54 protein-coding genes and 1 pseudogene are annotated in these 57,671 nt (G+C 52.7%); 39 read left to right on the top strand and 16 right to left on the bottom strand.

Translation table 11 applies throughout. The annotated features are described in order from the left end of the window. Positions 1-20 precede the first annotated feature (20 nt). Entirely contained in the window at positions 21-1,148 is a 1,128-nt protein-coding gene (locus AC3DKE_RS02500) for an MBL fold metallo-hydrolase (RefSeq protein ID WP_487989984.1), read from the top strand. Further along, positions 1,145-1,966, top strand: coding sequence for an SDR family oxidoreductase (locus AC3DKE_RS02495; RefSeq protein ID WP_340674503.1), 822 nt, complete (start codon positions 1,145-1,147; stop codon positions 1,964-1,966). Before AC3DKE_RS02500 ends, AC3DKE_RS02495 begins: the two co-directional genes overlap by 4 nt. A 4-nt stretch (positions 1,967-1,970) precedes the next feature. Here the strand turns inward: AC3DKE_RS02495 and AC3DKE_RS02490 are convergent, their stop codons facing one another. From AC3DKE_RS02490 to AC3DKE_RS02480, 3 genes are all read right to left on the bottom strand, one after another. Continuing rightward, the gene (locus AC3DKE_RS02490) at positions 1,971-3,158 is read right to left on the bottom strand and encodes a GGDEF domain-containing protein (RefSeq protein ID WP_487989982.1); all 1,188 of its coding nucleotides are present in this window, start codon (positions 3,156-3,158) and stop codon (positions 1,971-1,973) included. Between the two features lie 92 nt (positions 3,159-3,250). After that, positions 3,251-5,083, bottom strand: a complete 1,833-nt coding sequence (locus AC3DKE_RS02485; RefSeq protein ID WP_484216540.1) for a long-chain-acyl-CoA synthetase — start codon at positions 5,081-5,083, stop codon at positions 3,251-3,253. Between the two features lie 105 nt (positions 5,084-5,188). Then, positions 5,189-6,346, bottom strand: coding sequence for an acyl-CoA dehydrogenase family protein (locus AC3DKE_RS02480; protein WP_484216541.1), 1,158 nt, complete (start codon positions 6,344-6,346; stop codon positions 5,189-5,191). A gap of 175 nt (positions 6,347-6,521) precedes the next feature. Here AC3DKE_RS02480 and AC3DKE_RS02475 point away from each other — a divergent pair, with 175 nt between their 5' ends. Further along, positions 6,522-7,028 (top strand): hypothetical protein, encoded by a 507-nt coding sequence (locus tag AC3DKE_RS02475; protein ID WP_340676389.1) that lies wholly within the window; start codon positions 6,522-6,524, stop codon positions 7,026-7,028. 9 nt (positions 7,029-7,037) lie between these two features. On the opposite strand, the gene AC3DKE_RS02470 is transcribed toward AC3DKE_RS02475, so the two are convergent. Both AC3DKE_RS02470 and AC3DKE_RS02465 read right to left on the bottom strand, forming a co-directional pair. Beyond that, a complete protein-coding gene (locus AC3DKE_RS02470; RefSeq protein ID WP_484216543.1) occupies positions 7,038-8,393 on the bottom strand; it encodes an ABC1 kinase family protein in 1,356 nt (451 codons plus the stop codon). 38 nt (positions 8,394-8,431) lie between these two features. Then, positions 8,432-9,301, bottom strand: coding sequence for an MBL fold metallo-hydrolase (locus AC3DKE_RS02465; protein WP_379069905.1), 870 nt, complete (start codon positions 9,299-9,301; stop codon positions 8,432-8,434). Positions 9,302-9,408: 107 nt separating this feature from the next. Between AC3DKE_RS02465 and yaaA the strand changes: the two genes are divergently transcribed. The 10 genes from yaaA to nqrM all read left to right on the top strand — a co-directional run bounded on the left by yaaA (position 9,409) and on the right by nqrM (position 19,203). Further along, entirely contained in the window at positions 9,409-10,203 is a 795-nt protein-coding gene (yaaA, locus tag AC3DKE_RS02460; protein WP_487989979.1) for a peroxide stress protein YaaA, read from the top strand. Positions 10,204-10,318: 115 nt separating this feature from the next. After that, positions 10,319-11,773: a glyceraldehyde-3-phosphate dehydrogenase gene (locus tag AC3DKE_RS02455; protein ID WP_340676393.1), complete on the top strand. Its 1,455-nt coding sequence runs from the start codon at positions 10,319-10,321 to the stop codon at positions 11,771-11,773. Between the two features lie 142 nt (positions 11,774-11,915). Further along, positions 11,916-13,250: a Na(+)-translocating NADH-quinone reductase subunit A gene (locus AC3DKE_RS02450; protein ID WP_379069900.1), complete on the top strand. Its 1,335-nt coding sequence runs from the start codon at positions 11,916-11,918 to the stop codon at positions 13,248-13,250. Between the two features lie 3 nt (positions 13,251-13,253). Then, entirely contained in the window at positions 13,254-14,519 is a 1,266-nt protein-coding gene (locus AC3DKE_RS02445) for an NADH:ubiquinone reductase (Na(+)-transporting) subunit B (protein WP_379069897.1), read from the top strand. Next, positions 14,512-15,297 (top strand): Na(+)-translocating NADH-quinone reductase subunit C, encoded by a 786-nt coding sequence (locus AC3DKE_RS02440; RefSeq protein WP_340676396.1) that lies wholly within the window; start codon positions 14,512-14,514, stop codon positions 15,295-15,297. Before AC3DKE_RS02445 ends, AC3DKE_RS02440 begins: the two co-directional genes overlap by 8 nt. A 2-nt stretch (positions 15,298-15,299) precedes the next feature. Then, positions 15,300-15,971: an NADH:ubiquinone reductase (Na(+)-transporting) subunit D gene (locus AC3DKE_RS02435; protein ID WP_379069894.1), complete on the top strand. Its 672-nt coding sequence runs from the start codon at positions 15,300-15,302 to the stop codon at positions 15,969-15,971. An 18-nt stretch (positions 15,972-15,989) separates the two neighbouring features. Further along, positions 15,990-16,607, top strand: a complete 618-nt coding sequence (gene nqrE, locus AC3DKE_RS02430; protein ID WP_340676505.1) for an NADH:ubiquinone reductase (Na(+)-transporting) subunit E — start codon at positions 15,990-15,992, stop codon at positions 16,605-16,607. Between the two features lie 12 nt (positions 16,608-16,619). Then, complete coding sequence (gene nqrF / locus AC3DKE_RS02425; protein ID WP_340676398.1) at positions 16,620-17,858, top strand: NADH:ubiquinone reductase (Na(+)-transporting) subunit F; 1,239 nt, start codon at positions 16,620-16,622, stop codon at positions 17,856-17,858. Between the two features lies 1 nt (position 17,859). Then, positions 17,860-18,966 (top strand): FAD:protein FMN transferase, encoded by a 1,107-nt coding sequence (locus AC3DKE_RS02420; RefSeq protein WP_487989975.1) that lies wholly within the window; start codon positions 17,860-17,862, stop codon positions 18,964-18,966. After that, the gene (nqrM, locus tag AC3DKE_RS02415; protein WP_487989973.1) at positions 18,967-19,203 is read left to right on the top strand and encodes a (Na+)-NQR maturation NqrM; all 237 of its coding nucleotides are present in this window, start codon (positions 18,967-18,969) and stop codon (positions 19,201-19,203) included. Here nqrM and AC3DKE_RS02410 read toward each other — a convergent pair. Beyond that, positions 19,200-19,508, bottom strand: coding sequence for an Mpo1-like protein (locus AC3DKE_RS02410; RefSeq protein ID WP_411729979.1), 309 nt, complete (start codon positions 19,506-19,508; stop codon positions 19,200-19,202). The two genes, nqrM and AC3DKE_RS02410, sit on opposite strands and share 4 nt — an antisense overlap. Before the next feature lie 206 nt (positions 19,509-19,714). Between AC3DKE_RS02410 and AC3DKE_RS02405 the strand changes: the two genes are divergently transcribed. The 7 genes from AC3DKE_RS02405 to AC3DKE_RS02375 all read left to right on the top strand — a co-directional run bounded on the left by AC3DKE_RS02405 (position 19,715) and on the right by AC3DKE_RS02375 (position 27,925). Next, on the top strand, positions 19,715-20,926 hold the full coding sequence (locus AC3DKE_RS02405; protein WP_340676402.1) for an acetyl-CoA C-acetyltransferase: 1,212 nt from the start codon (positions 19,715-19,717) through the stop codon (positions 20,924-20,926). A 68-nt stretch (positions 20,927-20,994) separates the two neighbouring features. Next, positions 20,995-23,169, top strand: a complete 2,175-nt coding sequence (locus tag AC3DKE_RS02400) for a 3-hydroxyacyl-CoA dehydrogenase NAD-binding domain-containing protein (protein WP_487989971.1) — start codon at positions 20,995-20,997, stop codon at positions 23,167-23,169. 160 nt (positions 23,170-23,329) lie between these two features. Beyond that, the gene (locus AC3DKE_RS02395; RefSeq protein WP_340676404.1) at positions 23,330-24,145 is read left to right on the top strand and encodes a MerR family transcriptional regulator; all 816 of its coding nucleotides are present in this window, start codon (positions 23,330-23,332) and stop codon (positions 24,143-24,145) included. 117 nt (positions 24,146-24,262) lie between these two features. Then, complete coding sequence (locus tag AC3DKE_RS02390; protein WP_487989969.1) at positions 24,263-25,396, top strand: OmpA family protein; 1,134 nt, start codon at positions 24,263-24,265, stop codon at positions 25,394-25,396. Positions 25,397-25,477: 81 nt separating this feature from the next. Then, entirely contained in the window at positions 25,478-26,149 is a 672-nt protein-coding gene (locus tag AC3DKE_RS02385; RefSeq protein ID WP_340676406.1) for a TetR/AcrR family transcriptional regulator, read from the top strand. Further along, a complete protein-coding gene (ung, locus tag AC3DKE_RS02380) occupies positions 26,143-26,814 on the top strand; it encodes a uracil-DNA glycosylase (protein WP_487989967.1) in 672 nt (223 codons plus the stop codon). Before AC3DKE_RS02385 ends, ung begins: the two co-directional genes overlap by 7 nt. Before the next feature lie 13 nt (positions 26,815-26,827). Continuing rightward, positions 26,828-27,925 (top strand): enoyl-CoA hydratase/isomerase family protein, encoded by a 1,098-nt coding sequence (locus AC3DKE_RS02375; protein ID WP_487989965.1) that lies wholly within the window; start codon positions 26,828-26,830, stop codon positions 27,923-27,925. Positions 27,926-27,927: 2 nt separating this feature from the next. Here AC3DKE_RS02375 and ygfZ read toward each other — a convergent pair whose 3' ends face one another. Next, entirely contained in the window at positions 27,928-28,857 is a 930-nt protein-coding gene (gene ygfZ, locus AC3DKE_RS02370) for a CAF17-like 4Fe-4S cluster assembly/insertion protein YgfZ (protein ID WP_487989963.1), read from the bottom strand. A 127-nt stretch (positions 28,858-28,984) separates the two neighbouring features. Here ygfZ and AC3DKE_RS02365 point away from each other — a divergent pair, with 127 nt between their 5' ends. Both AC3DKE_RS02365 and AC3DKE_RS02360 read left to right on the top strand, forming a co-directional pair. After that, positions 28,985-29,248: an FAD assembly factor SdhE gene (locus AC3DKE_RS02365; protein WP_340676410.1), complete on the top strand. Its 264-nt coding sequence runs from the start codon at positions 28,985-28,987 to the stop codon at positions 29,246-29,248. Further along, positions 29,145-29,618 (top strand): annotated as a pseudogene (locus tag AC3DKE_RS02360) (hypothetical protein); the annotation flags it as partial. The gene AC3DKE_RS02365 and the pseudogene AC3DKE_RS02360, both read left to right, overlap by 104 nt. Positions 29,619-29,661: 43 nt before the next feature. On the opposite strand, the gene nadB reads toward AC3DKE_RS02360, so the two are convergent. After that, positions 29,662-31,254, bottom strand: a complete 1,593-nt coding sequence (gene nadB, locus AC3DKE_RS02355) for an L-aspartate oxidase (protein WP_340676411.1) — start codon at positions 31,252-31,254, stop codon at positions 29,662-29,664. A gap of 182 nt (positions 31,255-31,436) precedes the next feature. Here nadB and AC3DKE_RS02350 point away from each other — a divergent pair, with 182 nt between their 5' ends. From AC3DKE_RS02350 to AC3DKE_RS02315, 8 genes are all read left to right on the top strand, one after another. Beyond that, positions 31,437-32,828: a DegQ family serine endoprotease gene (locus tag AC3DKE_RS02350; RefSeq protein WP_487989960.1), complete on the top strand. Its 1,392-nt coding sequence runs from the start codon at positions 31,437-31,439 to the stop codon at positions 32,826-32,828. A 138-nt stretch (positions 32,829-32,966) separates the two neighbouring features. Beyond that, positions 32,967-34,769: a translation elongation factor 4 gene (lepA, locus tag AC3DKE_RS02345; RefSeq protein WP_340676413.1), complete on the top strand. Its 1,803-nt coding sequence runs from the start codon at positions 32,967-32,969 to the stop codon at positions 34,767-34,769. 16 nt (positions 34,770-34,785) lie between these two features. After that, a complete protein-coding gene (gene lepB, locus AC3DKE_RS02340; RefSeq protein ID WP_487989958.1) occupies positions 34,786-35,613 on the top strand; it encodes a signal peptidase I in 828 nt (275 codons plus the stop codon). Further along, the gene (gene rnc, locus AC3DKE_RS02335) at positions 35,586-36,356 is read left to right on the top strand and encodes a ribonuclease III (protein WP_379072113.1); all 771 of its coding nucleotides are present in this window, start codon (positions 35,586-35,588) and stop codon (positions 36,354-36,356) included. The genes lepB and rnc overlap by 28 nt, the downstream gene beginning before the upstream one ends. A 1-nt stretch (position 36,357) precedes the next feature. Then, positions 36,358-37,311, top strand: a complete 954-nt coding sequence (era, locus tag AC3DKE_RS02330; RefSeq protein ID WP_379069863.1) for a GTPase Era — start codon at positions 36,358-36,360, stop codon at positions 37,309-37,311. Between the two features lie 2 nt (positions 37,312-37,313). Further along, positions 37,314-38,048: a DNA repair protein RecO gene (gene recO, locus AC3DKE_RS02325; protein WP_340676416.1), complete on the top strand. Its 735-nt coding sequence runs from the start codon at positions 37,314-37,316 to the stop codon at positions 38,046-38,048. Then, a complete protein-coding gene (gene pdxJ, locus AC3DKE_RS02320; protein ID WP_487989957.1) occupies positions 38,045-38,803 on the top strand; it encodes a pyridoxine 5'-phosphate synthase in 759 nt (252 codons plus the stop codon). Before recO ends, pdxJ begins: the two co-directional genes overlap by 4 nt. Then, the gene (locus AC3DKE_RS02315) at positions 38,800-39,252 is read left to right on the top strand and encodes a DUF6882 domain-containing protein (RefSeq protein ID WP_484216868.1); all 453 of its coding nucleotides are present in this window, start codon (positions 38,800-38,802) and stop codon (positions 39,250-39,252) included. The genes pdxJ and AC3DKE_RS02315 overlap by 4 nt, the downstream gene beginning before the upstream one ends. An 88-nt stretch (positions 39,253-39,340) precedes the next feature. Here AC3DKE_RS02315 and AC3DKE_RS02310 read toward each other — a convergent pair whose 3' ends face one another. The 8 genes from AC3DKE_RS02310 to map form a co-directional block, all read right to left on the bottom strand. Next, entirely contained in the window at positions 39,341-40,057 is a 717-nt protein-coding gene (locus AC3DKE_RS02310) for an SIMPL domain-containing protein (RefSeq protein ID WP_340676419.1), read from the bottom strand. Between the two features lie 93 nt (positions 40,058-40,150). Continuing rightward, positions 40,151-40,483, bottom strand: a complete 333-nt coding sequence (locus tag AC3DKE_RS02305) for an ArsC/Spx/MgsR family protein (RefSeq protein WP_411730301.1) — start codon at positions 40,481-40,483, stop codon at positions 40,151-40,153. Between the two features lie 3 nt (positions 40,484-40,486). Continuing rightward, on the bottom strand, positions 40,487-42,142 hold the full coding sequence (gene cysN, locus AC3DKE_RS02300) for a sulfate adenylyltransferase subunit CysN (RefSeq protein WP_487989954.1): 1,656 nt from the start codon (positions 42,140-42,142) through the stop codon (positions 40,487-40,489). After that, positions 42,142-43,056: a sulfate adenylyltransferase subunit CysD gene (gene cysD / locus AC3DKE_RS02295; RefSeq protein ID WP_340676422.1), complete on the bottom strand. Its 915-nt coding sequence runs from the start codon at positions 43,054-43,056 to the stop codon at positions 42,142-42,144. The genes cysN and cysD overlap by 1 nt, the downstream gene beginning before the upstream one ends. A gap of 26 nt (positions 43,057-43,082) precedes the next feature. Further along, on the bottom strand, positions 43,083-43,907 hold the full coding sequence (dapD, locus tag AC3DKE_RS02290) for a 2,3,4,5-tetrahydropyridine-2,6-dicarboxylate N-succinyltransferase (RefSeq protein WP_340676423.1): 825 nt from the start codon (positions 43,905-43,907) through the stop codon (positions 43,083-43,085). Between the two features lie 32 nt (positions 43,908-43,939). Next, positions 43,940-45,139 carry a succinyldiaminopimelate transaminase gene (gene dapC / locus AC3DKE_RS02285; protein WP_487989951.1) on the bottom strand — a complete coding sequence of 400 codons (1,200 nt, stop codon included), beginning with the start codon at positions 45,137-45,139 and terminating at the stop codon, positions 43,940-43,942. A 39-nt stretch (positions 45,140-45,178) separates the two neighbouring features. Beyond that, positions 45,179-47,803, bottom strand: coding sequence for a [protein-PII] uridylyltransferase (gene glnD, locus AC3DKE_RS02280; protein ID WP_379069840.1), 2,625 nt, complete (start codon positions 47,801-47,803; stop codon positions 45,179-45,181). Further along, the gene (gene map / locus AC3DKE_RS02275; RefSeq protein ID WP_487989948.1) at positions 47,800-48,594 is read right to left on the bottom strand and encodes a type I methionyl aminopeptidase; all 795 of its coding nucleotides are present in this window, start codon (positions 48,592-48,594) and stop codon (positions 47,800-47,802) included. The genes glnD and map overlap by 4 nt, the downstream gene beginning before the upstream one ends. A 255-nt stretch (positions 48,595-48,849) precedes the next feature. Here map and rpsB point away from each other — a divergent pair, with 255 nt between their 5' ends. The 9 genes from rpsB to bamA all read left to right on the top strand — a co-directional run. Beyond that, complete coding sequence (gene rpsB / locus AC3DKE_RS02270) at positions 48,850-49,590, top strand: 30S ribosomal protein S2 (RefSeq protein WP_340676427.1); 741 nt, start codon at positions 48,850-48,852, stop codon at positions 49,588-49,590. 27 nt (positions 49,591-49,617) lie between these two features. Beyond that, positions 49,618-50,499 (top strand): translation elongation factor Ts, encoded by an 882-nt coding sequence (gene tsf / locus AC3DKE_RS02265; RefSeq protein WP_340676428.1) that lies wholly within the window; start codon positions 49,618-49,620, stop codon positions 50,497-50,499. 109 nt (positions 50,500-50,608) lie between these two features. Beyond that, positions 50,609-51,331, top strand: coding sequence for a UMP kinase (pyrH, locus tag AC3DKE_RS02260; RefSeq protein WP_340676429.1), 723 nt, complete (start codon positions 50,609-50,611; stop codon positions 51,329-51,331). 13 nt (positions 51,332-51,344) lie between these two features. Then, complete coding sequence (frr, locus tag AC3DKE_RS02255) at positions 51,345-51,899, top strand: ribosome recycling factor (protein ID WP_340676430.1); 555 nt, start codon at positions 51,345-51,347, stop codon at positions 51,897-51,899. A gap of 3 nt (positions 51,900-51,902) precedes the next feature. Beyond that, entirely contained in the window at positions 51,903-52,679 is a 777-nt protein-coding gene (uppS, locus tag AC3DKE_RS02250) for a polyprenyl diphosphate synthase (RefSeq protein ID WP_484216866.1), read from the top strand. Continuing rightward, the gene (locus AC3DKE_RS02245) at positions 52,672-53,481 is read left to right on the top strand and encodes a phosphatidate cytidylyltransferase (RefSeq protein ID WP_340676432.1); all 810 of its coding nucleotides are present in this window, start codon (positions 52,672-52,674) and stop codon (positions 53,479-53,481) included. Before uppS ends, AC3DKE_RS02245 begins: the two co-directional genes overlap by 8 nt. A gap of 3 nt (positions 53,482-53,484) precedes the next feature. Beyond that, positions 53,485-54,717 (top strand): 1-deoxy-D-xylulose-5-phosphate reductoisomerase, encoded by a 1,233-nt coding sequence (gene ispC / locus AC3DKE_RS02240; protein ID WP_340676433.1) that lies wholly within the window; start codon positions 53,485-53,487, stop codon positions 54,715-54,717. Positions 54,718-54,731: 14 nt separating this feature from the next. Further along, on the top strand, positions 54,732-56,093 hold the full coding sequence (gene rseP, locus AC3DKE_RS02235; protein WP_340676434.1) for an RIP metalloprotease RseP: 1,362 nt from the start codon (positions 54,732-54,734) through the stop codon (positions 56,091-56,093). A 13-nt stretch (positions 56,094-56,106) separates the two neighbouring features. Next, positions 56,107-57,671, top strand: a 1,565-nt coding sequence (gene bamA, locus AC3DKE_RS02230) for an outer membrane protein assembly factor BamA (protein WP_487989945.1), incomplete at its 3' end; no start/stop codon positions are given.

The following is a 57,671-nucleotide window of genomic DNA, read 5'->3' as shown; positions in this document are numbered from 1 at the left end:
AATCCCTTGAGGGCAGCGCAATGAAAATAATGACGGACATCAAACATTTCGATGGTAGCCGAAGGGCTTTGCAGCCAATGACGCGCGTTGGCGATACACGGGCGGCGGCAGGAGATTTTCGTCGCGATATGCTGACGAAGCCGAAAGCGCGCTATTACGAGTCGTTCGAGCTTGTTCGTGTGCCGTATCCGGCCAAATTTGCCTACCTCAATGCGTTTACAATGCCGACGCCATTTGTGCATTTGTGCAATCGCTTATTCGTTATTCAATTCGATAGCGCCGAGGGCCTGAAGACTCTGTTGGTTAGCCCATCAGATTGGGAGTATCAGCGCGAGACGCCATTTTTTGCACAACTCGACGCCAAGGCCGGAGCGTTCACCGGTGTCATGGATAGCCTGATTGTGCGCACCACCAATACCGTACTTGGTGTGCTCGCAAATATCGGTTTAAAGCCGGAAGACGTCGACTACATCACCTATGACCACCTGCATACGCAGAATGTTACGCGTTGGCTAGGCAGTGCTGAGCGCCCAGGTTTATTGCCTAATGCCAAGTTGCTCATCATGCGTGAAGAGTGGGAAAGCGCTAAAGGCCTGTTGCCTTGGCATAACCAATGGTATTGCCCTGGTGGCATCGCCGATGTGCCAGAAGATAAAGTTATTTTGCTTGATGAAAGCACTTATTTGGGTGATGGCTCAGTGGCACTGATAAAAACCAAAGGCCACACTGAAGGTAATCATTCCATCGTTGCGCACACCGATGGCGGCTTGTTTGTTACCAGCGAAAACGGCGTTAGTCTCGATGCTTATGAGCCGAAGTTGTCGCGTATTCCAGGCTTGGCGGCATACGCCAAGCAGACGGGGGCGGAAATCATCATTAATGGTAATACCCAGGAATATGCGGTCGATCAGTACATTTCGATGGTGGCGGAAAAAACGATAGCAGGCCCCAGTATTCACGACCGACGCTTTCCGAATATGGCGCCATCGTCTGAGGCTAGTGGCTTTTGGTTATGCCCCGGCACGACACCAACGATCACCGTGGGCGATCTGAAGTATGGTTGCCTGACTAATTCTGCGGACATCAGCGCTCTTAAAACTACAGCTAAAACACGGCAATCAACATCCTCCAAGCAGGTGACGAAATGAACGTCGTCGTTACCGGTGCAGCATCGGGTATTGGCTTTGCGCTAGCGCGGAGACTGCTTGGCCAAGGCCATCAAGTCTGTGCCTGTGACATCAATCTCGATGCCATGAGCGCTTTAAATAGCTTCACTGCCAGCCAAAACCAACTACTGATCAAGTCGCTAGATGTGCGTGATGCCGCTGCGTGGCAGACGTTAATGGCCGATGTTGCTGCGCAGTGGGGCAGTGTCGATGTCTTGGCCAATGTCGCCGGTGTCTTGCGCGATGGATGGGCGCATGAAGCTACTGCCGATGATGTGCATTGGCAGATCGATATTAACGTTAAGGGCGTGATCTTCGGCTGCCAAGCCGTGCTGCCGCATATGCTGGCAAACGGTAGCGGCCACATTATCAATATCGCTTCATTGGCGGGCTTAACGCCGGTGCCGGGTTTGGGTATCTATAGCGCGAGCAAGTTTGCTGTACGTGGTTACACGCTGGGCATTGCCATGGAGCTTGCCGATAAAGGCATTGCGGTCACTGCCGTCTGCCCCGACGCCGTACAAACACCCATGCTAGATATTCAAAAAGGCCGTGAACAAGCAGCGCTAACTTTCTCGGGGCCGCGTGCCTTGAGCGCAGAAGAGGTGGTGGATGCGATTGTTGGGCCGGTTTGGCATAAGCGCCCGATGGAAGTCACTTTGCCATCTTGGCGTGGTGCTACGGCACAGGTAGCGAGCTTATTTCCTGAGACTAGCGCGAAAGCTCTGGGGATGTTTCGCAAAGCTGGCTTGAAGCGTCAAGCTGAGATTAAGGCCGGACAAGACAGCACGCAAAAATAAGCCTTTATCTTCGGTTTTTGCTAAAGGCATCGCTGGGCACGGTGCCAGAACTAGCCAGCAAAATCTCGACACGGTTACGGCCATTGCCCTTGGCCTGATACAGCGCCTCATCAGCTCGAGCGATGGCAGCATCCATTGAGCCATCACTCGAGCTCAGCAGCGTTAAGCCGAAGCTGGCACTGATGGCGACAGGCTCACCCTGATCATTGACCACAATGAGTGCCTTGATGGCCGCACGACAGCGCTCAGCAATAGCATGAGCCTCGGTCGCATCGGTATTTGGCAAGATGATTAAAAACTCTTCCCCGCCATAACGCCCAACACTATCGCCAGCACGTACCATGGCGGTTAAACACTCAGCGGTGGCTTTTAAGACACGATCGCCGGTGGCATGGCCGTAGCTATCATTCACGCGTTTGAAATGGTCTAGATCGAGTAGCACGCAGGCTAATGGGCTGCTGTCTCGTGACGCGCTAGCGGCGGCGTTGGCTTCGCTGAAAATATGCCGGCGATTGGCCAAGCCGGTTAAACCATCACTGCGGCTAAGCACGCGAATATGATCTTCGCGGGCGCGCCACCAGGTCAGCATTTGGTCTGCCATGAAGGTGATCAAAATTAGGAATGGTGCCGCGAAAAATACTTCGCTGAGCATCCAAAAGCTAAAGGCGTGGGCCGATGCTGGTGTGACCTTGCTTGGCGCGTAAGGAATATAGCCCGCTACAGCGGCGTAATTAAGCGTAAACAGCAGCACCACAGATGATAATACCGCCGACCATACGGCCCAGCGGTCGAGCAGAATAAAGCCAAAGATTGGTGCGCCAAGCAAAACAATGCCGACAGGAAACGATAAGGTGCCGATGGAGTAGCTCATCAGCACCAAGCTGAGCGAGTAGTACTGCAGCGTGGCGTGTTGGAAGGGTAGGAAGTTTGGTCGTCGCTTGCGTAGAAATAGGCCAGCGCCGCTAATCATCAAGCCGACTGCAATGAGCAGTAGCTCAACCTCCATGACGCGTCGAATAACATCGACATGCACGAGTAGGTCCCGATCAGGGCGGTTAATAACGTAAAGCGACCAGCTCAGATACTGCAAATACAGTGGGATGGCCACGGCCATCAGAATCAAGCTTTTGTCGACAGCACTCCACTCTAATGCGGCGGCGATGCGCTTACGCCAAACAGTCAGTTGTTTCACGCATCACCTCAGGTCGTTGCTTAGAGCGCTATCTCAGCACAGCTGAGCTAGCCGTGGGTAGCTCGTTTGTCGCTTTATTGTGCTTTCCTGAGTTAGAAGCGATAAGCGCCAGCTTCGATTTCTGCATACATCTCTGCCGTTAGCAGCACATATTCTTGTGTGCCAGGCAGCAAGACATAGACTGCTTCGTTGCCGGTTTTGGCTGGGTCGAAACCTTCGTTTTTCAAACCAGACTTTTGATACTTGAAGGTGCCGGTAGTTTCCATGGCCATTTTCACGCGTAAAAACAGTGGCACTGCATAGGCGGGAAGCTCGGCTTTGACATGAGCTAACAGAGTGCCGAAATTCACTTCGTGGCCTTCATGCGGCGTGATGGCGGCCATGCCAGCACGGCCGTTGGTGTTGGCGATTTCCACGCCATAGACCACGGCTTCAGCCAAATCGACATGCGCAGTCATGATGTTTTCGACTTCAGTGGTGGAAACGTTTTCGCCTTTCCAGCGGAAGGTATCGCCAGTGCGATCAACAAATTGAGCGTGACGGAAGCCAATTTCGCGCATCAAGTCACCGGTATTGAAGTACTTATCACCTTTCTTGAAGACATCGGTAAACAAGCTGCCGGCGTTTTTAACGCTGTCGGTATAACCATCGAATGGTGTTTTATCGGTGATCTCACCAATCAGCAGGCCGATCTCGCCGCGCTTGACTTTGATCATCGAGCCTTTGCTGTCGCGGACTGGTGCTTCGGCTTCTTTGTCGTATTTGACCATGGCGTAGGGCATGGGTGAGAAGCCCACGGTATTGTCGAAATTGAAAATATTGGTGAAGCCGACATTACCTTCGGATGAGGCGTATAGCTCAGCCACCTCTTCAACGCCAAAGCGAGTTTTGAACTCGCCCCAAATCGATGGGCGCAAGCCGTTGCCGACCATTTTTGTAGCGCGGTGTTGGCTGTCAGTTTCGCTTGCAGGTTTTTCTAATAAGTAGCGGCAAAGTTCGCCGACATAGCCAAAGGCACTGGCGTTGTAGCGACGAATGTCATCCCAAAACTCACTCGCAGAAAACTTACGGCGAATGGCGATGCCGGCGTTGCCAGCTAGCACCGAGCTCCAGCACACCACCATGGCGGTAGCGTGATAGAACGGCAGTGTGGCGTAGAGCACATCGTCGGCATTGAGGTTGAAAGTGTAGCCAAAGCCGCCATAGGCCTTCATCCAGCGGCCATTGTTAAATACGGCAGCTTTTGGCAGGCCGGTAGTGCCAGAGGTGTAGACGTAAAACAGGCCATCGGGGCGGAAGTTTTTCTGTGTGGTTGGCGGATTGTAGTTGGGGCAGTCGGCAATTTCTTTAGCCAAGCTGCGCCAGCCTTTCGGCGCACGGCCGGGTTTTTCCAATGTTGGCGCATCAGCTAGCCAGTAGCGTTGCGTGCTATCGAGTGTTAGCTCGGCTTCAACATCGGTGACAGCTTGAACGCATTCGGCGCCAACAATAATGGCTTTTGGTTCTACCAAGTTGATGCTGTGTGTGAGCACTTTTCCGGTTTGCGAAGTGTTCACCAGCGCTGACACTACACCGATTTTTGCCAAGCCTAATACCGTAACTAATAGCTCAGGGCGGTTTTCAATCAGTACGACGGCCACATCACCTTTTTTTAGGCCTTGGGCTAGAAAGTGGTGAGCAATGCGGTTGGCCCATTGGTTGAACTGCGAATAGCTAAACTGCTGGTCTTGGTAATACAGCGCGATACCGTGTGGATGCTCTTGTGTCGACTTTTCAAATGCCCATGCCAATCCCAGTGGTGTGTTGGTGTCGGTACTATTGGCCATCATTAGGCCCTTGATCATGCGCGGCGCTTTGCGCAGCAGACCGGGGATTTTACGTGCCACATCGAGTGGGCTAATGACATCGGCATGGGATGTAGGCATACGAATTCTCTGCAAAATAATGGAGGTTAGCTAAAACAAAGCCGCCTGAAGTGGCGGCTAAGTTAACGGCGAAGCTCAGGTCTCGCAAGTTTTTATGCGAATGGCTTAGCGTTTTTTGGTGGGTAGAGTGCCCATAGTTTTACAAATAATGCCGAGCATGACTTCATCGGCACCGCCGCCGATCGAGCCTAGGCGGCCATCGCGGTAGGCGCGCGCAATGGGGTTATCCCAAGTAAAGCCTTGGCCGCCCCAGTATTGTAAGCAGCTATCAGTGACTTCACGCATCAGGCGACCAGCTTTGAGCTTGGCCATTGAGGCGAGCATGGTGACGTTCTCACCAGCAATGTGTTGTTCGCAGACTGAATGTGTCAGGCCACGAAGTGCCTCGATCTCGGTCATCAGCTCAGCTAAGCGATAGTGCACCACCTGCTGATCGAGTAAGGGCTTGCCGTAGATCATCCGTGAGCGTGCGTAATCTACGGTGAGCTCAACACATTTGGTCATACCACCTAGGGCGCTGGCGGCGCAGAAAATACGCTCTTCTTGGAACTGCAGCATTTGCATCATAAAGCCCATGCCTTCAGTGCCGATCAAATTTGCCTGTGGCACGCGCACGTCATCAAAGAAAACCTGAGCGGTATCTGAGCTGCGCTGGCCTAGTTTATCAATGGGCTTGGAGAAGGAGATGCCGGGTGTTTTTGATGGCACAACAATCAATGATTTGTTGTTGTAAGGACCATCATCGCTGGTATTGGCGAGCAAGCAGAAGAAGTCGGCCTGTAAGCTGTTGGTGATCCACATTTTGCTGCCATTGATGACGTAATCGTCGCCATCTTTCACCGCTTTAGTTTTGATTGCGGCGACATCAGAGCCGGCATGCACTTCACTGACGGCAATCGCGGCCACCATTTCGCCGGCAATGGCAGGGCGCAGAAACTTATCTTTCAAGTAGTCTGAGCCAAAACGCGCAATCGCTGGCGTTGCCATGTCGGTTTGCACGCCAATGGCCATAGGAATACCGCCACAGGCGATGCGGCCTAGCTCTTCAACAACGACCATATTGTAGGAGTAGTCGAGGCCAGAGCCGCCAAACTCAACAGGCTTGTGCACGCCAAGTAGGCCGAGGTCGCCCATTTTTTTGAATAAATCATGGGCAGGAAAGCGGCCTGCTTCTTCCCAAGCATCAACGTGTGGATTGATGTTGTTTTCGACAAATTGGCGTGTTGTGCGGCGTAGAGCTTCGTGTTCTTCGGTAAAGCGCATGATGCTGTCCTCAAAAAAGGTTAGGCTCGCTAGCGGTAAGTGACGCTGGCGGTTAAGCGCGGTCGTCAGTGAAAAAAAATAGCTGCTAGGAAGTGTTCGACTAGATAGTCACGCGCTAACATAATGCGCAATATGACGCTTTGCAAAACTTTTTGCGAAATAAAGGTAATAAGACATGCTGAATACAGATTTTCCAGTGCTGAGCCAGCTCTTTGCTCAAGCAGAGTTACAAATGAGTAGCATCAGTTTGGCGCTATTGGCCGCTGCTGGCTTGCTTATGACTGGTTTGTTGACGGGCCTATGGAAGTATTTAGCGATAGCGATGAGCCCTCAGTCGCGCGCGCCGTATTATGTTGATATCGCGCATAGATCATCGCTGATGTATTCGTTTTCGGCACTTTTGGTTGCATCTTTGGCGGCATTGAGTCCATTTTCGCCGACGATAACCTGGTGGGCTACCGCTGGGCCGCTATTCTTCTTTGCTAGCGCTGTAGTGACTTACATGATCCATGGCTGGCTAAACGACACGCGCAACCAACTCGCCAAGCCCTATGTGCTCGGTAAGAGCCATTTGCCTGGCGTGTTGGTTCACGGTTTTATGGGTGTGTTAGCGCTGGTTGAAATAGCTGGTGTGACTGTTTTGGCAGTGGGCGCCTGCAAAACCTTGTGGCCGTTGTTATAACAGCACTCGCTAGAGGTATTTCGCTAGTAGGCTACGGCCATCAAGCTGGGCGTTCATCACCGTCATAAAGGTGTAGGCGCCCATCAATTTGCGGCTCAAAAACATAAACTCTTTTGGCGGTACGCTAAAGTGACGGCTCGCCGCTGAGCGCGCGGCTTGGGTTGCCGCACGTTTATGCAGCATGCTTTTTGCCCAGCAATAATGGCCGTCGGCGTTGAGGATTTCAGCTGGCACAAACTCATTGGCTGCAAAAGGCTCGAAGGCCAGTAGCGCTAGGTCAAGAAAGCCTTCGCGGACATTGGGCTGTAAGTTGTCGAGGAAGCGGAAACCCGTCATGGCCGCCATCATGGCTTGGCGATCACGATTAAAGCAGGCGCGGGTTAGGTTGCGCGCCAATGACAGTAACTCTTCAGGGAAGTCGCGGACGGCACCAAAATCTAGCAGGACGATTTGATCATGCTCGCCGTCATCGCTCAATTTGACTAAGTAGTTGCCGAAGTTGGGATCGGTTTGTAGTCGGCCCCAAACGAAGACTTCGCGGCAGCAAATTTCCAATGCGGCGAGCGAGATGGCATCGCGGCGAGCTTGTGGCAGCGCCATCACGATGCTGCTATTGACTGGTACGCCGGTTTCAAACGACATCACAATGAGCTTGTCGCCACAGTATTCGGGATAGATTTTCGGCACGATAAAGCGCGGATCATCTTTTAGGTAATCGCCGAATAACTGCGTGGTTTCGGCTTCCAGCGGGTAGTTGACCTCGCGATGCATCATCATCCGAACTTCATCGAGCCAGTCTTCAAACTCGCGCGTTTGTGGCACGGCGCGAGTGAGTTTGAGCATGCTGGTGACAAGGTTTAAGTCGCTATCGATGGCGTCGGCAACGCCGGGATACTGAATTTTCAGCACCATTTCTGCGCCATCGCTACGACGTTTGGCGCGATGCACTTGCGCTAAAGATGCAGCACCTAATGGTTCGGGGTTAATGATTAAGTCGTCGAAACGATCGCCGAGTTGCTCACGCACGATGGGTTCGAGAGTCGCCCATTCCAAAGAGGCGGTGGAGTCATTGAGCTTGTGCAGGGCAGAGGTGATTTCTTCGGGTAAAAAGTGTTCGCCATAAAGTGCCATCATTTGGCCAATTTTCACCACGCTGCCTTTGAGCTGGCCAAGTTCGCCAACGAGGTATTCGGCCTGTTCAGCTAAGGCTTGGCGGCGGGCAGTGGCGCGATTTTCAGGTGCTGAGAAAAATGAGCCTGCGGCAGAGGCGGCCATGCGCGAGCCAGCGACAAATGAGGCTTTAGCGATGGAAAAGCGGCGCTCAAAGGCACCGGTTTTTAAGCGTTTTAGGCGATCATCGACCATGAATTAACGATCCTTGCGGTTACTTTATGCACGCGAGTTTAACGCACTTGCTGCCAAATGCCGTCGATCTCTGTGACTACGCCGTCTTCAGCAAGCTTGAGTAAGTGCGCCCAGAGGCTGAAACGCGCAATGGGGTGCAAATGCGGTGAGACATCGTCATAAACAATGGGCACCCAGTCGGCGAGGCTGGCTGGCGGGTGTTTTGCCAGCGCAGCTATGACTTTGTTTTCGCGCTGCAGGCGGTGCGCTACGGTGCCTGCGACTACAGCTTCGGCATTGGCCATCACGGTGCCATGCCCAGGTAGCAAGTACTCAATGCCGCGATCTAAAAGCTTATTCAGTGAGCGAACATAATCGCCAAGGCGGCCATGTGGCGGAATGATGACCACGGTTGAGCCTTGGATAATATGGTCACCAGTAATCACCCATTGCTCATCGGGGCAGTGAAAGCAGAGATGATTTTCGACATGCCCAGGCGTATGGATGACCTCTAGCGGCCAGCCCAGCTCCTGAAAGCGATAGCCGTCGGCCCAAATCTCTTCAATCACGGTATCGCGATCTTGGCTGGGGTCTTCGGCTAAAGGCGGCATGCCACACACTCGCGCGCCAGTAGCGGCGACCAGCGCCTGCGTGCCCGGCGAATGGTCGCGATGCGTGTGGGTGAGCAAGATATGCGTCAGCGCCAAGCCGGCCTCGGCGATGGCTGCCAGCATGGCTGTTAAATGCGCGTCATCGGCAGGGCCTGGATCAACCATGGCTACGCAGCTTTGGCCAATCAGCAGATAAGTATTGGTGCCAGGCCCAGTCATGATGCTTGGATTGGCCGCAGTAATACGCCACACGCGAGCACTCAGGCGTTGATGACTGTCGGCAATAATAGGCAGGGTGGTGGCGTCGGCTAAAACCATAAACGTCTCTTTGCTGTCTAATGCAGACAATCATTTGTACGATTGCCCGCTGGAGTTGAGGGCGTGACTATACTATGCCCATGCTATTTCGCTATGTAGGAGCTCTCATGCTGATTATTGTGTCGCCGGCCAAAACCTTGGACTATGAAACGCCACTGCCAGCCTTTGTCGCGCCGACTCAGCCGCAATACGTTAGCGAAGCTGCCGAGCTTATCGATGTGCTGAAAGAAAAAACGCCCGCTGAAATCGCCAGCTTAATGAGTCTCTCCGATAAGTTAGCGAGCCTTAATGTTGCGCGTTATAACGAATGGCAGCCATCCTTTGGTGCGCCAGAAGCACGCCCTGCGTTATTTGCCTTCAAAGGTGATGTTTATACCGGCCTTGATGTCTCACGCTTTAGCGCCGATGACTTAATTCAGGCCCAGCAGCATTTGCGCATACTTTCAGGGCTTTATGGCCTATTGCGTCCGCTCGACTATATGCGCCCATATCGCTTGGAAATGGGCACTGACTTGAATAACCCTCGCGGCAAAAATCTCTACGAGTTTTGGGGCGATCAGCTCACCGAGGCGGTAAACACCGCCGTAGCTGAGCAGGGCGACGAAGTTTTGGTGAATCTGGCATCGCAGGAATACTTTCGCGCCATCCAGCCGAAAAAGCTGCAGGGGCGCTTAATTACGCCGCAATTTCGTGATGAAAAAAACGGTCAATTCAAAATCATTAGCTTTTTTGCCAAAAAAGCTCGTGGCCGAATGGCGGCGTGGCTAATCCAAGAGCGCATTAGTACGCCTGAGGCACTGCTAGATTTCGATATTGATGGCTATCGCTACGATGCCGCGCTGTCGCGGCCCGAGTCGCCGGTATTTACTCGATCCGAGGCCGATAAAGACGCCGCTGCTTAAGACTTTTGTCTACCGTTTATCCACATTTGACGCACTAAGTATGACAACACTGGTCGGAGCTGGTGTAAAACCGTAAACTTCGCCCCATCTAAAATGCCCCGTGAGGTTCTCTATCGTGTCTGTCGATACCATTAAAGCACTGCAAGCCGACCATTTTGGTCGTTGGAAAAACCGTGAAGCCATTGCCGAATCGATGATTCCGCAGATTGGTAATTTACACCGTGAAAACAACGTCATCGTTACGGTATTTGGTCGCGCTTTAGTGAATCGCTCGGTGATTCAAATCCTCAAGTATCACCGTCGCGTGCGCATGATTGCTGGCGATTTGTCGGTGGTCGACACTTTCCCTATCTTGGAAATGGTAAAAAGCCTTGGTCTCGGTGCCTGCCAAGTTGATATTGGCAAAATCGCTATCGACTTCCGCGAACATGGCGCTGGTCAAGACCTGCGCGCCTTTGTTGAGAAAGCCGTTGCGCCAGGCGTTGGCCTGAAGTCCTTAGGCGAGCCACGCGATGTCGTGCTTTATGGCTTTGGCCGTATCGGTCGTATTTTGGCGCGCTTGCTCATCGAGAAAGCCGGCAACGAAGGCGGCCTGCGTCTGCGTGCCATCGTGGTGCGTAAAACTACCGATGGCGACCTACAAAAACGTGCGTCCTTGCTGCGCCGTGATTCTATTCACGGCCCATTCGAAGGCACGATTTCGGTCGATGAAGAAAACGAAGCGATCATCGCCAACGGCAACTTCATTAAAGTCATCTATGGCAGCAACCCAGAAGATATCGATTACGCAGCTTATGGCATCAACAATGCCTTGCTCATTGATAACACTGGCAAGTTAAAAGACAGCGAAGGCCTTGGCCGTCACTTGAAATGCCCAGGCGTTGCTCGTGTGGTTCTTACCGCGCCAGCCAAAGGCGACATCAAAAACATCGTTTATGGCGTAAACAGCGACAGCATTACTGATGCCGACACCATTTTGTCTGCGGCTTCATGCACTACCAACGCCATCACACCGATATTGAAAGTGATGAACGATCAGTACGGCATTTCGTCTGGTCACGTTGAAACCGTGCACTCATTCACTAATGACCAAAACCTGATCGACAACTACCACCCGGCAGACCGTCGTGGTCGTTCGGCAGTATTGAACATGGTTATTACCGAAACTGGTGCCGCGAAAGCCGTTGCTAAAGCCTTGCCTGAGTTGCTGGGCAAGCTCACTGGCAATTCGATTCGCGTACCAACACCGAATGTGTCCATGGCTATTTTGAGCCTGACCTTAGATACAGCAGCAAGCCGCGAAGAGCTCAATGAGTTCTTGCGTAATGTCTCGCTGCATTCAAGCCTGCAAGAGCAAATCGACTTCACCAACTCAACCGAAGTCGTTTCGACCGACTTTATCGGTTCGCGTTCGGCCGGTGTTTTTGATGCCCAAGCCACCATCGTTAACGGCAACCACGCCAATCTCTATGTCTGGTATGACAACGAGATGGGCTATAGCTGCCAGGTCATGCGCATTGCCGAGCAAATTGCTGGCGCGCACTACCTAACGTTGCCGCTAGAAGGTTAATCTAGTCGGGCTGAGTGGAGGCATATACCCCCACTCAGCGTTTTATAAGGCCTTGCGCCTGCTGCTTTAGAACAATAAGTATCGGACCGTGCCACGCAAGGCGTGACGGTGAAGATTAGTCTTAGACGCGCTGGAACCCACCATGATTAAAATCAAACGAGGCCTCGACTTGCCTCTGTCTGGAGCGCCCAAGCAAGCCATTAGCCGTTCGCCTGCCGTTCGCTCAGTGGCCATTGTTGGTGCCGACTACCCTGGCTTACAGCCCACGATGCAAGTCGCCGAAGGCGATAGCGTTCGTTGTGGCCAAATTCTTTTCAGTGACAAAAAGAACGCTCAGGTCGTATTTACTGCCCCTGCCAGCGGTCGTGTGCGCGCAGTGAACCGCGGTGCTCGGCGTGTATTTTTATCGCTGGTTATCGATATCGATCCAACAATCGATGATGTCGAAAAATTCACGGCGCACAGTGTTGATGCCTTGTCCTCATTGAGCGCGGAAGCTGTCACCGAGCAACTGCGTGTTTCCGGCTTATGGACTGCGCTACGCACGCGACCATTCAGCAAAGTGCCAGTGCCAGGCACTACGCCATCGGCGCTATTTGTTAATGCCATGGATACCAACCCACATGCCGTACAGCCAGCGCTGGTCATCGCTGAAGATGAACCTGCCTTTGTTAATGGTCTGGCGGTGTTGGCTCGCTTAGGCGCACCAGTCATTGTTGCGAAAGCGCCGACAGATACTTTCAGCACCGGTAATGCCCGTGCTGAAACTTTCAGTGGTCCACACCCAGCAGGCCTAGTCGGCACGCATATGCACTTCGTTGCGCCAGTATCAGCGCAGCGCCAAGCCTGGCATTTGAATTATCAAGATGTGATGGCGATTGGCCGTTTATTTGTCACGGGTTGCCTCGATAGCCAGCGCGTAATTGCGGTTGCCGGGCCAGTAGTGAAAGAGCCGCGCCTAATTCGCACCGTCGTTGGTGCCAACATCACTGAGATGCTCGATGGCGAACTCGTTGCTGGCGAAAACCGTAGCATTTCGGGCTCGGTATTGTCGGGTCGTCAGGTGCGTGGGGCTGAGGCTTACCTAGGTCGCTACCACTTGCAAGTGTCTGCATTAGAAGAAGGCCACGATCGTGAGCTGCTGCACTATGTGCGCCCCGGCACTCACCGCAGCTCAGTGCTGAACTTGTACTTAGGTAAGTTCTTAAAACGCGAATTTGCCTTCACCACGAGTACTAATGGCTCCGAGCGCGCCATGGTGCCAGTAGGCACCTATGAGGCACTAATGCCTTTGGATATTCTGCCAACTCAGCTTTTACGTAGTCTGATTGTTGGTGATGATGACCAAGCTATCGCCCTTGGCGCTCTCGAGCTAGATGAAGAAGACTTGGCGCTGTGCACCTATGCATGCCCAGGAAAATACGAATACGGTCCCATCCTTCGTGATGTTTTGACCCGCATTGAGAAGGAGGGTTAAGCCGTGAGTTGGGTAAAAAATAAACTCGAACAAATGGCGCCAGATTTCCAAAAAGGCGGCAAACACGAAAATTGGGCGGCGCTATTTGAGGCCGTAGACACCTTCTTTTATAGCCCGAAGCAAGTCACCCATTCAGCAGCGCACGTGCGCGACTCTATCGACTTGAAGCGCATCATGATTTTGGTGTGGATGGCAACATTCCCAGCCATGATCATCGGCATGTGGAATATCGGCAACCAGTCATTAACCGTACTTGGCAATGTGCCTGGCGGCACCCCTGATATGGCCGTTGATGCTTGGCGTGTCTGGTTGATCTCGCTGCTAGCGGGCTTCGATGCCACCAATCTCTGGCACTGCTTTATTTATGGCGCCACTTTCTTTGTGCCAATTTATCTGACCACATTCATTGTCGGCGGCTTCTGGGAAGTGTTGTTTGCGCAAAAGCGTGGCCATGAAGTCAACGAGGGTTTCTTCGTTACGTCCATCCTGTTTGCGCTGGTTTGCCCGCCGACTGTACCGCTCTGGCAAGTTGCTCTCGGCATCACCTTTGGTGTGGTTATTGCCAAAGAAGTCTTTGGTGGCACTGGCAAAAACTTCGTTAACCCGGCCTTGTCTGGTCGCGCATTCTTGTTCTTTGCTTATCCAGCGCAAATGTCTGGCGACACCGTCTGGACTGCTGTGAATCCAGCGCTTTGGGGGCAGGCTATCGATGGTTGGACTGGCGCTACTGCACTGGGTCAAGCCAAAGCTGCGGGCATTGAGGCGATTCAGCGCGTAGGTGATGGCGGCTTGCAAGCTATTACGTGGATCGATGCTTTCATCGGCAATATCCCCGGCTCCATGGGTGAAGTGTCGACCTTGGGCATCGCTATTGGCGCGGCGATTTTGCTGGCCACGCGAGTTGCCTCATTCCGCATCATGGGCGGTGTGATGATCGGTATGATCGCCACCACCTCGCTATTTAACGCCATTGGCTCCGATACCAACCCGATGTTTGCCGTGCCGTGGTACTGGCATTTAGTCCTCGGCGGCTTTGCTTTCGGTATGGTGTTTATGGCTACCGATCCGGTATCGGCGGCAATGACACATAAGGGCCGTTGGATTTTCGGCATTGTCGTTGGCGTCATGGTGGCACTGATTCGCATCGTCAACCCGGCCTATCCCGAGGGCATGATGTTGGCGATTCTGTTTGCTAATTTGACCGCTCCGCTGATCGATTATTTTGTAATGCAGTCCAATATTAAGCGGAGGATCGCGCGCAATGGCTAATGAATCTCAGCTAAAAACCATCACCGTCGCGATCGTATTGTCGGTGGTTTGTTCGGTGGCGCTAGCGGCAGCAGTGACCTTGCTCAAGCCCATCCAGCTCAAAAACCAAGCGCTCGATAAGCAACGCAAGATTTTGGCCGCTGCTGGTGTCTTGGCCGAGGGTCAAGGCGATGCCGCCGAAGTCGGTACGGAGTTTAAAAAGTTCGAGCGCTATCTAGTCGACCTGAATACTGGCGCCTACAGCCGTATTGAGCTCGATGACCGCTACGACCAGCGCAAAGCAACTAAGCAGCCTGAAAGCTCAATGCAGTTAGTCGGTGAGCAAGATGTGGCAGATATTAAGCGTCGTGCTGAAAAAGCCGACGTCTATGTGCTGCGTGATGAGCAAGGCCAGCTTCAGCGTTTAATACTACCAGTCTCAGGCTATGGCCTGTGGTCGACTATGTATGGCTATTTGGTGCTTGAAAAAGACGCCAATACGGTTGCAGGCATTACCTTCACTGATCAAGCCGAAACACCGGGCCTTGGCGGCGAAATTGATAATCCGAAGTGGCAGGCTCAATGGGTCGGCAAGCATGTTTATGGGCCTGAAGGGCAACCACGCTTACATCTGAAAAAAGGCGGAGTAGATCCCGCCAAGCCAGGTGCTGAGTACCAAATTGATGCTTTGTCTGGTGCCACGCTGACCAGTAATGGCGTTAGCAATATGGTGGAATTTTGGATGGGCGACTTAGGTTTTAAAGCGTTCCTAAGTAAAGTCCGCGAGTCAGGAGTGTAATCATGTCCGATCAAGTCCCGGTCAAATCGATTTTATTAGGCCCTATCCTCAATACCAACCCGGTGATTTTTCAGGTGTTGGGCATCTGCTCGGCGCTAGCAGTTACTTCCAATATGAACACCGCTTTAGCGATGTCGATTGGTCTAACGGCAGTGGCCGCGTTTTCTAGCCTTTTTGTCTCGATGATCCGCAGCGTCATTCCAAACTCCATTCGCATTATTGTGCAGATGGTGATTGTTGCGACCTTGGTGATTATTGTGGATCAAGTTTTGCGCGCCTTTGCTCCCGGCATTGCCAAGCAAATGTCGGTGTTTGTTGGTTTGATTATCACCAACTGCATCGTCATGGGTCGCCTAGAAGCCTTTGCCATGAAAAACCCACCCACGCTGAGCTTTATCGACGGCATAGGTAACGGTCTAGGCTATTCCGCGCTACTCATGCTGGTGGCCTTGATTCGTGAAGTTTTGGGCTCAGGCACATTCTTCGGTCTCACCGTGCTGCCAACAGTAAGCAATGGTGGCTGGTATGTCCCCAATGGCTTGCTATTACTGCCGCCATCGGCATTTTTCTTGATCGGCTTGATCATCTGGGCGCTGCGCTCCTGGAAAACTGAGCAACAAGAAAGCACCGAATTCCGTATCGCGCCCAATACGCGCGCGACGCCGACACACTAAGGTAGGAGAGAGATTATGTTGGAGCATTACCTTAGTCTGTTTGTGCGTGCAGTGTTCATTGAGAACATGGCGCTGGCATTTTTCCTGGGCATGTGTACTTTTTTAGCGATATCGAAAAAAGTTACTACAGCGTTCTCTTTAGGCATGGCTGTGGTGGTGGTGCAAACCATCACTGTGCCAGTCAACAACTTGATGTGGCAGTACTTTCTGAAAGAAGGCGGGCTGCAGTGGACAGGTCTAGAAGGCGCCAGTGCTATTGATTTGAGCTTCTTATCGCTGCTCACGTATATCTGCACGATCGCTGCCATGGTTCAGGTCATTGAGATGGCGTGCGATAAATATCTGCCGGCGCTGTACAACGCGCTTGGCATTTATCTGCCATTGATTACAGTGAACTGCGCCATTTTAGGTGGCTCTTTGTTCATGCAAGAGCGTGACTATAACCTACCGGAATCGGTGGTTTATGGTGTTGGCTCGGGCGTGTCATGGGCGTTGGCCATTGTGCTATTGGCGGCAATTCGCGAAAAACTCAAATACAGCGATGTGCCCGGCGGCATGCAAGGCCTTGGCATCACCTTTATCTCGGTAGGACTAATGGCTCTTGGCTTTATGTCCTTCTCCGGCATTCAACTTTAAGGAGGCAGCATTATGTCCACACCAATGGTCATTGTCCTCTCGATGGTGATGTTCACCGGCACAGTCTTGCTGCTGGTGCTATTTATTTTGGCTGCGCGCTCGCGCTTGGTATCGACCGGCGCAGTGTCTATCGACATTAATGAAGACCCTGAAAAGCGCTTAGAGGTTAATAGCGGCAACAAGCTTTTACAGGCATTGGCGGATCAGAAGATTTTCTTATCCTCAGCCTGCGGCGGTGGTGGCACTTGTGGCCAGTGTCGCGTGCGCGTGAAGTCTGGCGGTGGCGATATTTTGCCAACAGAAGAGCCACATTTTACCAAAGGCGAGATTAAAGAAGGCTGGCGCTTGGGCTGCCAGTTACAAATAAAACAAGATATGGAAATTGAGCTCGACGAAGCTTTCTTCGGTGTTAAGCGCTGGGAATGTGAAGTTGTTTCTAACGATAACGTAGCAACATTTATCAAAGAGTTAGTGCTGAAACTGCCTGAAGGTGAGGATGTAAACTTCCGCGCCGGTGGCTATGTGCAGTTAGAAATCCCACCTTACGAATGCAACTATAGCGACATGGATATTTCTGATGAGTACCGCGCGGATTGGGAGAAATTTGGTCTGCTTAAAGTGAAGTCGAAAGTCGAAGACACGACCATTCGCGCTTACTCGATGGCGAACTACCCCGATGAGAAAGGCGTTCTGAAGTTCAATATTCGAATTGCTACGCCGCCATTGCGCCAGCTCGATGAAATCCCTGCGGGTAAAATGTCGTCCTATGTGTTCTCACGCAAACCTGGCGATAAAATCACTGTATTTGGGCCGTTCGGCGAGTTCTACGCGAAGAAAACCGAAGCTGAGATGATCTTTATTGGTGGCGGTGCCGGCATGGCGCCGATGCGCTCGCATTTATTTGATCAACTTAAGCGCTTAAACAGCCAGCGTAAAATTAGCTTCTGGTATGGTGCGCGCTCCTTACGTGAAACATTCTATGTCGATGAATACGACAAGCTGGCGGCAGAAAACCCCAATTTCGAATGGCATTTGGCTCTTTCTGAACCACAGCCAGAAGATAACTGGACAGGGTATTCAGGCTTTATCCATCAGGTCTTGCTTGAGAACTACCTGAAGGATCATCCAGCGCCAGAAGATTGCGAATTTTACATGTGTGGCCCACCCATGATGAACGCCGCCGTGATCAAAATGCTCGAAGACTTAGGTGTCGATCGAGAAAATATCTTGCTCGACGACTTCGGAGGTTAATGTGCATCAGGCTCATCGCGCGCTATTTGTTGGGATGAGCCTTGCGCTCAGCATGACGTTGGCTGCTTGCCAGCCGGCAGCGGCGCCAGAATCGAGTGTTAAAGAGGCCATGGCACCGACCATTCGTGTCTCTGGCGTTGCTTATCGCTCAATGGCCTGGCAAGTCAGCTTAGCGGCATTACCGGCGAACATGAGCAATGAGCAACTTCAAGCTGCTTTGCAAAAGCGCTTAGATGCGGTCAATGATGTGCTTTCGACTTATCAGCCAACAACTGAGCTTATGCGTTTTAACCGTGCCAGCGTTGGCAGCTGGCACGATATCAGCCCACCTTTGCAGCATGCGCTAAGCCGTGCGCTGCAAGTTAGCGCGCAGATGACATCGCTTTCAGCGGCAGCTAATGCCTACGATATTACGGTTGCGCCTTTAGTGAACCTCTGGGGTTTCGGTGCGGCAGGCAAAGCAACGACTGTGCCGTCAGACGCAGCCATTGCCCAAGCTAGAGCCAATGTTGGTTGGCAGTTTGTGCAGCTTGAGAGCAAGCTTAATCGCGCGCAAAAGCTCAAAGCCGTCAGTATCGATTTATCATCGGTAGGTGAGGGTGCTGCTGTCGATGAACTCAGCGCCGCCTTGCAAGAGCTTGGCATAAGTGATTACCTGATCAGTGTTGCTGGCACGCTCAAAGCCCGTGGTCAGCGCGCAGATGGCTCGGCTTGGCGCATTGCCATTGAGCGCCCCGATGGCAGCGGTAATGCTGAGCAGCTGGTTACTTTAGGTGATGGTTCGCTGTCGACTTCGGGCTCTTATCGCAACTTTTTCGAGCGTAATGGCGTGCGCTACTCGCACACTATTGATGCCCGTACAGGTAAGCCAATTACCCATAGCGGTGTGTCAGTAACGGTGATTTCGCCAGTGGCCACCGATGCCACTTTGGCTGATGCTTGGGCCACTGCGCTTAATGTATTGGCACCCGATGTTGCTCTGTCAGTCGCTGACACTTTAGGTTTAGCAATCTATGTTATTGAGCGCAAGGGTGACAGTTTTGTTGCTCGCCACTCGGCAGCATTCAAAGAGTATTTGCCGGTCGCGAGTGGCACTGGAGACGAATAAATGTTGAGCTTATTTTTGATTAGTTTTGTCGTTATTGTGCTGGTTGTGGTCGGTATGGCCGTTGGCGTGATGGGCGGTCGCGAACCCATTAAGGGCTCGTGTGGCGGCTTAAACCGTTTGGGCATGCGCGATGGCGAGTGCCCAATATGCGGCGATAACCCTGCTCTGTGTGAGACTAAGCCCGCCGCGCGCACTATCACTAAGACTGCTGCTGAGCTAGGCCGTCCGGCGCGCTAAATGCTCAGCCGGCCTAGCCAAATATCTTTGTACATCACGAAGTCGCCCATAAAGCTGTAGAACGGATACTTAAAAGTCGCGGGGCGATTTTTCTCGTAAACGTAGTGGCCGACCCAGGCAAAGCCATAGCCAATCACTGGAAATGCCCAAAGCCATACCCAATTGCCAGTAATCAGCACTGTAACCAGCAAAGCAAGCACTAGCGATGTGCCAATAAAGTGCAGGCGGCGGCAAGTCTTATTGCTATGTTCTTGTAAATAAAACGGATAAAACTCGCGAAAGCTAGTGAACCGTGCCTCACTCATGTTCCATCTCCTCGTTGATTACTAACGCTGTTGTAACCCACGCAACTTGCCTTGCCAAGCCAAATAAGCCTGCGATGACTGTTTTCGTCAGCGAAAATGTCGTCTTCCGTCATTGCATGCAAGTCCAAAGCGTCCGACAGTCGGTATCACGCCAATGACTATGAAGTCATTGGGTGTTTTTTTTCATACAACGAGGACATTCCACCATGACGGAAGCCCTGATTTTTGATGCCGTACGCACTCCGCGTGGCAAAGGTAAGAAAGACGGTTCATTACACACGACCAAGCCAGTCGACCTAGTCGTTGGTTTGATGAAAGCCTTGGAAGCCCGTAACGGCGCCGAATTTGTAAACTATGTCGATGACGTAGTGCTCGGTTGCGTAACACCCGTTGGCGATCAAGGTGCCGACGTTGCAAAAACATCAGCATTGGCCGCACATTGGCCGCACGAAACAGCCGGCGTACAGCTCAATCGTTTCTGTGCTTCAGGTCTTGAGGCAGTAAACATCGGTGCGATGAAAGTGCGCTCGGGCTTTGAAGATCTAGTCGTCGTTGGCGGTGTTGAGTGCATGTCACGCATCCCCATGGGTTCTGATGGCGGCGCCTGGGCGATGGATCCAGCGATCAACTTAGAAACTGGTTTCGTGCCACAGGGCATTGGCGCCGACTTGATCGCCACACTCGAAGGCTTTAGCCGTACTGATATCGACACATTTGCTGTCGAATCACAAAAGCGTGCGGCGAATGCTCGTGCAAAGGGCTATTTTAAAGGCTCCGTAGTGCCAGTTAAAGACATGAACGGCCTCGATATTTTGGTCGAAGATGAGTTCATCAAGCCTGACTCCACAGTAGAGAAACTGGCCGGCCTGCAACCATCATTCATGATGATGGGCGAAATGGGCGGCTTCAACGCCGTGGCATTGCAGAAGTACCACTGGGTCGAAAAAATCGATCACGTGCACACTGCAGCCAATTCATCAGGCATTGTCGATGGCGCAGCCCTCATGCTCATTGGCAACGAAGCCACTGGCAAAAAGCTTGGTTTGACTCCACGTGCACGCATTATCGCAACAGCGGTTAGCGGCGCCGATCCCACCATCATGCTTACTGGTCCAGCACCAGCTGCACGCAAAGCCTTGGCGAAAGCTGGCTTAACGGCTGCAGACATCGATCTTTGGGAAATCAACGAAGCTTTCGCGGCCGTTGCCATGCGCTTTATGAAAGACATGGACATTTCGCACGACATCACCAACGTCAATGGCGGCGCGATTGCCATGGGTCACCCACTGGGTGCAACCGGCTGCATGATCGTTAGCACTTTGCTAGATGAGCTGGAGCGTCGTGGTCTGAAGCGCGGCTTGGCCACGCTTTGCGTCGGCGGCGGCATGGGTATTGCCACCATCATCGAGCGCGTGTAATCCACGGTCTATGACTTTTAGCGCGCCGATATTTAGCCGGCCCGCCACACACTATTGAGAGAACGATTATGAGCCAGAGCTCCATTCGCTGGGAAAAAGATGCCGACAATATTGTCATCTTGACCATGGACGACCCTAACCAGTCGGCCAACACCATGAACGCCCTGTACCAAAAATCCATGGGTGAAACTGTTGATCGCCTGATCGCCGAAAAAGCCGACATTGCTGGTGTTATTTTAACTTCAGCGAAAAAAACCTTTTTCGCCGGCGGCGACTTACGCCTTTTGATTCAAGCCACACCAGCTGATGCGCCCAAGCTTGCGGCTGAGTTGAAAGAAATGCATCGCCAACTACGCGGCCTAGAAACTTTAGGCAAGCCTGTTGTCGCGGCAATGAACGGCACAGCACTAGGCGGCGGTTTAGAAATCGCTTTGGCATGTCACCATCGCGTAGCGATCGGCGGCACTAAAGCAGAGTTCGGCTTGCCAGAAGTATCACTAGGCTTGCTGCCTGGTGGCGGTGGTCTAACTCGTGTCACACGCATGTTGGGCATCCAAAACGCCTTAATGAGCGTGCTCATGCAAGGTCCACGCATGAAGGCTGAGAAAGCTCAGTCCACAGGCCTTATCGATGAGCTAGCAAGCGATGCCGATGACATGCTGGCAAAAGCACGTGCATGGATTAAAGCCAACCCAAGCGCGCAACAGCCTTGGGACAAGTCGGGCTATAAAATGCCCGGCGGTACGCCTTCAACGCCTGCTTTGGCAATGAACTTACCTGCCTTCCCAGCCAACCTGCGTAAGCAAACCAAAAATGCTAACTACCCAGCCCCGAAAGCCATCATGTCGGCCGTGGTTGAAGGCGCACAAGTTGATTTTGACAACGCTCTGAAAATTGAGTCGCGTTATTTCATCAAGCTCGCTACTGGCAAACAAGCGAAGAACCAGATCAAAGCCTTCTTCTTCGACTTACAGAAGATCAATGGTGGCGGTTCACGTCCAAGCAAAGAAACGTATCCTGTCTGGAAGGCCAAGAAAGTCGGTATTTTGGGCGCTGGCATGATGGGTCAGGGCATTGCTTATGTTTCAGCAATGGTCGGCATTGAAGTGGTGTTGTTAGACCAAACTTCGGAAGCGGCTGAGCGCGGCAAAGCCTACACCAAGGGTTTGCTCGACAAACGTGTTAGCAAAGGCCGTATGACTGCCGAGAAAGCAGCAGCAACACTAGCCTTGATCAGCACCACCGATAGCCACACCGATCTCGCCGGCTGCGACATCGTCGTTGAAGCTGTGTTTGAAGATCGTGCCATCAAAGCCAAGGCTACTGAGTTGGCCGAAGCCAATGCGCTGCCTGACTTCTTAATGTGCTCGAACACTTCAACATTGCCTATTACCGGTTTGGCGAAAGCCTCGAAAAAGCCAGCCAATTATATTGGTCTGCACTTCTTCTCGCCGGTCGACAAAATGCCATTGGTCGAAATCATCCGTGGTGATGAAACTTCCGATGCCGCTTTGGCCAAGGCCTTCGATTTCGTTCTGCAAATCCGCAAAACGCCAATCGTGGTTAATGACTCACGCGGCTTCTTCACCTCACGCGTGTTCGGTACTTTCATCATGGAAGGTATCGCCATGCTTGCAGAGGGCTATCACCCAATCAGCATCGAGCAGGCCGCTGCGCAAGCCGGCATGCCTGTTGGTCCTTTGGCCATCACCGATGAAGTCAGCTTGGACTTGGGCCGCAAAGTGCGCACTCAGACCATCAAAGATTTGGCGGAAGAGGGCAAAACATTGCCAGCTCATCCAGCCGATCCGATTAACGATCGCATGATGGATGAGTTCGGCCGCTTCGGTAAGAAAGCCGGTAAAGGCTTCTACGACTACCCAGAAGGCGGCAAAAAAGTTATCTGGCCAGGCTTGGTTGAGCACTTCACTAAGGCAGACAAAATCGCCATTGGTGACGTTGAGTTCGAAGAGCTGCAAGCACGACTACTCTATCGCCAAGCCATTGAGTCGGCTCGCTGCTTCGAAGAAGGTGTATTGACCTCAGTTGCTGACGCTAACATCGGCTCGGTGTTCGGTATCGGCATGGCGCCATGGACTGGTGGCGTGTTGCAGTACATCAACTACGTTGGTGTGGCTGAGTTTGTTGAGCGTGCAGATGCGTTTGCGGCCAAGTTTGGCGAGCGCTTTACACCACCGCAATTGCTGCGCGACATGGCCGCTAGCGGCAAAACCTTCGAGTAATTTACTCGCGGTGTTAAAAGTGTGAAGTTTGAGCATTCACGCTGAATGAAAAAGACCCGGTGCCTTCAAAGCTCGGGTCTTTTTCTTTGTCCGCGCGATGGCTTTGGCGTAAGCTAGGACACTTGAATAACAAGACGACTTGCCCGCTGAGCAGAGGCCGATGACCGATTCGCAGAAGACAACATCATTAAGTGAGGCAATCCCAGTCATTGCCCCAGCACGCGAATTCACTATCGATGAGCTATCGCAGACGGCTGGTATGACCGTGCGTAATGTTCGCGCGTATCAAGACAAAGGCTTGATTCCACCGCCTGAGATTCGCGGCCGCACCGGTATTTACAGCGATGCGCATTTAGCACGACTACGTGTAATTGGCCCTTTATTAGCTCGAGGCTATAGCCTCGGCAATATTGCCGAGCTGATCGACGCATGGGAAAAAGGTCATGATCTACGCCAGCTGCTAGGCCTAGAGCAGGCAATCACCTCGCCATGGTCTGAAGATGTGCCGGCGTATTACGAGCTTAGCGAGTTAATGGCGTTTTTCCCTCGCCAAATGAGCCCAGAAGCGCTAGCCAAAGCAGCCAGCTTAAAACTCATCATGATCGATGGGCCTCGCTTTAAAGTGCCCAGTCCTCGCCTATTTAATGCCGGTGTTGAGTTGGCTAAACTAGGCGTGCCTTTGATGGACTTGCTAGATATTTTGGCTGGCGTGCGCGCCAATGTGGAGCAGGTCGCCAACGCTTTACTGCAGCTTGTGGTGCGTCATGTCTTTGAGCCGCAAGGTAATAAAGCCATGCCCGCAGCCAGCGAAATACCGCATATGGCTGATGTGATTTGGCGATTGCGGCCAATCGCCGACATGGCTGTAGCAGCAGAGGTTTCTGCCGCCATGGAAAAAGCCACGCAACGCTATTTAGGCGAGCGTATGGATGCCTTACTCGCCACATTGAAAGATAGCGAGAAACGAAAAGGCTGACCAATGACCTTGGGTTTTTTGTTGTTATGTTGTAAACCGTATGTATACCGCGTGATGAGTTTCGGCTAATCTTGCGCCAGAATTTTGTATTTACCTGATTTTCCATGAGGATTCGCCATGACTACATCGTTTAAATCTGCATATCTTGTGCGTGGTGCGATTGCCGCCGCCGTTTTGGCTGCGACAGGCACTGCCTTTGCTGCTGAAGAAGAAACAGGCAGCTCTTACGATAATTACGTCTACTTTGGTGGCTTCTACCTCAGCGCAGACAAAGATCGTACGCCATCCAATAAGTCCGGCGACAGCTTCGGTTATCAAGCAGGTGTTGGTCAGCGCTTAACAGACAACTTGTGGGTTGAAGGTCAGTTCTTCGGTGACACCATCGAAACAGGTACCAGTAATGGTACTGATTACTATCAAACTGGCTTAGGTGTTGATCTTCAATACGCCTTTGGCCAACGCTCTGAGTTCACTCCTTACCTGTTGGCAGGTATTGGCGGCGTTTATAACGACGTGCCAGGCCGCGACAAAATCACCCCATACGTCAACGTTGGTGCTGGTTTTACCAAAAGCCTATTTGGCCTAGATGCACTGCGTCTTCGTGGCGAATTGCGCGCTGTGTATGACGATTACAGCGAAGGCAGCACTAGCACCGACGGCAAAATCGATTACCGCGCTGGCCTAGGTCTTGAAATGGCCATTGGCAACCGTGAACCAGAAGTTGTTATCAAAGAAGTGCCAGTTGAGAAGATTGTTATCAAAGAAGTGCCAGTTGAGCGCGTTGTTATTCAAGAAGTGGCTCCTGAGCCAGTTAGTGTTGATGACGATGGCGATGGCGTGATCAATTCTTCCGATAAGTGCCCTAACACACCTGCTGGCGCTAAAGTTGATGGCAATGGCTGCGTTGTTGAGCAAACATTGGTGATGCGCGATATCACGTTTGAGTTTGACTCTGCTCGTTTGACTACAAACGCCCAGCGTTTAATGGAAAATGCCGTTGCTTTCTTGCGCTCAGACAGCTCAGCTCGCATCACTGTTGCTGGTCACACCGACAGCCGCGGTAGCGATTCTTACAACCTGAAATTGTCACGTGATCGTGCCAATGAAGTGCGTGATTACTTAGTTGGCTATGGTATCGAAGCTAACCGTCTGCAAGCAGTTGGCTACGGCGAAACTCGCCCAGTTGCTAGCAACGACAATGAGTCCGGCCGTGAGCTGAACCGCCGTGTAGAGTTCCGCATCCAAAAGTAAGGGTGTCACTCGCAAAATAAGAAAGGGTCCTTCGGGGCCCTTTCTTGTTTCTGCGTGCAAGTTCTTATACTTTAGCGCGCTATGACTACATCACAGACTGCAACAGACAATTCTGACGTGCCCGAGCCGGTGGCAGTACATCGCCAAGCGCGCGGTGAAGAGCGCCGCACCACCATTTTACGTGCCACTTGGCAGGTTGTATTGGCCGATGGCGTGCGCGGTGTTAAGCATCGTGCGGTGGCCAAAGCAGCAGGCGTGCCACTGGCCTCTACGACGTATTACTTCAAAGATATCCAAGAGCTGCTTATCCAGTCGTTTCAGCTTTTTGCTGAAGAGTCGTTGGCGCAATTTACTCGGCCATTTTGGCAGCGGGCCTATGAGCAAATGGCTGCGCTACCAAATGATGCTGACCGAGATGCACTTGAAGCAATTTTGATTGATCTCGCAGCAGAGTTTATTGAGCTAAGGCTGAATAAGCATCGCGAACATTTAGTCATGGAATATGCATTTTGGTATGCCGCATTGCACGATGCTGAGCTACAAGCGGCCGTGCGGCATATGGCATTGGAGTGGCTTAAATTACTGCAGCCTTGCCTGGCGCGCGTTAGTCTGGCTAATCAAGAGCAGGCGGCAAAATCTTTATTAGCCACGGTGCGCCGAATTGAGTACGAGGGTTTGATTCACAGCTCGGCAAGTCATCGTGACGGTTGGATACGTGAGGCCTTGGCGTATCAAGTGCATGGCTTATGGTAGCGGCTCTGCCGACTTGCTGGCAGGCACACTTAAGTGTGGAGTTTGATCAGGCTTATATGCAGCAGTTGCAGCTGTTTCTAGAGGCTGAGCGCGAAGCTGGCGAGCAAATTTACCCGCCTAACCAATTACGTTTTGCCGCTTTTCAGGCCACGTTATTTGCTGATGTGCGCGTGGTGATTATTGGCCAAGACCCCTATCACGGCGATGGCCAAGCTCAAGGTCTGAGTTTTTCTGTGCCGGAAGGGCAGACTCTTCCTCCGTCACTGCGAAATATCTTCCGAGAAATAAGCTCGGATTTAAATGTTTCTGCACCAGATTCAGGTGATTTATCGCGCTGGGCTGAGCAGGGTGTGTTGCTACTCAATAGCGTGCTGACAGTGCGCGCAGGCGAGGCTGCATCACATCAAAAGCAAGGCTGGGAGAAGTTCACTGATGCGGCCATTAGCGCGCTCAATGATCAGCGCGAGGGCATCGTGTTTTTACTATGGGGCGCCTATGCCCAGCGCAAAGGCCGCTTAATCGATCGCCAACGCCATCATGTATTAACGGCGGCGCATCCCTCGCCATTAGCCGCAAATCGCGGCGGCTGGTTTGGCTGCCGACATTTCTCACAAACCAATACATTTTTACGAGCTCACAAAAGCTCAGCCATTCATTGGGCATAAATAAGGAGTTGTTATGACGACATCCCCAGTAGCATTTGAAACTGTAGCAATGGCCAATGGCCGTCAAATCGGTGTCGCTACATTAGATAGTGAGCGCAGCCTGAATGCTTTAACGCTGGCCATGGTTGAGGCTTTATTGCCGCAGCTTGAGCAATGGGCAGCCGATGAGCAGGTCGCCATGGTGATTTTACGTGGTCGTGGCGAGCGTGCATTTTGCGCTGGTGGCGATGTTCGCGATTTGACGCAAGCGGCGCGTACGGGCGAGGGTGACCCACTTGCTCCGGCGGAGTTTTTCGCGCGTGAATACCGTTTGGATTATCTGATCCATCAATACGCCAAACCATTGCTAGTGTGGGGCACGGGTGTGGTAATGGGCGGTGGCATTGGCTTATTTGCTGGCGCGCGTTATCGCGTGGTGACTGAAACTTCACGTTTGGCGATGCCAGAGATTGGTATTGGCCTATATCCAGATGTTGGCGGCAGCTATTTCCTTTCGCGCTTAAGTGGGCGCATTGGTCTATTTTTGGGTTTAGGCGCTAGCCAACTCAACGCTGCCGATGCGTTATATCTTGGCATGGCTACGCACGCAGTGGCATCTAGCCAGTGGCAGGCGTTGTTAGATGACTTACAAGCGATAGGCAGCAGCGAACTACAGAATGGCATTGATGCCGTGCTAGGTAACTTAGCGCTCACAGAGCTGCCTGAGGCGCAGGTTGAGCCACGGGCAGAGGCTATTGAGGCCTTATGTGCGCATGATGATTTGAGCGCCCTAGACGTCGCCTGGCGCACGCAAGAGCTGCCTGATGATGCATGGCTAGCGAAGGCGATTAAAACTTACCGTAGAGGCTCACCGACTAGTGCAGCGTTGGTTTGGAAACAGTGGCATGAGAGCAAAACCATGAGCTTGGCCGATGTTTTCCGCCAAGAATGGATTATCTCAACGCAATGCGCTTTTCACGCTGATTTCCCTGAGGGTGTGCGCGCGCTTTTGGTCGATAAAGACTTATCGCCGCGATGGCAGCCAGCAACTTTGGCCGAGGTCAGCGTCAGCTTTATTGCAGAGCATTACGCTCTGCCAGAGGGCATGACGCATCCATTGGCGGATTTGTAGCCTTAAGCTTGGCGAATGAAGTCGTGGCGCGTTAAAGCCACGACGTTGCCATTGGGCAGATGCCACTGCAGATTTTCTGCGACTAAGCGCACGCTGGCCAACAGCCACAGCTGCTGCTCATCTGGCCAAGCCAGCGCAATAACTCGGCCCACAGCCTTATCATCAGCCATGATTGGCCAATCTAAGGAGGCATCGACAGCCTCTGACCATGGCGCGCGCAACCAGCACAGGCCGGTTTTCAGTTGGCCACGAAAATACAGTCTAGCCACAATTTCTTGGCCCATATAGCAGCCTTTTTGATAACTGACGCCATTCAAGCTGTGATAGTCGAGCTCTTGCGGCTGCCATTGATCGACTAGCGCTTGGTCAATGGTGACCTCACCGCTAGCAACGGCTTCGGCCTGCCATGCGGCTAAAGCTGAAGCATCAGCATTCACAGCTAAGGCAGCAGCCTCGCTAATTTTAAGTGCACGCGTGAGACCTGGCAGACGAACATAGTGAGCGTCGGCTTCAATTAACGTTGCATATGATGTTTCAGCCAATGCTTTGGGCAGCGCTTCAGCGCCCATTAAGCCGACAATTTCTTGCGTGCCCTGAGCAATACTCACTTTCGAAAATGCGCCGTACTTAGCCAAGCGTGCTTTCACTGCGGCGATTTGCGCCTGCGGCATCAGCAGTGCATAGCCGCCATCAATGCTGACCACCACGACACTCGCTTCAATGCGGCCTTTCAGGTTGAGTAAGCAGCCAAGGCTGGCTTGCTCTGCCGTGACTAATTTCATATCGCAGGATAATTGACCCTGCAAAAAGGTCAGCGCATCGGCACCGGTGAGTGTTAGAGCGGCCCATGCCAGCGGCACTGAGAGATTGGCACTGGCGCGCGCATTAGCAATGGCATGGCGCTGATCGAGCGTGGGGCAGGCGATGGTCATGATCGAAGCACTCCGTAAGCTATCAAAATAATAAATGTTACGCGGGCATTGGCATTTTAGCCGTCGCGTTGCTATCTCTTAGGCTTATATAATGCCGCGCTTATACGCCAGTTTGCAGAGGTTTTCCATGACGCGGCCATTTACTGAAGAAGAGCGCCGATTGCATTGGCAGTGTCGGCGCGGCTTAAAAGAATTAGATGTGATCTTTGAGCCGTATATGGAGGAGCATTATCGTGATGCGCCCATTAGCGATCAGCAAGTATTTCAGCGCATCTTGGCTGAAGAGGATGTCGATCTCCTCGCCTGGTTTATGCAATACACAGTGCCTGATGATGCCGAATATCGCCAGCTCATTGCCACCATCTTGGCTAAGTTGGCGCACACCTTGTGAGCTCCTGCCTTCGCGGCGTGAGGGCTACTTTCGCTGGCTAATGCTTGCCGCCGTGGCACTGGCTCCTTGGGCGGGCTTCGTGCCGTTGCAGTACCTCTTGCCGGCTTATGCAGTATTTGTCGGGCAGGCGATTTTACTGCTACGCCGCGCCAGCACTAGCGCACCTATCAGCGTGTTGCAGAAAACTGCCAATGGCTGGCGCTTAACCGATGAGCGCGGCGAGATTTATTTAGCCGAACTTGATGGCCCTGTGCGCGATTGGCCAGGCTTGCTCTGCCTAAGTTTTCGTCAACGCGCCGATGATGCGCTTGAGACTTCTAGTACTCATCCCGCAGCAGAAAAAAAGCGCAAGCACTGGCGACTTGCCATTTGGTCAGACCAACTCAGCACCACGCAATGGCGGCGCTTAAGAGTTAATGTCTTGTGGCGGCGGCGTCAGGTACCAAGATCGTATCTTCAGCCTGTGCCAAGCGCTCAGGATAATCCAAGGTGTAATGCAGGCCGCGCGACTCGCGACGGGCCAAGGAGCTGCGAATCATCAGCTCAGACACCATAACCAAGTTGCGCAGCTCGAGTAAGTTCGAGGACACGCGGTAATTGCTGTAGTACTCGTTGATCTCATTTTGCAGCAGCTCGACTCGGTGCAGGGCGCGCTCTAGGCGCTTGGTGGTGCGGACAATGCCCACGTAGTCCCACATAAAGCGGCGCAGCTCATCCCAGTTGTGCAAAATCACTACGTCTTCATCGGGGTTGCGAACTTGGCTAGCATCCCAAGCGGGGCTAGTTTTAGGCAGTGGCGTGTCGAGTAAGGCATGAATGCGCTTTGCGGCTGACATGGCAAAAACGAAGCATTCTAAAAGTGAGTTACTGGCCATGCGGTTAGCGCCATGCAGGCCAGTAAATGAGGTCTCGCCAATGGCAAACAAATGCGCGATATCGGTTTCGCTATGCAGGTCGACCATGACGCCGCCGCAAGTGAAGTGCGCGGTCGGTACCACTGGGATCCAATCTTTAGTGATGTCGATGCCCTGCGCTAAGCAGGTGTTGTAGATATTAGGAAAATGGCTGGTAACAAACTCTGGGTCTTTATGAGTGATGTCGAGCCAGACATGGCGTAGGCCGAGGCGCTTCATTTCAAAATCAATTGCGCGTGCGACGATATCGCGTGGTGCCAGTTCGGCGCGTTCATCGAAGCGCGTCATAAAGCGCTCACCATCAGGCAGTCTTAATATCGCACCTTCGCCGCGCATAGCTTCGGTAATTAAGAAGTTTTTTGCGCTGGGGTGGTAAAGGCTGGTCGGATGGAATTGGTTGAATTCCATATTGGCGACACGGCAACCGGCGCGCCAAGCCATGGCGATGCCGTCGCCGGTGGCAACATCGGGGTTGCAAGTGTATTGATAGGCCTTGCTAGCGCCGCCAGTGGCGAGAGCAACAAAGCGAGCGTTGTAGGTTTCGACTTCGCCGCTATCTTTATTCAGCACATAGGCGCCAGCCGCGTGGGCTTGCTCAGCGCTGCCATTGATAATTAAGTCGACGGCAATGCGCGATTCCAACAGATGAATATTCGAACGCGCCTGTACGCACTCAACTAAGGTTTTCGAAATCGCTCGGCCGGTGGTGTCGGCGGCATGGATAATGCGGCGATGAGAATGTCCACCTTCGCGCGTTAAATGCAGATGATCGCTTTCATCGAGGGTGAACTTCACACCTTGTTCGATTAGCCACTCAATGGCTTCAGGGCCGTGCTCGACGGTATGGGTGACGACATCTTCATGGCAAAGGTCTGCACCAGCGATCAAGGTGTCGCTCACGTGGCTGTCGACGGAGTCAGAGGCATCGACTGCGGCTGCCACGCCGCCTTGGGCATAATAGGTGCTAGCTTCGGTGAGCGCGGCTTTGGAAATCATGGCAATGCGCAATGACGAGTCAAGATTGAGCGCCAATGTTAAGCCGGCGGCTCCACCACCAATGATAAGTACGTCATAGGAAAAAGAGGTTGCCATGGCTTAGTCGCTGAAAAAAAGTGCTTGGATGATGCCACAGTCTGTGCGGATGTAACGGCTAAACGGCATTGAATAATTGCGAAAAGCATCATGTCTATATAGCGTGTCAGCGAATTATAGTATTTTGCGTTATCGGCCCATGCTAGCTTTTAGCGCGCGACCTTGCGAGGAGAGGACACCTGATGCGATCGACGAAACCCCTAACAGTCTGGCTGTTTGCAGTCATGACAGCGCTGAGCGCGAACGTCAGTTTTGCCGACACGGCCCCTGATTTTGCCGACATCGTGGCGGATGTGAGCCCGTCGGTGGTGAACATCAGCTCAACCATTAAGAGCAAGCGCTCGCAGGCCAGCGGCAACGAAGACATTCAGGAATTGCTGCGCCGCTTCTATGGCCTAGAGTCGCAGCCGACACAGCCGCGCGTGCAGCAGTCGTTTGGCTCTGGTTTTATTATCAGCAGCGATGGCTATGTGCTGACCAATAATCATGTCATCGATGGCGCCGACAAAGTCATTGTGCGTTTGAGTGATCGCCGCGAAATCGAAGCTAAGGTTATCGGCACCGACCCGCGCACCGATATTGCGCTCATCAAAATCGCCGCCAAAGACTTGCCGACAGTGCGCATTGGTAAGCCAGCAGACTTACGCGTTGGCGATTGGGTGCTAGCTATTGGCTCACCATTTGGTTTCGATTACTCGGCGACTTCAGGCATTGTCAGCGCGAAGGCACGAGCCTTGCCTAGCGAAGCCTACGTGCCCTTTATCCAAACCGACGTTGCCATCAACCCAGGTAACTCTGGCGGACCATTATTTAATAGCCAAGGTGAAGTAGTCGGCATCAACTCGCAAATTTACAGCCGCTCCGGTGGCTTCATGGGCTTGTCGTTCTCTATTCCCATGGATGTTGCAATGGAAGTTGTGCAGCAGCTGCGCGACAAGGGCAAAGTTAGCCGTGGTTGGCTAGGTGTGGCCATCCAAGAAGTAACTAAAGATCTTGCCGATGCCTATGGCCTACCACGTCCGGCAGGTGCCTTGATCGCCAGTGTTGAGCCTAAGTCACCAGCCGATAAAGCCGGCCTGAAAGCGGGCGATATCGTTACTCAATTCAATGGTAAAGACATTAATTTATCAGCTGAACTGCCACAGGCGATTGGTCGTGCAACGGTAGGTGAAACCTATACGATGACCTTGTTCCGTGAGCGCAAAGCACAAACCGTCAGCATTATGATGGAGGCTTTGCCGGAGGAAGATGTCGCGGCAGAATCAGCGGATCAGCCTGATTTATCTCGCCTAGGTATGCGCTTGCGCGACTTGCAGCCTATCGAGAAGCAGCAGTTAAAAGTCACTGGTGGCGCGCTGATTGTGCAAGTAGTTGAAGGTTCTGGTGCTGAGGCCGGTTTGCGCCCAGGTGATGTCATTACTCAGGTCGGCAGCACAGCAATTGACGGTGCTCGTGACTTTGTGGCGGCAGTACGCAAGCTAAAGCCTGGCAGTACCGTACCACTGCGGGTTACACGCCAAGGTAATACGCAAATTGTGGCTCTGAAAATCGAAGCCGCTGAACCCAATAAGTAAGTTTGTTGGCCGCAATGATTGCCCCTAATCATTGTGGCCAAATCTATCCCGCGTTTAAGCAGCGCTATCTTTGGTCGGCGTCGAGCGAATCAGCTACACTACGCCCTCATTTTTCAGCCCCTCAATGGGTGAGTGTTCGTGTCCGATATCCAGCATATTCGTAATTTCTCCATCATCGCGCACATCGACCATGGCAAGTCGACCCTCGCTGACCGCTTTATTCAAATCTGCGGCGGCTTAACTGAGCGTGAAATGCAATCGCAAGTTCTTGATTCTATGGATCTTGAACGCGAGCGCGGCATCACCATTAAGGCTCACTCGGTAACGCTGTATTACACCAGTCAGGTCGATGGCATTCGCTACCAACTCAACTTCATTGATACCCCAGGCCACGTCGACTTCTCCTATGAAGTCAGTCGTTCGCTGGCGGCCTGTGAAGGCGCGCTGCTAGTAGTTGATGCCGCGCAAGGTGTTGAAGCGCAGTCGGTAGCCAATTGCTATACCGCGCTTGAGCAAGGCCTTGAGGTCATGCCGGTGCTGAATAAAATCGATTTACCGCAAGCCGATCCCGATCGTGTCTGTGAGGAAATCGAAGAGATTATTGGTGTTGAGGCGCTTGATTCTCCGCAATGTAGTGCGAAAACAGGTTTAGGCGTTGTTGAAGTGCTCGAAGCACTGATCGCGCGTATTCCGCCGCCAGTTGGCGATCGTGAAGCTCCATTACAGGCACTGATCATCGACTCTTGGTTCGACAACTATCTGGGCGTGGTGTCATTGGTTCGTGTCAAAAATGGCAAGGTGAAAAAGGGCGATAAGATTCTGGTGAAGAGTACTGGCCAGCATCATATCGTCTCCAGCGTTGGTGTTTTCAACCCCAAGCATTCTGAAACCGATGGCTTGTATGCCGGCGAAGTTGGCTTTGTCATTGCCGGCATTAAGAATATTTTTGGCGCCCCGGTGGGCGACACCTTAACGCTCAACACCACGCCAAATGTCGACATATTGCCCGGCTTTAAAAAGGTTAAGCCGCAGGTCTACGCCGGCTTATTTCCGATTTCTTCAGATGACTATGAGCCATTTCGCGATGCGCTATCGAAGCTGACGCTAAATGACTCGGCGCTATTTTTTGAGCCTGAATCATCCGATGCGCTAGGCTTTGGCTTCCGCTGCGGCTTCTTAGGCATGCTGCACATGGAGATCGTGCAGGAGCGCTTAGAGCGTGAATACAATCTTGACTTGCTAACGACGGCACCAACCGTGGTCTATGAAATTGAGACCAAAAAAGGCGACGTGCTCTACATCGATAACCCATCAAGACTGCCTGATACTGGCTCTATCGAAGACTTCCGCGAGCCGATTGCTGAGTGCCATATTTTGGTGCCGCCAGACTATGTTGGCGATGTCATCAAGCTCTGCCAAGAGCGGCGTGGCGTGCAAAAAAGCTTACTCTTTCATGGCAAGCAAGTCGCGTTAACTTACGATGTGCCGATGGGTGAAGTCGTGCTCGATTTCTTCGATAAGTTGAAGTCATGTTCGCGCGGTTATGCCTCGCTTGACTACACTTTTGTGCGTTTTGAATCGACTCGCTTGGCGCGTATCGACATCCTCATTAATGGCGAACGCGTCGATGCCTTGGCGATGATTTGCCACGTCGATAACGCGCGTTATCGCGGCGGTGCCATTGTTGAGAAAATGAAAGAGCTGATTCCACGGCAGATGTTTGATGTTGCGATTCAGGCCGCCATTGGCACGCAGATTGTTGCTCGCCAAACCGTGAAAGCCATGCGTAAAGACGTGTTGGCGAAATGCTACGGCGGCGATGTTAGCCGTAAGCGCAAGCTCCTCGATAAGCAGAAGCAGGGCAAAAAGCGCATGAAGCAAGTCGGTAATGTTGAGATTCCGCAGGAAGCGTTCTTGGCCGTGTTGAAGGTCGATAAATAACCCTGAGGTAGCGTCTGTGGATATTGATTTTTCGCTCGTACTAACGCTTGCCGTGATGATTAGCGGTGCGCTTTGGGCCTTCGATGCCGTACTGCTGAAGCCAGGCCGTCGTGAGCGCCTACAGGCTGCTGAGCAGCAGGCGGCTAATGGTGGGCAAATATTGCCAGCATCAGCCGCTACCGAAATCATGCGCGAGCCTTGGTTGTTTGAGACCGCGCATGGCTTTTTCCCCGTATTGGCCGTGGTGTGGGTGCTGCGCTCGTTTATCGCAGAGCCGTTCACTATTCCTTCAGGCTCGATGATTCCGACTCTGCAAGTTGGTGATTATGTGCTGGTCAATAAGTTCGCTTACGGCCTACGCCTGCCAGTTTTGGGTACTGAGATTTTGCCCGTCGCTGAGCCCAGGCGCGGCGATGTGATGGTCTTTAAATTCCCAGCCAACCCATCGATAAATTACATCAAGCGCGTTATCGGCCTTCCCGGCGATGTCATAGAAAGCCGCAATGAAGTGTTATTTATCAATGGTGTAGAGGCATCTCGTGAGCTGCAATCAGCCTTGCCAGAAGCTGAGTTAGGCGAAGAGATTTATCTGGAAAACTTAAACGGTGTCAGCCATTTCACTCGTGAAGAGGCGGGCATGCAACCTGCTGGACCAATGTGGTCATACACAGTGCCAAAAGGTGAATACTTCATGATGGGCGACAACCGTGACAACTCCAATGACAGTCGTTTTTGGGGCCCTGTTGCCGAAAATCTCATCGTTGGTCGCGCATTTTATATTTGGATGCATAAGCAACCCGGCCTGCACCTACCGATATTTTCGCGCAATGGCAGCATTCAGTGAGTGATGCACTCGCGCGTCTACAACGCACCATCGGATACACATTTCGTGATCTAGAGTGGTTACGTTTAGCGCTCACACATCGCAGTGTGTCTGGTCGCCGCAACAATGAGCGGCTTGAGTTTCTCGGCGATGGCCTGCTGAACTTTGTCGTTGCCGACTGCTTATATTTGCAGTTTCCCGAAGAGGATGAAGGCCGATTATCGCGCTTGCGAGCGACCTTGGTTAGACAAGATAGCCTAGCCATCATTGCCCGCGAATGGTCGCTTGGCGATTATTTGATGATGGGTTCTGGTGAGCTAAAAAGCGGTGGTTATCGCCGCGAATCAATCTTGTCGGATACCGTAGAAGCGGTCATCGGCGCTATGTATCGCGACGGCGAAAGCATGCCGGCGATGACTGAGCATCTCCGCCGTTGGCTTGGCGAGCGCTTGAGCGGTATCGTGGTTGGCGATAGCTTAAAAGATCCGAAAAGCCGTCTGCAGGAATGGTTGCAGGCGCGCCGCTTGGAGCTGCCGCAATACGAAGTTTTGCTAGTCACTGGCGAGGCTCATGATCAGTTTTTTCAAGTGCGTTGTGATGTGCCGCATGTCAGTGCCTCGCAACCGGCATTTAGCACGGAAGGCAGTGGCGTGAGCCGTCGTTTTGCTGAGCAGGAAGCGGCGAATGTCGCTTTGCAAAAACTCTTACCGCCCCCGAAATTGGGCTTACGTACCGGGCCATCAAAGCCCACATCAGGACAGTAATATGGCCAATGACGATGTCATTAATGCCTTTTTTGGCGGCGGCGAAAGCTCAAAAGAATTCTCCAGCGATTATCGCTGTGGCTATGTCTCTATTGTGGGGCGGCCCAATGTCGGCAAATCGACTTTGCTCAACCATATTTTGGGGCAAAAACTTTCTATTACCTCGCGTAAGCCGCAGACCACTCGCCATCGCATTTTAGGCATTGTTAGCCGCGACAATGTGCAGGTGATTTACGTCGACACACCAGGCATTCATGGTGAAGAACGCAAAGCCATTAACCGCTATATGAACCGTGCGGCGACCTCAGCGTTGCGTGATGTCGATGTGGTGCTATTTGTCATCGATGCGCTGAAGTGGACTACCGATGATGAGCTGGTGCTGGAAAAGCTGAAAACATCGAAGCTGCCAGTGATTTTGGTGATCAACAAAGTCGATACGGTGGATGACAAAGCCGCGATCTTGCCTTTGATTGAGAAGCTCTCGCAGCGCATGGAATTCGTCGATGTGTTGCCAGTATCGGCGCTACGCGGTCATAACTTAGAAGAGCTGCACTCGGCGGTTGGCAAACGCCTGCCATTGTCGCCACCATTTTTTGATGAAGGCCAAATCACCGATCGCTCGCAGCGTTTCTTAGCGGCGGAAATGGTGCGTGAAAAAATCATGCGCCAACTCGGTGAAGAGATTCCTTACGAGCTCACGGTAGAAATCGAAGAGTTCAAAAAGGAAGGCAAGCTGCTGCGTATTTCGGCCTGCATTTTGGTCGAGCGCGAAGGCCAAAAGAAAATCGTCATTGGCGATGGCGGCAGTCGTTTAAAGCTTATTGGCACCGAAGCTCGCTTAGACATGGTGAAAATGTTCGATAGCAAAATCATGTTATCGCTGTGGGTGAAAGTGAAAGGCGGTTGGTCCGATGATGAGCGCGCACTAAAGAGCTTAGGCTATAGCAGCGACTGATCATGAATGAAAAGACCTGGTATCCAGCGTATGTCTTGCATGCGCGCGCGTATCGCGAAACCAGTGTCTTGGCGGATTTATTTCTGCCAGAGTTTGGCCGTATCACCGCCATTGCGCGCGGTGCACGGCGCAAAGGCCAGCAAGTTCCCAGTGTTTTTCAGCCCTATTTTATTCAGCTAGCAGGCCAGAGTGAGTTGCGCGCTGTGGCAGCGCTAGAGGCGACATCGCAGGCTTTATCGTTGCAGGGCGGGGCGCTGTTTTCGGGGCTTTATTTGAATGAGCTACTGGTGCGTTTATTACCGCGCGAGCTAGCCCAACCTGAACTCTTTGTTGCCTATGCCGGCGCTTTGGGTGCGCTCAGTGAGCTTGAGATAGCCGATGCTGAGGCCATTGCGCCGATTTTGCGCAGCTTTGAGCGTCAGTTACTCGAAAGCATGGGGCAGTGGGCTAGCAATACCAGCGAGGCCGAGAGCGGCGAGCCACTGCAAGCGCAGCAGTATTATCAGTACTATCCTGAACACGGCTGGTTGCAGGCGCGTGAGGGCCAGCGCGGCGCTTGCTTGGGCGAAGATATTTTAGCGGTGCATGCTGAGGATTTATCTACACTTAGCCGTCTGCGCTTGGCTAAGGCCTTGTATCGTAGTGCCTTAGCGCCATTACTGGGTGACAAGCCATTGAAAAGTAGAGATTTATTTGCTGCACTGCAAGCCAGTGCGAAGCCGGAGATGCCAACATGAGCGACGTATTATTGGGCGTGAATATTGATCACGTGGCAACGCTGCGCCAAGCCCGTGGCACGCGTTATCCTGAGCCGGTCTATGCCGCCTTGGTGGCCGAAGAGCATGGCGCCGATGGCATCACCGTGCATCCACGCGAAGATGGTCGTCACATTCAGCTACGTGATGTGCGTTTGCTATCGCAGCTTTTACAAACGCGGATGAACTTAGAAATGGCCGTGACTGAGGCCATGCTCAGCTTCGCGGAAGAGATTAAACCAGCCAATATTTGTCTAGTGCCAGAAAAGCGCGAAGAGCTGACTACCGAAGGTGGCTTGGACATCATCGCCGGCTTTGACCGTGTGCAGGCCGCCTGCCAGCGCTTAGGGCGTCAGGGCATGGATGTGTCGCTGTTTATCGATCCGGAGCCGGCACAAATCGATGCTGCCATTCGTGCTGGTGCGCCAACGATTGAACTGCACACCGGTGCTTATGCCGATGCGCAAACGCCGGAGCAAGTGGCTTTTGAGCTCAAGCGTATTCGTGATGCGGCAGAGTACGCAGCTGGTAAATTAGTGGTTAATGCGGGTCATGGTTTGCACTATCACAACACTCAAGCTATTGCGGCAATCTCTGCTTTTCATGAGCTTAATATTGGCCATGCACTGATTTCGCATGCGTTGTTTAGCGGCCTGGGCAATGCCGTCAAAGAGATGAAAACCTTGATGCAAAACGCGCGCCGCGACGCACTCTTAGCGGAGCTTGCGGCGCGATGAATGACGAGCAGTTTGAAGCCTATTTAACCACCTGCTCTCAAGCCCTTGCCGCTAAGCAAGCCGCCATCGTTGCTGAACATACAGACTTCGCTGAGCTGAGCTGGCAGCTCGATGCAGCAGTCACGAAAATTCGTTTTAATGATGGCTCAGGTGAGCGCCTGTGTTTTGGTGTGACGGCCATCGGCACTTTTGCTGCGGCGCAAGAAACCTGGAAATGGTCATGGGCCAATAGCAAACTGCCGCAAGCCGCACGCGACAGCGCTGAGGTGTTAAAAAATCTGCAAGCTGTGACCGATTACGATTGCTTCGCAGACACGGAAGCCTTTGCTGTGGATGACGCGATGGCCTGGGAGTTAGCCGCGGCATCAGTGGCGTATCTCGAGGCTGATGGCTGTTTTCGAGCGCGCAACCGGGACACCTGGTTATTTTTGGCGCTGCATCGCTATTGATTTAGCGGGCATGAAACTCACACGTTCAGCGCCAAAAAAAACGGCTCGATGCAAACCATCGGGCCGTTTTTTATTGCATCAATTTAGCTTAGCGCTGGAGCTCGATGCTGCCATTGACCGTGATACGCACACGGCTTTCGCCGCCGGCCATATCTTGTGTCGGCACGCTATCTGACTCTACCTTCATTGCCATCGCGCGCATCATCATCGGTGGGCGATAGTCATTGCCAGTCGAACCTATGCTCATTTGCACTAAGTCGTAGCGCTTAGCACCCCAAGACTTAGTCACCAACGCGGCTTTGTCGCGGAAGGCAGCAATGGCCTCCTGCGTGAGCGTGTCTTCCAATGCACGGCGTGTACTTTCGGCTACGGTGAAATCTATGCTGCGCAGCTGTAAATGACTTTGTAGCTTGGCGATCAGCTCGCTGGCCGCTTTAAAGTCAGTGGACTCAAGTTCTAATGTGGCTTGGCCGCGCCAGCCTTCAATTTTCTGGGCACGGGTATAGACCGGATAGCTGCTTTGGTTGCCAGTGCTGACTTTCACGGTTTTATAAAGCTTTGCTTTCGCTAAGCTTAAGTTCATTGCTTCAGTCAACGTTTTTGCCAAAGACACGGGGTCTTTGTCATTTGCTTCGATGGTCAGTTTGGCGCTGAGCAGATCATTGGCCAAGACGCGAGAGACCTCAGTTTGAAAGTCCACACGTTGCATGGGCAGCTTGTCGTCGGCCCAGCTCGGGAGCGAGACAGTTGCCATCAGCAGAACAAGACCGATAGGTTTTAAACGTGTGGCGGCGAACGAGGCCATAGAGCTCTCCAAGATTATTAGATCTACAAGAAGACGGTTTCGACTCGGAAACGATGACACGGCGCTAGATAAATCGCCAGCGGGCCTTAGCAACTAGGGGAGAAGTGGGTTTTCGAGGCCTACGCTGGCTTGTTCGCCATCATCGAGTAGTGGGCGTTTGATCAAGCTGGGATTGGCTACGATTAGCTCGGCAATGCCTTCGGCGCTGGCAGCTAGTGCTTGGCGCTCAGCATCGAGTTTACGCCAGCTAGTGCCGCGCTTATTGAGCAGAGGCTCGCCAACAAGCGCGTACCAGCGCAGTACTTCATCATGGCTAGGCGGCTGCTTTTTCAGATCACGAAAATTGTAGGCCGTGGTGCTCGCGTCTAGACGCACCACGGCTTTTTTCATGCTGTCGCAGGCCTTAATGCCAATCAGCGTGAGCATGGCTTAACCCAGCAGCTGCTGTTCGCGCAGCAGTGCAACAATCTGCGCGGCGGCAGCGGCGTTGCTAACAGCTAGCTGTTGTGGGGCAATGCTGGTGCCGGCATCACGCACGCGCACACTGCGCTCGCCAACGACTTCTTCCGGCACGATTACGATCACACCAGCGCCTTGTAGAGCGTGAACAACGCCACTTTCGCTGGCAATGGCCGGTAGTGCACCTGCTTGGAACAGCGCCGATTCAAGCTGCTCAGCTAGGGCCTGAGCGCCACTCGCCTCAATGACGATGCGCACAGCGGCTTGGCCTAAGCGACGGGCGCGATCACCAGTGGTGACCGGCACTAGCGTATCGTTGTCATCACCAGCATCAAGGCGGGCGCTGATCATGCCGGCACCGACTGTGATGTTGTTTAGGCGATCGATGATGATGAGGCTGCCGGTGGCATGGCAGTCTTTATAGGCATCGAAGGCGACAGCGCGAGTGAACTGCACGCGGCATAGGGCGATGCCATTGAGCGTTAATTGCTCGGCAGGGCTAGTGGCCAGCGTGTTGACATCGATCTGATGAATGATCTCCGTAACACGGCCACTGGTAAAGGTGGTGCCGAGCTTGAAGTCGTAGGTTTTGCCAACTTGCATGGCCTGCTCGTGCATCCACACCACGTGCGCTTCAAAGCCATGCGCCATGGTCAATGTGTCATCGGCGGCAACAATCATATCGCCGCGAGAGATATCAATTTCGTCATTGAGCGTGAGTGTGATGGCTTGGCCGACATACGCCTCTGCCAGCTCACCTTCCCAGACCACAATCGATTTTACCGTGGAGGTTTTACCGGATGGCAGCGCTTTAATCGCCATGCCCGGCGTCACCGTGCCAGCAGCAATAGTGCCGCAGAAGCCACGGAAGTTAAGGTTAGGTCGGTTCACGTATTGCACGGGCAGACGCAGTGTATCGAGCGCGGTGTCACGCTGCAGCGGCAACGAGTCTAAGAGCGCAAGCATCGCTTGGCCGTCATACCATGGCATTTTTGTGCTGGCATTAACGACGTTTTCGCCTAGCAGCGCCGACATCGGCACGTAGTGAATATCGGGCACATTCAGCGGCGCGACAAAGGCTTCGTATTCCGCTTTGATCTCATCAAAACGAGCTTGGCTATAGTCGACCAAGTCCATTTTATTGATGGCCACAACAAAATGCTTGATGCCGAGCAGCGAGCAAATAAAGCTATGGCGACGAGTTTGTACTTGCACGCCATAGCGGGCATCGATAAGCAAAATAGCAACATCGGCGGTTGATGCACCGGTGGCCATATTACGTGTGTACTGCTCATGGCCTGGAGTATCGGCAATGATGTATTTGCGGTTATCGGTGGCGAAGAAGCGGTAAGCGACATCGATGGTGATGCCTTGCTCACGCTCGGATTGTAGACCATCAACCAGTAGCGCTAAATCAACGACTTCACCGGTGGTGCCATGTTTAACGCTGTCACGCGTGATGGCGGCAAGCTGATCTTCGAAGATCATTTTTGAGTCATGCAACAGACGGCCGATTAAGGTCGATTTGCCATCATCAACACTGCCGCAGGTGATAAAGCGCAGCATGTCTTTGTGTTCGTGCTGGTGCAGGTAATCCTGAATATTGTCGATACTTTCAATGATCATTAGAAATAGCCTTCGCGTTTTTTCTTTTCCATCGAACCCGATTCATCGTGGTCAATGGCACGGCCAGAGCGTTCCGAGGTGCGGGTAACCAGCATCTCTTGAATGATCTCGGGCAGTGTGGCGGCATCAGATTCAACTGCGCCGGTTAATGGGTAGCAGCCCAGCGTGCGGAAGCGCACATTTTTGATCATCGGCACTTCGCCTTCGCGCAGCGGCAGGCGTTCGTCATCGACCATGATCAACATACCGTCGCGCTCTACGACAGGGCGTGGTGCTGACAAATACAGTGGCACGATTTCAATTTGCTCGAGATATAGGTATTGCCAAATGTCGAGCTCAGTCCAGTTCGACAACGGGAAAACACGAATTGACTCACCCTTGTTGATGCGGCCGTTGTAGAGGTTCCACAATTCAGGACGCTGCACTTTAGGATCCCAGCGATGGTTCTTGTCGCGGAAGGAGTACACACGCTCTTTCGCACGTGATTTCTCTTCATCGCGGCGCGCACCGCCAAAAGCGGCATCGAAGCCGTGCATGTTCAGCGCCTGTTTTAAGGCCTGAGTTTTCATAATATCGGTGTATTTCGAGCTGCCGTGATCGAATGGGTTGATGTTCGCTGCCACGCCTTCTTGGTTGGTATGCGAGATCAATTCCATGCCAGCCTCTTTGGCCATGCGGTCGCGAAACTCGATCATTTCCTTGAACTTCCACGTGGTATTCACGTGCATCAAGGGAAATGGCGGCTTGCCGGGTGCAAAGGCTTTACGCGCGAGGTGCAACATCACCGTCGAATCTTTGCCGATGGAGTAAAGCATCACGGGGTTGTCGAACTCGGCGGCAACCTCACGAATGATATGAATAGACTCGGCCTCAAGTGCCTTGAGGTGAGTCATGCGATGTGCTGAAAGCGTCATGCGCGAATATTCCTCTAAAAAGACTCTTAATCTACTAAACGGAGCAGGTCGTTAATGCTGGTTTTGCTGCGCGTTTGCGCGTCGACTTTTTTCACAATGACGGCGCAGGTCAGGCTGTAGCGGCCGTTGTCGCGTGGCAATGAGCCGGGCACGACCACTGAGCCAGCCGGCACGCGACCATAGCTAATTTCGCCAGTTTCGCGATCATAAATTGGGGTCGATTGGCCAATGAAAACGCCCATCGAAAGCACTGAGCCTTCACCGATAATCACGCCTTCAACGACTTCTGAGCGAGCGCCGATGAAGCAGTTATCTTCGATGATGGTGGGGTTGGCTTGCAGTGGTTCGAGCACGCCGCCAATGCCAACGCCACCGGAGAGGTGAACGTTTTTGCCGATCTGAGCGCATGAGCCGACAGTAGCCCAGGTATCAACCATTGAGCCCTCATCGACGTAAGCGCCGATGTTGACGTAGGAGGGCATGAGTACGGTATTACGCGCGATAAAGCTGCCACGGCGTGCGACGGCTGGTGGCACTACGCGGATGCCCGAGGCTTCGAATTGCGCGGCATTCCAGTCGGCAAATTTGGTCGGTACTTTGTCGTAAAACTGCATGCCGCCGCCGGCGGGCACAGGGATATTGTCATTGAGGCGGAACGATAGCAGCACAGCTTTTTTCAGCCATTGATTGACGATCCATTCGCCGTCGACTTTTTCGGCTACGCGTGCGCTGCCATTGTCGAGCATGTCCAAGGCTTGCACGACAGCATCGCGTACTTCTTGTGGTGCGTTGCTTGGGGAAAATTCGGCACGGCGCTCAAAGGCGTCTTCGATCAGTTGGGCTAAGCTCATGGTTATCTCCAAATCAAAAATTGCGACGGCATTTAGCGCGTCATAAAGTCACGAATTCGTTCAGCGGCTTCGATGCATTCGTCGAGGCTCGCCACTAAGGCCATGCGCACATAGCCTTCGCCGGGGTTATGACCGTGTTCATCAGCACGTGCCAAATAGCGGCCGGGCAGCACAGTAACTGCTTGTTGTGCATGCAGTTCGCGAGCAAAGTCTTCATCTGAACCAGGTGTCTTCGCCCAGAAATAAAAGCCAGCGTCTGGCGCATGCAGGGGCAATACCGGGTTGAGAATGTCGAAAACTTGGGCGAACTTGGCGTTGTATCGGGCGCGATTGTCGCGCACATGGGCCTCATCGCGCCAGACCTTTGCAGAAACTTGCTGATGTTGTACTGGCATGGCTGAGCCATGGTAGGTGCGATAGCGCAGAAATGCGCTCATCACGTTGGCATCGCCAGCAACAAAGCCGGAGCGCAGGCCGGGTAAATTTGAGCGTTTCGATAACGAATGAAACACCACGCAGTTGCGGTAATCATCTCGCGCAAGCGATGCACACGCTTGTAGCAGACCTACAGGCGGTACGGCCTCATCGCGATAAATCTCGGAGTAACACTCGTCGGAGGCGATGATGAAGCCGTAGCGATCACTGAGCGCGATGAGCTTTTTTAGGGTCTCCATGCTGAGTAGCGCGCCAGTGGGGTTGCCGGGTGTGCATAGATAAATCAGTTGTGTGCGCTGCCACACGCTTTCAGGTACAGCATCGAAGTCTGGCTGAAAGGCGCTGGCTTCGGTGCAGGAAAGGAAATAGGGCTCGGCTCCGGCAAGCAGCGCCGCGCCTTCATAAATTTGGTAAAACGGATTGGGCATGAGTACCAAAGGCTTGTCGCCACTGACACCACGATCAATCACCGCTTGAGCTAAGGCAAACAGGGCCTCGCGCGTGCCGTTAACGGGTAATACCTGTGTGGCGGGATTAACCTCGTGCAGCTGAAATCGGCCACATAACCATTCAGCAATGGCCTCACGAATGACGGGCAGACCAAGCGTGCTGGGATAGGTCGACAAGCCCGCTAAGCCATCACGCAGCGCTTCAACGGCAAATGCAGGGGCTGGATGGCGCGGCTCGCCAATCGACAGCGCAATCGGCTTAAGGCCGGCCGGCGCACTGTGATTAGCGAAGAGCTTGCTCAGCTTCTCAAACGGGTAGGGATGCAGCAACGCTAAGTCTGGGTTCATGCGGCTCTCATATTCAAAAAGTCTTCACTAGTGCTGGGCTTAGCGTGCGTCGAGCTGAGTGCGCAGCGCATCACATAAGCGCTCGCATAACTCAGGGTCAGAAATCGGCTGTTGCTCACTGTCGGTGAGAAAGAATATATCTTCGGCACGCTCGCCTAAGGTGGCGATGCGGGCATTTTGTAGATTGACCTTATGCTCCATGAAAATGCGGCCAATATGCGCCAGCAGGCCGGGGCGATCGAGCGCGACAATTTCAACTACGGTGTGTTGGTTAGCTAAGTCATTGCTTAGGCGGACATCGGTGCGCACGTCGAAATGCTTGAGCTGGCGCGGCAGGCGGCGTTGCACCAAGGTTGGAAACTCATCGGGTTCCGCCAGTGCCTCGCGCAGATGCGCACCTAGGTGTTTGAGGCGCACGGGATCATTAATGGGCTGGCCATTTTCATCGAGCACAACATAGCTATCGAGTGAATAGCGGCTGGTCGAGGTGATAATGCGCGCGTCCATAACGGTGAGGTTGAGCTGGTCGAGCTCAGCCACGGTGGCAGCAAATAGGTTTGGCATATCGCGCGTATAAACAAAGATCTGCGTCGCGCCATCGTATTGGCCGTTATGGTTTTCGCGCACCAGCACCAAAGGGCCGGCCTCGTGTGAGTGGGCAAGCATGGCTTCGGTGTGCCAGGCAATATCTTCTGCCGCCTCGTGCAGGAAGTAGTCATCGCCCAAATGTTCCCAGAGCGAATTGACGGCATCGGCCTTAACGCCTTGGGCAAGCAAAATATCCAGCGCATTGGCGCGTGCTTGCGTGACCCATTCCGGCTTAGCAATGGGGTTGATTAAGCCGCGGCGCAAAGCTTGCTTGGTTTGCATATAGAGCTGGCGTAAAAGCGAGGCGCGCCAAGAGTTCCACAGCGTTGGGTTGGTCGCACAAATATCGGCAACGGTGAGCGAATAGAGATAATCCAAATGCACGACATCGCCAACTTTTTGCGCAAACTCGTTAATCACATCGGGGTCGGAAACGTCTTTTTTCTGCGCCGTCACCGACATCACCAAATGGTTTAGCGCCAGCCACGACACTAGGCCGGCATCCCATTTGCCTAGACCATGATTAATGCAGAAATCGTAAGCGTCGACTGCGCCTAATTCAGAGTGATCGCCGCCGCGGCCTTTGGCGATGTCATGAAACAAGCCTGCCAAATACAGCAGTTCAATCTTCGGCAGATTGTTGGCCACTTGCGCAACAACAGGGAAACGCTCCTCCATTTCGGCGTAGCGAAAGCGCCGCATATTTTTCAGCACCAATAAAGTGTGCGCATCGACCGTGTAGATGTGGAAAAGGTCGTACTGCATCTTGCCAATAATGGCGCCGAAGGCCGGAATATAAAGCCCTAGTACGCCATAGCGCTTCATTTTCCGCAGCGATGAAAATAGCGCCGTGCGGCAGCGCATCAGTTCCATAAACAACGACTTATTGCGAATGTCATTGCGGAACTTATCGTCGATAAGTGGCAGGTGCTGCATGATCAAACGGATGGTGCTGGCGCGTACTTTGTGCACTTCCGCGCGCTCACCGAGCAATACGAAAACCTCGAGCAGTGCCGATGGCGTACGGCGAAATACATCTTCACTGGTGACTTGAATAGCGCCATCACGAATCTGAAAGCGATTGTTGATGGGGATGATTTCATCATCTTCGGCGTGACCTAAAATAGCCTCCTCGAAGTATTGCAGCAGCAACTCATTGAGCATGGAGATGCGCGTAGCGGCGCGATAATAATCCTGCATCAGCTGTTCAACACCACGGTTGGCTACGGTGTCGGTATAGCCAAAAAGTTCGGCAATATGGCGCTGATAATCAAATAAAATGCGGGTTTCGTTACGATGGCTAATCTTGTTGAGAGCAAAACGAAAACGCCAAAGCACGCATTGGCAGGCATCAATTTCATCGAACTCGGCTTCCGTTAAAAAACCGTGAGCGATGAGGCCGCGCAAGGTGTCGGCGCCGAAATGGCGCTTGGCAACCCAGCCAATTGTTTGGATATCGCGAAGGCCGCCTGGTGCGTTTTTAAGGTCGGGCTCAAGGTTGTATTCGGTATTGTTGTGCTTGCCGTGGCGAGCGATTTGCTCATCGCGCTTAGCAATAAAAAAAGCTTTTCCTGGCCAAAGCTGGTCTGGCCCAGTAACGCGCAGCATGTCGTCGCGCAGTGTAGCTTCACCAACTAAGGTGCGTGACTCCATGAGGTTTGTCGCGATGGTGATGTCGTCGGTGGCAAGGCGAACGCAGTCGCTGAGCGAGCGCACGCTAGAGCCGACATCGAGACCTAAATCCCACAAATAGGTGATGAATGCACTTACTGCGGCTTGCAGCGTCTCATCTAGGTTGTCTTCTCGATGCAACACTAAGACATCGACATCGGATTGCGGTAGTAGCTCGGCGCGGCCATAGCCGCCGACGGCCAGCAGGCTCAAGTCATGAGCTTTATCTAGGCTTAGCGCCAACCACGCATCGCGCAACACTTCATCGATAGCGGCGGCCCATTCGCGCACCAATAAGCGCACGTCGCGGCCTTGGTCAAAGCGTTCGAAAAGCTGAGCCAAGGCAGCTTTCAATTGTGCCTTGTCATGCGTGGCGTTTAGTGTCGCCGCCGAAATGGCGCTCATGCGGCGGTATCGGCAAGAAAGCTTAAGTCTTCATCTGCACGAGCGGTGAGTACTTCCACGCCGGTCTCGGTGACCAAAAGTGTGTGCTCCCATTGCGCCGATAATTTGTGGTCTTTAGTGACCACGGTCCAGCCGTCGGGCAGCAACTTGGTGTGGTGCGTGCCGGCGTTGATCATCGGCTCGATGGTAAAGGTCATGCCAGCTTGCAGCGCCATACCAGTGTTGGGCTTGCCGTAGTGCAAAATTTGCGGCTCTTCGTGAAACACCGCACCGATGCCATGGCCGCAATATTCGCGCACCACAGAGAAGCGTTGGCCTTGCGCATGTTGCTGAATGACGTGGCCAATATCGCCCAGTGTGCAGCCGGGCTTCACCAGCGCTAGCGCTTTATACAGACACTCTTGCGTGACCTTCACCAAGCGCTCGGCTAGCACCGAGGAGTTGCCGACAAAAAACATTTTGCTGGTATCGCCGTGATAGCCATCTTTGATCACCGTGACATCGATATTGATGATGTCGCCGTCTTTCAACACTTTCTTTTCGGCCGGAATGCCGTGGCAAATAACGTGATTTACCGAGGTGCAGACGCTTTTTGGAAAGCCGCGATAGTTTAGCGGGGCAGGGATCGCCTGCTGCGCATTAACAATATAGTCATGGCAGATCTGGTTGATCTCATCGGTGGTTACGCCCGGCTTTACGTATGGACCAATCATCATGAGTACATCGGCGGCTAAGCGCCCAGCGATGCGCATTTTGGCAATTTCGTCGGCAGTTTTAATCAGCGTGGTCATAGTCTTTCCAATTGCGCCTAGCGAATTTACGCGTGGCGGTTGAGAGCAAGAGGCGGCTATGGTATAAAGCGCGCCGCTTTTGAGCAAATTGCACAGGTGTTGCTGTAGGCCGCATAGGGTACAGCCCCAGCGCAAAATGGTTAAGAGCGAAATCCAAATAAGCACATCGGCCGACACAGCTACCGGGTGCCCACTGAGAAAAGTGGGTCGGTATTCTGGGGTCGATGGAAGTTAAACCCAATGGAGTCACACCTCATGGCACAAGTTTCCATGCGCGAACTGCTACAAGCAGGCGCACACTTTGGTCACCAGACCCGTTTCTGGAACCCCAAAATGGCACCGTACATCTTCGGTGCACGTAACAAAATTCACATCATCAACTTAGAGCACACCGTTCCTGCACTGAACGATGCCTTGAATTTCGTCAACCGTTTGGCCAGCCAGAAAAACAAAGTATTGTTTGTTGGCACCAAGCGCGCTGCAGCTCCGATCATTGCTGAACAAGCAGCTCGCGCTGGCATGCCTTATGTAAACCACCGTTGGTTAGGCGGCATGCTGACTAACTGGAAAACCATTCGCCAGTCCATCAAGCGTCTGAAAGATATCGAAGCGCAAATCGCTGACGGTACTTTCGCCAAGCTGACCAAGCGTGAAGCGCTTGAACGCACCCGCGAAATGGTAAAACTAGAAAAATCACTCGGTGGCATTAAAGACATGGGCGGCTTGCCCGATGCCATGTTCGTCATCGACGTTGATCACGAAGCCACAGCGATTGCTGAAGCCCGCAAGCTTGGCATTCCAGTCATTGGCGTGGTCGACACCAACTCCAACCCAATCGGCATTGACTATGTCATTCCCGGTAACGACGACGCTATCCGCGCCATCACGCTGTATGTCAGCTCAATGGCTGACGCCATCATCGAAGGCCGCGACTATGCCTCGACACAAGGCGGTCGTGAAGCCGATGGTTTTGTTGAAGTCGCCGCTGCTGAGTAATTGTTTGACGAATTAGGGGGATAAACCATGGCAGTTGTTACCGCCAGTTTGGTGAAAGAACTACGTGAGCGTACCGGTCTTGGCATGATGGAGTGCAAAAAAGCACTGCAAGAAGCCGATGCCGATATTGAGCTAGCTATTGATAACCTGCGTAAATCAGGCCAAGCCAAAGCTGCTAAGAAAGCCGGCAATATTGCTGCGGAAGGTGCCATTATTTTGGCCGCCGACGGCAATACCGCTATCGCTTTAGAAGTGAACTGTCAGACTGACTTTGTTGCTCGCGATGCTAGCTTCACAGCATTTGCCAACAAAGTGGCTGGCATTGCACTGGCTGCTCGTGAAACCAATGCTGAGAAAATCGCAGCATTGGCTTTCGATGGCATGAGCGTTGAAGAAGCGCGCGTGTTGTTGGTGCAAAAGCTCGGTGAAAACATCCAAGTTCGTCGTGCCGAAATCGTTGAAGGCGCAGCCCTGGCGACTTATGTGCACGGCCTGAAAATTGGTGTCATCGTGGCTTTCAACAAAGCCGACGACGAAATCAGCAAGCAAGTGGCGATGCACGTTGCCGCTAGCAATCCATTAGTGATTAACGCTGAAGACATCCCAGCCGAAGTGCTCGCGAAGGAGCAAGAAATTGCTGCCGCTAAAGCCGCTGAATCTGGTAAGCCTGCCAACATCGTTGAAAAAATGGTGGAAGGCACGCTGAAGAAATTCAAAGGTGAAGTGTCATTGACTGAGCAAGCCTTTGTCATCGATCCCGATCAGAAAGTTGGCGCCGTATTGGCCAAAGCTGGTTTGACCGTGACACGTTTTATTCGCTTAGAAGTAGGTGAAGGCATTGAGAAGAAAGAGGTCGACTTTGCTGCTGAGGTCGCCGCTACTCAAGCCGCTGCTGCAGCTGCTAAGTAAGTAACTCGTCAGTGATATGAAAAAGGCCCCTCTTTGGGGCCTTTTTTTGCGGTAAACTCTGCGCCACTTAATGCGCATTGCGCGATTTCATTACCGAGGTTTATTCACTATGACTGACCATCGTTTGGCCCACAAACGCATTTTGCTCAAGCTCTCAGGTGAGGCCTTAGCGGGCGGCGCCGAAGTGGGAATCGATCCTAAAGTACTGAAGCGTATGGCTTTGGAGATTGGTCAGTTAGTCGGTATTGGTGTGCAAGTCGGCATTGTGGTTGGCGGCGGTAATTTATTCCGCGGTTCAGAGCTGCAGCAAGCTGGCCTTGATCGCGTCGCTGGCGATCATATGGGCATGCTGGCAACTGTGATGAACGGTATCGCTATGCGCGACGCGCTAGAGCGCAATAACATCAAAACTCGCCTGATGTCGGCGATCCCCATGAGCGGCGTTGTTGACCATTACGATCGCCGTGCTGCCGTGCGCCATTTGCATGGTGGCGATGTCTGTATCTTTGTCGCCGGCACAGGCAATCCATTCTTTACAACCGATACCGCTGCTTGTTTGCGCGGCATTGAAATCACCGCTGATATCGTGATTAAAGCCACTAAAGTGGATGGCATTTACGATGCCGATCCGGTGAAATTTCCGGATGCAGTGAAGTACGACACACTGACTTTCGATGAAGTCTTATCTAAACAGCTTGGCGTCATGGACTTAACGGCTATTTGCTTATGCCGTGATCACAATATGCCGCTACGCGTTTTCAATATGAATAAACCAGGTGCTTTGCTCAATCTCGTTGTCGGTGAGCATGAAGGCACTCTGGTGACTCGTTGAGTAGGAGCTCCCCATGTTAGAAGATCTTAAAAAGGACTGCGCGGTTCGTATGCGTAAGTCGCTCGATGCATTAGAGCAAGCGTTTAGCCGTGTGCGCACCGGCCGTGCCCATCCCTCGATGCTGAAAGACGTCATGGTGCCTTACTACGGCACTGATACGCCGCTGATGCAGGTAGCTAACGTCAATGTTGATGACGCACGCACACTCATCGTGCAGCCTTACGAGCGCACCATGGTGGCGGCCATCGATAAAGCCATTCGCAACTCAAACCTGGGCTTAAACCCAGTCACTGCCGATGTTATTCGCGTGCCGCTGCCTGCGCTTACCGAGCAGACACGTAAAGACATGCAAAAGCTCGCGCGCAATGAAACTGAAGGCGCCCGAATCGCCATTCGTAACATTCGCCGTGATGTCTTAGCCGATATCAAAGAGCTGCAGAAAGAGAAAGAAATTTCTGAAGATGATGAGCGCCGCTCCAGCGAAGAAGTTCAGAAAATCACCGATAAAAGCGTGGCGGAGGCCGACCGAATGTTGGCCGACAAAGAAGCTGAGTTGATGCAGGTATAAGTCATGACAGCCTCGACTCCTGCCGAGACTGTGGCGCCAGATGCAGCCACTGCAACGAGCTTGCCCCGCCATATTGCCATCATCATGGATGGCAATAATCGCTGGGCTAAGCTGCGTGAGTTACCAGGTAATGAAGGTCACCGCGCTGGCGAGCTGGCGTTGCGCCAAGTAGTTGAATTGGCAGCAAAAGTTCCTGTTGATGTGCTCACTGTTTTTGCTTTTTCTAGCGAAAATTGGCGTCGTCCACCCGATGAAGTTGCTGCTCTGATGCAGCTATTTTTATTTGCTCTCGATGCTCGTGTGCAAGAACTTGATCGTGCGCGTATTCGCCTGCGCTTTATTGGCGATCGCTCCGCGTTTTCCAGTGAGCTGCAGGCCGGCATGCAGGTTGCGGAGGCAAAAACGGCACATCACACACGCATGACACTGATCATTGCGGTGAACTATGGTGGCCAATGGGATATGGCGCAGGCCGCTCAGCGCCTTGCCGCACAAGTAGAAAAAGGTGAGCTGAAAGCCGCAGATATCACGCCTGAGCGTTTAGCTGGGATGGTGGAGATGTCTGATTTGCCGCCAGTAGATTTGCTAATTCGCACTGGTGGCGAGTTGCGTATCAGTAATTTTGTGTTGTGGCAGGCAGCCTACGCCGAGCTGCATTTTAGCGATGCGCTATGGCCAGACTTTGGCCATGAGCATCTGCAAGCTGCACTGGAAGATTATGCCCAGCGCCAGCGCCGATTTGGCCGAACATCAGAACAAATAGAGGCCTTACATGCTTAAAGAACGTGTGATCACCGCCCTGATACTACTGCCGATTGTTTTATGGTGTGTTTTTGGTGGCGTTATTGGTGCCTTCCCAGTATTTGCCACCGTATTGGTACTTATTGCGGCATACGAGTGGACGGCCTTAATGCGCCTGACCTCATACGCTCAGCGCTTCGCTTTTATAGCAGTGGTAGCCTTTGGTTTAGCTTATTTTCAGCACCAGGGCTTCAACACCAATACAGGTCTGCTGATGGTGGCAGCTACGCTAGGGTGGTTGATCGCTTTGGGCTGGGTAATGCGTTATCCAACACAAGCTGAGCAGTGGGACACACCAGCGCGTTTGAGCATTATTGGTCTGTTTTTATTGCTGCCGACATGGGCTGGTTTAGTGGCTTTACACGCGCAATCACCATGGTGGTTGATGTATGTGCTGCTGCTGGTGTGGGGCGCTGATACCGGTGCGTATTTTGCCGGCCGACGCTTTGGTCGCGTTAAGCTCGCGCCCAATGTTAGTCCTGCAAAAACCCGTGAGGGCTTATACGGTGGCCTAGTTTTAACTAGTTTGATTATCGCCGGCGTGACTGCGTATTTATCTTTAGATGTGATGCGCTCAGTGCTGTTTATGAGCATTTCCTTATTGACGGTATTGGCGTCGGTGCTGGGAGATTTGTTTGAATCCATGGCCAAGCGCCGTGCGGGCATTAAAGACTCCGGTAAAATCTTCCCCGGCCATGGCGGTGCGCTGGATCGCATCGACTCCATTACCGCAGCCGCCCCAGTGTTTATGGCAGGTTGGTGGTTGGCGGGTGGCTTCTAATTCATGCCCCATTTGCCTAAGCAAAAACAGCAATCGCAACAGCAGCAGTCAATTACGCTATTAGGTGCAACTGGCTCTATTGGTCAGAGCACGCTCGATGTGTTGGCGCGTCATCCCGAGCGATACCGCGTTTATGCCCTTACGGCGCACCGGCAAATTGATGCTTTAGCGGCACTTTGTGAGCGTTGGCAACCGATGGTTGCCGTCGTTGGCAGCGAGGCGGATGCACAGCGCTTGCGTGACATGCTGAAAGGCTCAGCACCAAGCACTGAAGTTCGCTTTGGTGCAGATGCCTTGGCTGAAGTAGCCCAAACAGAAGAAGTCGACACCGTAATGGCAGCGATAGTTGGTGCTGCTGGCCTATTGCCAACCTTGGCGGCCGTGCGTGCTGGAAAGCGTGTGTTGTTAGCCAATAAAGAAGCCTTGGTAATGTCGGGCGCGATCTTTATGGAGGCCGTGACTGAGCACGGCGCGACCTTGCTGCCCATCGACTCCGAGCACAATGCCATTTTTCAATGTTTACCCAACGGCACGCCGGTCAGTCTTGCAGAGTCAGGTATTGAGTCACTGATTTTAACAGCATCCGGCGGGCCATTTTTAAATGCCAGCGCTGAGCAACTTGCACAAGTCACGCCTGCACAGGCTGTGAAACATCCCAATTGGGCGATGGGCCAGAAAATATCTGTAGATTCAGCAACTTTGATGAATAAAGGCTTGGAGCTAATCGAGGCATGCTGGTTATTTTCGGCAAAGCCTGAGCAGGTCGAAGTGGTGGTGCATCCGCAAAGTGTGATCCACTCCATGGTGCGCTATGCCGATGGTTCTGTATTGGCGCAGATGGGCCAGCCCGATATGCGTACCCCGATTGCGCATGCCTTGGCATGGCCTGAGCGCATGCACTCAGGTGTTGCACCATTAGACTTTACTCGCCTCGGCGATCTCAGCTTCATGGCGCCAGACACTGAGCGTTTCCCTTGTTTGCGCTTGGCGCGTGAGGCGATAGCTGCTGGCGGCACCTGGCCCTGCGTTTTAAATGCCGCTAATGAAGTTGCCGTCGCTGCATTTTTAGCAGGCGAGTTGGTCTTTCAAGACATTGCCGTAGTAATTGAGGCAGTCATGCAGCAAATGCCCGTGCGGCCGGCTAGCGAATTAGCTACTATCCTGTCTGCCGATCAAGAAGCCCGCGCACGCGCGACCAAATATATTGCGTCGCTGCCAGATCACCCACGCGACTAAACGAGGACAAACAGATGTCATTTCTTACTATTGTTCTCGCCGGCATCCTAGTTCTAGGGCCACTCATTGCGATTCATGAGTTCGGTCACTTTTGGGTTGCTCGCCGTTGCGGTGTGCAAGTACTCACATTTTCAATTGGCTTCGGCCCTGCGTTGTGGCGTCGTACCGCTAAGGACGGCGTTGAGTATCGGCTATCGATGATCCCGCTTGGCGGCTATGTACGCATGCTCGATGAGCGTGAAGGTGATGTGCCGGATGCGCTAAAGCCGCGCGCGTTTAATCGTCAGTCGGTATGGGCGCGTATGGCCATTGTTGCCGCTGGCCCAGCTATTAACCTATTACTTGCTGTCGTGCTGTATTGGTTCCTATTCATGCAAGGTGATGGCGGTCTGCGTCCCATCGTGGGCCGCGTATTACCCGATAGCCCCGCAGCCATGGCCGGCATGCAGCCTGGCGACGAGCTAATGCGCATTGGTGAGCGCTCAGTGAATAACTGGGAGTCATCAACTTATGCGCTTATCGACCATATGGGCGAGTCCGGAAAATTAAGTCTTGAGGTACGCCCAAGCGGTGCCACTAGCACGCAAGAGCGCACACTCACGCTGAATAAGTATTTATCTGGCGCAGATGCTGACCCATATCGCGAGCTCGGCATGCTGCCATGGACGCCGGTAATGCCACCGATTATTGGTGTGGTGCAAGAAGGTAGTCCCGCCGATCGCGCCGGTCTGCAAGCGCAAGACCGCATTTTGCGTATCGATGGCCAAGCCATTGCGCAATGGGCTGAGATTGTTGAGTCCATTGTTGCCAGCCCCGATAAAGCCATGACCTGGGACTTGGTTCGCGACGGTGAAACCATCGTCTTAACCGTGACGCCCGAGCTTGATCGCTCCGCGATGAATGGCTCGCGTGGCCGTTTGGGCGTCGGTGTAGCAGAGGCGCCAGTCGATATTCCAGCCAGTTATCGTCGCAATGCCAACCTAGGTCCAGTTGACGCGTTATTTGCTTCGTTAAACAAAACTGGGCACTTGATTAGCTTGTCGCTGTCGTCATTAGGCAAAATGGTTACCGGACTGATTGGTATTGATGCCTTGAGTGGGCCGATTACCATTGTTAAAGTCGCAGGCCAAACTGCAGATATTGGCTGGCAAGCCATGCTCGGTTTTATGGCATTGCTGAGCGTGAGCTTAGGGGTGTTAAATTTACTGCCTATTCCCGTATTGGACGGGGGGCATTTACTGTATTACGCCATCGAGGCTGTCTGGCGCCGTCCGTTACCGGAGGCTGTGCAACAGTTTGGTTTGCGTGTTGGGGTCGCCATCATGGGTAGTGTCATGCTGCTGGCCATTTTAAACGACATACGCCGCTTGTTTTGACGGGAAATACTGAGTGATCAATCCGCTTCGGCCATCGTGGCCCGCTTTTGCTTTATTACCTTTGGCCGCTGCCTTGATCAGTGCCCCTGTCCATGCCGAAAGCTTTGTCATCAAAGACATTCGACTAGAAGGCTTGGGTCGCTTATCAGCCGCTAGTGTCTATGCCTTGCTGCCGGTTTCCAGCGGCAGCATGCTGACCGATGAACGTGGCGCTGACTCCGTGCGTGCGCTGTTTGCATCTGGTCAGTTTGAAGATGTGCAAGTGCTGCGCGATGGCAACGACATGATTGTGCGTGTGGTTGAGCGCCCTAGCATTTCCAGCATTGAGCTCAAAGGTAACCAGTCGATCGGCAAAGACGATCTCATCAAAGGCTTAAAGTCGATTGGTTTGGGCGAGGGCGAGGTTTACAAACGCGCCGCACTTGATCAGGTCAAGCTAGAATTACAGCGCCAATATGCAGCTCAAGGCCGCTATGGTGCCGTTGTTACTGCCACAGCCAAGCCATTGCCGCGTAACCGTGTTGCCGTAACCATCGACATCAAAGAAGGTGACACTGCGCGTATTAAGCGTATTAGCGTTAACGGCAATGATGTGTTTGATGATGCCGAGCTGCTCAAGCAACTGCAGCTTCAGTCCAGCCATCTGCTGTCATTTATTTATGGCGATGATAAGTACTCGCGCGAAAAGCTTAGTGCCGACTTAGAAACTCTGCGTAGCTACTATCTCGATCGTGGTTACTTGCGCTTCAATGTGGCCTCAACACAGGTCAGTTTGTCGCCCGATAAAGATCAGGTCTACATTGATATCAACGTAAAAGAAGGCGACTTATATAAAGTCGGCGACGTGCGAATGGCCGGTGAATTCCCCGTGCCTGAAAGCGAATTAAAGCCGTTATTGCTGACTCAGCCTGGTCAAACGTACTCACAAAAAATTGTCACTCTAACTAGCGATATCATCAATCGTCGTTTAGGTCGTGAAGGCTATTTATTTGCCGATGTACAAGGCGTTCCTGAGCTTGATGACGCCACCAAAACCGCTAAATTGGTCTACTACATCAATCCCAATCGCGTGATGTCGGTACGTCGCATCAACTTTACCGGCAACTTAAAAACCGATGACCAAGTGTTACGCCGAGAGATGCGTCAATTTGAAGGTGCGCAAGCATCGGGTGAGAAAATTGACCTGTCGAAAGTGCGTTTAGAGCGCTTGGGCTTCTTTGGTGAAGTGAAAAGTGAAAACGTCCGTGTGCCAGGCACAACCGACCAAGTCGACGTCAATGTTGCCGTGGTTGAGCAGCCATCGGGCTCGATTTCAGCCAGCGTTGGTTATTCGCAAAACGCCGGTGTGGTGTTCGGTGCCAGCGTAAGTCAGACCAACTTTTTGGGTACAGGTAACCGTGTATCCATTGGTTTGAACCGCTCGGATATTCGCGACTCCTATAACTTTTCCTATTTAAATCCGTACTACACGCCTGAAGGCATTAGCCGCGGTTTTAACGTGTATTTGCGCCAAACTAAGTTCGATAACTTGAACATTAGCAACTACGCCACTGACTCGATGGGCGGCAATATCAGCTT

Source organism: Paraperlucidibaca sp., from assembly GCF_982810325.1.
The sequence above is the reverse complement of the archived record's forward strand: the minus strand, read 5'-3'. Positions and strand labels throughout refer to the sequence as shown.

Bases quoted from the DNA above. Each gene is read 5' to 3' on its own strand.
- AC3DKE_RS02500 (WP_487989984.1), top strand. From the start codon at position 21: ATGAAAATAATGACGGACATCAAACATTTCGATGGTAGCCGAAGGGCT.
- AC3DKE_RS02495 (WP_340674503.1), top strand. From the start codon at position 1,145: ATGAACGTCGTCGTTACCGGTGCAGCATCGGGTATTGGCTTTGCGCTA.
- AC3DKE_RS02485 (WP_484216540.1), bottom strand. From the start codon at position 5,083: ATGCCTACATCCCATGCCGATGTCATTAGCCCACTCGATGTGGCACGT.
- AC3DKE_RS02480 (WP_484216541.1), bottom strand. From the start codon at position 6,346: ATGCGCTTTACCGAAGAACACGAAGCTCTACGCCGCACAACACGCCAA.
- AC3DKE_RS02475 (WP_340676389.1), top strand. From the start codon at position 6,522: ATGCTGAATACAGATTTTCCAGTGCTGAGCCAGCTCTTTGCTCAAGCA.
- AC3DKE_RS02470 (WP_484216543.1), bottom strand. From the start codon at position 8,393: ATGGTCGATGATCGCCTAAAACGCTTAAAAACCGGTGCCTTTGAGCGC.
- AC3DKE_RS02465 (WP_379069905.1), bottom strand. From the start codon at position 9,301: ATGGTTTTAGCCGACGCCACCACCCTGCCTATTATTGCCGACAGTCAT.
- yaaA (WP_487989979.1), top strand. From the start codon at position 9,409: ATGCTGATTATTGTGTCGCCGGCCAAAACCTTGGACTATGAAACGCCA.
- AC3DKE_RS02450 (WP_379069900.1), top strand. From the start codon at position 11,916: ATGATTAAAATCAAACGAGGCCTCGACTTGCCTCTGTCTGGAGCGCCC.
- AC3DKE_RS02440 (WP_340676396.1), top strand. From the start codon at position 14,512: ATGGCTAATGAATCTCAGCTAAAAACCATCACCGTCGCGATCGTATTG.
- AC3DKE_RS02435 (WP_379069894.1), top strand. From the start codon at position 15,300: ATGTCCGATCAAGTCCCGGTCAAATCGATTTTATTAGGCCCTATCCTC.
- nqrF (WP_340676398.1), top strand. From the start codon at position 16,620: ATGTCCACACCAATGGTCATTGTCCTCTCGATGGTGATGTTCACCGGC.
- nqrM (WP_487989973.1), top strand. From the start codon at position 18,967: ATGTTGAGCTTATTTTTGATTAGTTTTGTCGTTATTGTGCTGGTTGTG.
- AC3DKE_RS02410 (WP_411729979.1), bottom strand. From the start codon at position 19,508: ATGAGTGAGGCACGGTTCACTAGCTTTCGCGAGTTTTATCCGTTTTAT.
- AC3DKE_RS02405 (WP_340676402.1), top strand. From the start codon at position 19,715: ATGACGGAAGCCCTGATTTTTGATGCCGTACGCACTCCGCGTGGCAAA.
- AC3DKE_RS02400 (WP_487989971.1), top strand. From the start codon at position 20,995: ATGAGCCAGAGCTCCATTCGCTGGGAAAAAGATGCCGACAATATTGTC.
- AC3DKE_RS02395 (WP_340676404.1), top strand. From the start codon at position 23,330: ATGACCGATTCGCAGAAGACAACATCATTAAGTGAGGCAATCCCAGTC.
- AC3DKE_RS02390 (WP_487989969.1), top strand. From the start codon at position 24,263: ATGACTACATCGTTTAAATCTGCATATCTTGTGCGTGGTGCGATTGCC.
- AC3DKE_RS02385 (WP_340676406.1), top strand. From the start codon at position 25,478: ATGACTACATCACAGACTGCAACAGACAATTCTGACGTGCCCGAGCCG.
- ung (WP_487989967.1), top strand. From the start codon at position 26,143: ATGGTAGCGGCTCTGCCGACTTGCTGGCAGGCACACTTAAGTGTGGAG.
- AC3DKE_RS02375 (WP_487989965.1), top strand. From the start codon at position 26,828: ATGACGACATCCCCAGTAGCATTTGAAACTGTAGCAATGGCCAATGGC.
- ygfZ (WP_487989963.1), bottom strand. From the start codon at position 28,857: ATGACCATCGCCTGCCCCACGCTCGATCAGCGCCATGCCATTGCTAAT.
- AC3DKE_RS02365 (WP_340676410.1), top strand. From the start codon at position 28,985: ATGACGCGGCCATTTACTGAAGAAGAGCGCCGATTGCATTGGCAGTGT.
- nadB (WP_340676411.1), bottom strand. From the start codon at position 31,254: ATGGCAACCTCTTTTTCCTATGACGTACTTATCATTGGTGGTGGAGCC.
- AC3DKE_RS02350 (WP_487989960.1), top strand. From the start codon at position 31,437: ATGCGATCGACGAAACCCCTAACAGTCTGGCTGTTTGCAGTCATGACA.
- era (WP_379069863.1), top strand. From the start codon at position 36,358: ATGGCCAATGACGATGTCATTAATGCCTTTTTTGGCGGCGGCGAAAGC.
- recO (WP_340676416.1), top strand. From the start codon at position 37,314: ATGAATGAAAAGACCTGGTATCCAGCGTATGTCTTGCATGCGCGCGCG.
- pdxJ (WP_487989957.1), top strand. From the start codon at position 38,045: ATGAGCGACGTATTATTGGGCGTGAATATTGATCACGTGGCAACGCTG.
- AC3DKE_RS02315 (WP_484216868.1), top strand. From the start codon at position 38,800: ATGAATGACGAGCAGTTTGAAGCCTATTTAACCACCTGCTCTCAAGCC.
- AC3DKE_RS02310 (WP_340676419.1), bottom strand. From the start codon at position 40,057: ATGGCCTCGTTCGCCGCCACACGTTTAAAACCTATCGGTCTTGTTCTG.
- AC3DKE_RS02305 (WP_411730301.1), bottom strand. From the start codon at position 40,483: ATGCTCACGCTGATTGGCATTAAGGCCTGCGACAGCATGAAAAAAGCC.
- cysN (WP_487989954.1), bottom strand. From the start codon at position 42,142: ATGATCATTGAAAGTATCGACAATATTCAGGATTACCTGCACCAGCAC.
- cysD (WP_340676422.1), bottom strand. From the start codon at position 43,056: ATGACGCTTTCAGCACATCGCATGACTCACCTCAAGGCACTTGAGGCC.
- dapD (WP_340676423.1), bottom strand. From the start codon at position 43,907: ATGAGCTTAGCCCAACTGATCGAAGACGCCTTTGAGCGCCGTGCCGAA.
- dapC (WP_487989951.1), bottom strand. From the start codon at position 45,139: ATGAACCCAGACTTAGCGTTGCTGCATCCCTACCCGTTTGAGAAGCTG.
- glnD (WP_379069840.1), bottom strand. From the start codon at position 47,803: ATGAGCGCCATTTCGGCGGCGACACTAAACGCCACGCATGACAAGGCA.
- map (WP_487989948.1), bottom strand. From the start codon at position 48,594: ATGACCACGCTGATTAAAACTGCCGACGAAATTGCCAAAATGCGCATC.
- rpsB (WP_340676427.1), top strand. From the start codon at position 48,850: ATGGCACAAGTTTCCATGCGCGAACTGCTACAAGCAGGCGCACACTTT.
- tsf (WP_340676428.1), top strand. From the start codon at position 49,618: ATGGCAGTTGTTACCGCCAGTTTGGTGAAAGAACTACGTGAGCGTACC.
- pyrH (WP_340676429.1), top strand. From the start codon at position 50,609: ATGACTGACCATCGTTTGGCCCACAAACGCATTTTGCTCAAGCTCTCA.
- frr (WP_340676430.1), top strand. From the start codon at position 51,345: ATGTTAGAAGATCTTAAAAAGGACTGCGCGGTTCGTATGCGTAAGTCG.
- uppS (WP_484216866.1), top strand. From the start codon at position 51,903: ATGACAGCCTCGACTCCTGCCGAGACTGTGGCGCCAGATGCAGCCACT.
- AC3DKE_RS02245 (WP_340676432.1), top strand. From the start codon at position 52,672: ATGCTTAAAGAACGTGTGATCACCGCCCTGATACTACTGCCGATTGTT.
- ispC (WP_340676433.1), top strand. From the start codon at position 53,485: ATGCCCCATTTGCCTAAGCAAAAACAGCAATCGCAACAGCAGCAGTCA.
- rseP (WP_340676434.1), top strand. From the start codon at position 54,732: ATGTCATTTCTTACTATTGTTCTCGCCGGCATCCTAGTTCTAGGGCCA.